This is a genomic window from Nocardioides turkmenicus (assembly GCF_011045035.1).
Lineage (GTDB): Bacteria > Actinomycetota > Actinomycetes > Propionibacteriales > Nocardioidaceae > Nocardioides > Nocardioides turkmenicus.
In genome coordinates this window covers 112534-167233 of the sequence record NZ_JAALAA010000009.1, presented here as the reverse complement: position 1 = coordinate 167233, position 54700 = coordinate 112534, and the positions used below count along the sequence as shown (strand labels likewise).

The following is a 54700-nucleotide window of genomic DNA, read 5'->3' as shown; positions in this document are numbered from 1 at the left end:
TTGCGACTGCCACCGCAGAAGAAGGTCACGGGCACGGTGCGGTCAGCGGCCAGCGCGCGCACCAGGGCGATGTCCCAGATGTGATGCTCGGGCGCACTGTCGTCGACCGGGTCGCCAGTCTCCGGATCACCCCGATAGGCGAGCGTCCGGTCGCCGTGGATCGCCTGGAATCCGCGGCGGATCAGCTCGTCGCAGACAGTCGTCTTCCCCGCGCCTGAGACGCCTTCGATCAGATAGTTCCGCACACCCATGTCTGTGATGGTGCGGCAGCAGACGGTGACGAAGCGAACGGTTATGGGAGACGTCGTCGGCGTGATTTCACCGTGACTACAGAAAAGGAGTCATCGCTCGCGACTACGAAATAGTAGTCAATGGCGATGAATACGATATCGTAGTAGTGGAGGTGGGTTCATGGCGTACTCAGGGAAGGTCACCAGTCCGGAGTCGCTGGGGCGGATCCTGCAGCAGGCGCGGCTGCTCAACGGGTGGAGCCAGCGGGAGCTCGCGGCGAGGATCGGGACGACGCAGCGCTACATCTGGGAGATCGAGGCGGGTAAGCCGTCGATCTTCGTCGAGCGGCTCTTCGCGCTGATGCGGGAGACCGGGACCGAGCTGACCGCGACCGTCAATCCTCGGAACGACGATGAGTGACCTCGTCGTCGAGCTCTACGGTGGTCCGATCGGGCGGCTGGTCGGGTCGAGGGCGACGTACGACTTCGTCGCCTCTGCGGAGGCGGTGGAGACGTACGGTCTGGACAGTACGGTCCTCTCGCTGGCCGTTCCGCTGGCCCCGGTCGCACCACGCGGGCGCAAGCCGCGGAGGCAGAACTTCTTCGCGGAGATGCTCCCCGAAGGACGCATGCTGTCGCGACTCGCGGCGATGGCTGATGTCAGCGAGCGTGATGTGATCGGTCTGCTGCGGGTCTATGGGCGAGACGTCGCCGGGGCGTTGCAGATCTGGGACCCCGATGTCGCAGGCGAGCCGCGGACGCCGAAGCTCGAACAGGTCGGCGAGCAAGATGTGGCGGATCTGCTCGCGGAGGTCGGCTCGTTCCCGCTCGCCAACAAACCGGTCGGCGGCAAGACGTCGCTCGCCGGGGTCCAGGACTCGTCCTGGCACGCAACGACAACGGCTGGCATCGGGCGCTCGACGGATATCCGTCCACCCACATCCTCAAGCCGGTCACCCCGGACTTCCCGTCGATGATCTATGACGAGGAGTACGGCGCCCGGATCGCGCAGGCTCTGGGGCTGACGACGTACGAGACGTTCATCGAGGAGTTCGCCGGGACGCCGGCGCTGGTGATCGAGCGGTACGACCGCGGCCACGAGGTCGACGGCGTCCCGAGTCGAATGCATCAGGAGGACTTCAACCAAGCAATCTGAGGGCCGGGCGTTCCGCCGGGGCAGAGCTGAGCGGAGCCCGCGCAGAGCAGTGACGTCCGGAGTGAGCCTTGTGCGGCTGTGGAAGAGTCGTCCTGTGCGAACTGAATCTTCTCTCGATCTCCCGCTCCTGGGTCTGGCAGCGCTGTTCCTCGGGTCCGGCACCCTGCACCTGGTGAGGCCGCAGGTCTTCGAGGCGATCGTGCCGCCGCAGCTGCCGGAGCCGCGCACGGTGGTCGAGGTCTCGGGGGTCGCGGAGATCGTCTGCGGGCTGGGGTTGCTGCACCCGAGGACACGGCGGCTCGCGGGGCTGGCGAGCGCGGCGCTGCTGGTGGGGGTGTTCCCGGCCAACGTGCAGATGAGCGTCGACGCGGGGAGGCGGGCCAACCGGAAGCGGACCGCCGCGTCGGCCGGATTCTTCGCCGGTACGCTGGCCCGGCTGCCGATGCAGTGGCCGATGATCAAGGTGGCGCTGCGCGCCGGAAAGGGGACCGGCGCATGACGTACGTTCCTTCGGAGTCCCGTTACGACACGATGCAGTACCGGCGGACCGGCCACAGCGGCCTGGACCTGCCGGCGGTCAGCCTCGGGCTGTGGCACAACTTCGGTGACGACCTGGCGTTCGAGCGGCAGCGGGCGATCCTGCGTACGGCCTTCGACGCGGGCATCACCCACTTCGACCTGGCCAACAACTACGGCCCGCCCTACGGCTCGGCGGAGGAGAACTTCGGCCGCCACCTGCGCGGCGACTTCGCCGGGCTGCGCGACGAGCTGGTGATCTCGACCAAGGCCGGCTGGGACATGTGGCCGGGGCCGTACGGGAAGATCGGCGGCTCGCGGAAGTACCTGATCTCCAGCCTCGACCAGTCCCTGAAGCGGATGGGGCTCGACTACGTCGACATCTTCTACCACCACCGCCCCGACCCCAGCACTCCGCTGGAGGAGACGATGGGCGCGCTCGACCAGATCGTGCGTTCCGGGAAGGCCCTCTACGTCGGGCTCAGCTCCTACTCCTCGGCGCTGACCCGTGAGGCGGCGGCGATCCTGCGCGACCTCGGCACCCCGCTGCTCATCCACCAGCCGTCCTACTCCATGCTCAACCGCTGGCTCGAGACCGACGGGCTGCTGGACACGCTCGACGAGGTCGGCGCCGGTGCGATCTCCTTCTCGCCGCTGGCCCAGGGGATGCTGACCAACAAGTACCTCGGTGGCAGCGTCCCCGAGGACTCCCGCGCCGTCAAGGCACGATTCCTGACGCCGGAGGCGCTCACCCCCGAGACGCTCGCCGGCATCGAGTCGCTCAACGCCCTCGCCGCCGACCGTGGCCAGACCCTGGCCCAGATGGCGCTCGCCTGGGCGCTGCGCGACCCGCGGATGACCTCGGTCGTCATCGGTGCCTCGCGCCCCGAGCAGGTGACCGACTGCATCGGCGCGCTCTCCGGTCCCGAGTTCACCACCGAGGAGCTCGCCAGGATCGACGAGTACGCCACGGCCACCGGCATCGACCTGTGGAAGCGCGAGCGGGTCGAGGGCGACTACCGGGAGATCTTCAACTGAGACCTCCGCACGGGTGCGATGACCGCTAGCCTGCGCTCATGCGGGTCGATGAGTATCTGACGTACGACGCCACCGGGCTGGCCGCGCTGGTCGCTGCCAAGGAGGTGACCGCGGCTGAGGTGCTGGCCGCGGCGCGGGAGCGGGCCGAGGCGGTGAACCCGCGGATCAACGCGATCGTCGCCGACATCCCGGAGGCCGACGACCAGGTCGCCGGCGACGGGCCCACCGGCCCGTTCGCCGGGGTGCCGTTCCTGGTCAAGGACCTGGCCCAGGAGTACCAGGGACACCCGACGACCTACGGCTCCCGCTCGCTCGTCGGCGACGTCGCCGAGGAGCACTCCTACTTCACCCGGAGTGCCCTGGACGCCGGCCTGGTGATCTTCGGGAAGACCAACACCCCGGAGTTCGGGTCGAAGGGGATCACCGAGCCGGAGCTGTTCGGGCCCTCGCGCAACCCGTGGAACACCGACCACACGCCCGGCGGCTCCTCGGGCGGGTCCGGTGCCGCGGTGGCTGCCGGGATCGTCCCGGCCGCCGGTGCCAACGACGGCGGTGGCTCGATCCGGATCCCGGCCGCCTGCAACGGCCTGGTCGGGCTGAAGACCACGCGCGGGCTGCTGCCCCTGGGCCCGCAGAGCCTGGACGCCTCCAACGGCTTCGTGGTCCAGGGAGTGGTGACCCGCACCGTACGCGACGCGGCCGGTCTCTACGATGCGCTCGCCGGTGACCGGCCGATGGCGATGATCCACGCGCCGCGCCCCGGCGCGTCGTTCACCGAGGCGATCGCGACCCAGCCCCGACGGCTGCGGATCGGGTTCACCTCGACCTCCTCGATCTCCGATCCCGACCCGGAGGCGATCGCGGCGGTCGAGGACGCCGCCAAGGCTCTCGAAGCGCTCGGTCACCAGGTCGAGGAGGTCGAGGCGCCCTACGACGCCGCCGAGCTCGGGCGCGACTTCCTCACCATCTGGTTCGCCTCGGCCGCCGCCGAGGTCGCCGAGGCCAAGCTCCGCGTCGGTGCCAGGGACGCCGACTTCGAGGCCGACACCCTCGCCGTGGCCGAGCTCGGCCGGGCCGGGGGAGTGGTCGCCGTCGAGCTCGCGCACATCAACCGCCGCAACCATGTCCGCCGCCTGAGCGAGTTCCACGAGACGTACGATCTGCTGCTCACGCCGACGCTGGCGAAGCCGCCGCTGAAGGTCGGGCAGCTGGACACGCCCAAGGCTCTCCAGACCGCGGCGCGGCTGCTGCACAAGGTGCACGGCGGGCGGGTGATGCGGGCGACCGGGATGGTCGACCAGCTGGTCGCCGAGAACCTCGGCTGGGTGCCCTACACCCAGCTCGCCAACCTCACCGGGCGTCCGGCGATCTCGGTGCCGACCTACCGGACCGCGGCCGGGCTGCCGCTGGGGATCCAGCTCTCCGGGCAGCTCGGTGACGACGGGCTGCTGCTGCAGGTCGCCACCCAGCTGGAGGAGTCGAAGCCATGGGCGGAGCACTGGCCGAAGCTCTGACGCGGGCGTCGTGAGACCGGCTCATGAAAGAAAATTTCCTTTCGCCCACGAAGCCGGTCCCGGCGCGGCACTATCGGGGTATGACTCCGTCTCCGGACATGCTCATGACCTCGCGGCGCGCTCTTCTCGGCGGCTCCCTGGGTGGAGTCGCGATGACTCTCCTCGGCGGCGCCGCGGTGGCCTCGACCCCGGAGGACCCGACCAGGGCGTCCCGGACGCTCGCCTCGCTGGCGGGCCGGCCGCCGACGATCACGCCCGACGAGCTCACCTTCACCCCGCGCACCGTCCTGCGTCCGGGCCATGCCCGCCAGGTCGGCCTCGACCCGACGCAGATCGCGACGATCCGCTCCGAGCTGACCCGGTTCCTCGAGCCGACGACGGAGAACCCCGCCCACCCCCTGTACGCGGGGGCCACCGCGATCGCGGTCAAGGACGGCGTCGTCGTGGCCCACGAGAGCGCGGGCAAGGCGGTCCGCTACGGCATGGACGGCACCACCGTCGTCGAGCTCCCGGCCGCCCAGCAGGTCGCGGCGACGACGGAGACGATGTGGGACATCGCCTCGATGTCGAAGCTCTTCACCGCGACCGCGATCCTCCAGCTGATGGAGCAGGGCAGCCTCGACCTCGAGGCCCCGGTGGTCACCTACCTGCCGGAGTTCGCGCCGAACGGCAAGGAAGCGATCCTGGTGCGCCACCTGCTCACCCATGTCTCCGGGCTGCTCGCCGGCCCGTCGCCGTCGCTGTGGGCGGGCTACGACACGTACGAGGAGCGGGTCGCGGCGATCATGAACACCAAGCCGACGCACGCGCCCGAGCAGATCTACCGCTACTCCGACATCAACCTGATCACCCTCGGCCTGCTGATCGAGCGGCTGTCGGGGAAGAAGGTGGACGCCTACGTCCGCGACCACATCACCGAGCCGCTGGGCATGCGGGACACCATGTACAACCCGCCCGCCGACCGCCTCGACCGGGTCGCCGCCACCGAGTACCAGCCGTGGGCCGGCCGGCCGATGATCCGCGGCGAGGTGCACGACGAGAACGCCTGGGCGCTGGGCGGCGTGGCCGGCCACGCGGGAGTCTTCTCGACCGCCGCGGACATGGCGAGGTTCGGCCAGATGTTCCTCAACGGTGGGGTCTACAACGGCACCAGGATCCTGAAGGAGGAGACGGTCAGGCTGAGCCTGCGTGACTACACCGGCAGCCGGTTCACCAGCTCCCGCGGCCTCGGCTGGGAGCTCGCCACGACCTGGTATCACGGCCCGATCTGGTCCCCGGTCTCCTTCGGACACACCGGTTACACCGGCACCAGCATCGTGATGGACCCGATCGGCCACCAGCTCGTCGTGCTCATGACCAACCGCGTCCACCCGAGCCGCGACTGGGGGAGCAACAACCCCTCCCGTCGCGCGGTCTCCGACGCGCTCGGGATGGCGTCGGCGGTCCGGCCGGCGAGGGGGCGGGCGTCGTGGTTCTCGGGTCGGGTCAACTCCAGGAAGGCGACGCTCGACGTGCCGCTCGCGGCCACCGACGGCGCGAAGCTCAGCTTCGACTATCGGTTCGACACCGAGCCACGCTTCGACTTCGGCCGGCTGCAGTACTCCACCGACGGCACCAGCTTCAGCGCGCTGCCCTGGACGCTCGAGGGCGGCGACTGGAGCTGGGAGACCAGCGAGGCGGTCAACGGCTACGGCGGTAGGCGCTGGCTGCGCGGCCGGGCCGACCTCCCGGCGGGCACCGTCGCGGTCAGGTGGACCTACGAGACCGACTCGTCCTCGCAGGGGCGCGGGATCCACGTCGACGGCATCGTGGTCAGCCAGGGGTGGCGTACGTTGTTCGACTCCTCACGGCCCGCCGACGAGGCGCGCATCGTCGCCGACGGCTGGGCTCTCAGCGACAGGTGATGTGTCACCGATAACCTCTGGCGCCATGACGATGCCGCAGCGGCCGAACTCGTTCCTGGTCAACCAGCTTCGCGACGAGGCGGATGCCAAGGCGCTCGCCATGAAGGCGGTCGAGTCGAGCTCGCCGGGCGCGCCGAGGGGGATCCTGGACGCGATCCGCGACCGGCTCACGGACCTCGGGCCCGAGCTGGTCGCCGTCTCCCACGACCTCGCCGAGCACCCCGAGACCGGCTTCGAGGAGCACCGGAGCTCGGCCGGGCTCGCGGAGTTCGTCGAGGCGCACGGCATCGAGGTGGCCCGTGGCGCCTACGGTCTGCCGACGGCGCTCTACGCGTCGGTCGGCGGGACGAAGGAGGGCCCGACGGTCGCGGTGCTCTCCGAGTACGACGCGCTCCCCGGCATCGGCCACGGCTGCGGCCACAACCTGATCGCGACCGTCGGCGTGGGCGCGTTCCTGGCCATCGCGAGCGTGATCGACAAGCTCGGCGGTCGCGTGATCTGGCTCGGCACGCCGGCCGAGGAGGGCGGCGGAGGCAAGGAGCTGATGGCGCAGAAGGGCGCCTTCGACGGCGTCGACGCGGCGATCATGGTCCACCCGTTCACGTATGACAGCTCCGAGCCGGTTTTCCTCGGCCGGAGGCAGCTCAAGGTGACGTACGTCGGGGTGCCGGCGCACGCCTCGATCCAGCCGTTCATGGGGCGCAACGCCCTGGATGCGGCCAACCTGCTCTACACCGGTGTCGCGCTCAACCGACAGCAGATGCCGCCGACCGACCGGGTGCACGCGATCATCACCGAGGGCGGCCTGCGCCCCAACGTGATCCCGGAGCACGCCTCGGTCGAGTTCTACGTACGCTCCGCCTACCCCGAGACGCTCAAGATCCTCTCCCAGCGGCTGGAGGAGATGGCCATGGGAGCGGCGCTGATGACCGGGTGCGGGGTCGAGTTCAGCTGGGACGAGTCGCCGGTCTACCTGCCGATCCGCAACAACTCCGGGCTCGCGCAGGCGTGGAACCGCCGCTACCAGGAGCGCAACCACACCGTCCTCGCGCCCGGCGTCGTCCCGGACCTGCTCGCCGGCTCCACCGACTTCGGCAACGTCTCCTTCCGGGTCCCCGGGCTGCACGCGATGGTCAAGATCGCCGAGCCCGACGTGTCCCTGCACAGCCGCGAGTTCGCCGCTGCCGCGGTCACCCCGTACGCCGACGAGGTGCTCGTCGATGCCGCCTACGGTCTCGCCGGGGTGGCTGCCGACTACCTCTCCGACGCGATCCTGCGCGAGGCGGTCCGCGACGAGTTCGAGGAGGCCGGCGGAGCGGTGGACGCTACCGAATTTTTCGGCTGATTAACGGTTGATGACGATTCGGCGGCGGTAATCCTGTTACCTCTTCACAATCAGAACCCGAAGGGGCATTGTTCCCTTCGTCTAACACTGAGATGGGGAGCCCCGCAATGCCTCGTAACACCCGAAAGCTTCGCCCCGCTGTGGCCGTTGCCGCCGTCGCGCTCGCGGCCGCCGCAGTCGCCACTCCGGTCGCGACCTCTGCCTCGGCGCAGCCCGACAGCGCCAGGAAGCACCTGGTCGACGTCCAGCTGCTCTCGTTCAACGACTTCCACGGCAATCTCGAGGCGCCGTCGGGTTCGAGCGGACGTCTGATCACCGGTCACCACATCGACCCGGCCACCGGCAAGCCGGTCGACGACACCGTCAACGTGGGCGGCGTGGAATACCTCGCCTCTCACCTGGCCGAGGCCCGCAAGGGTCACGACCGTTCCCTGACCGTGGCCGCGGGCGACCTGATCGGTGCCTCGCCGCTGCTCTCGGCCGCGTTCCACGACGAGCCCTCCATCGAGGCGCTCAACAAGCTCGGCCTGGACGTGACCGCGGTCGGCAACCACGAGTTCGACGAGGGCTACAAGGAGCTCCAGCGCATCGACGCCGGCGGCTGCATCGACGACGGCGACGGCAAGGACAACCAGAACTCCTGCGCCGCCCACGAATACCAGGGCGCCGACTTCGACATCCTCGCCTCCAACGTGATCGAGGACGCGAGCGGCAAGACGATCCTGCCGGCGTACTCCATCAAGGAGCTGGACGGCGTCAAGATCGGCTTCATCGGCATGACCCTCGAGGCCACCCCCGACATCGTCACCGCCGAGGGCGTCAAGGGCCTCACCTTCAAGGACGAGGTCGAGACCGCCAACGCGCTCGTGCCCGTCCTGAAGAAGAAGGGCGTCAAGGCGATCGTGACCCTCATCCACGAGGGCGCGAACCTGCCGAAGGAGAAGTGGACCGACCCGGCCACCGGCAAGGTCTACGAGGTCAACGCCAGGTACGACTACACCTGCGAGGGCGGCGGCGAGCTGGTCGCCGGTTCGCCGATCGTGCCGATCGCGCAGAACCTCCACCCCGAGATCGACATGGTGGTCACCGGCCACACCCACAACCCCTACGTCTGCGACGTGCCCGACCCCGACGGCAAGTCCCGTCTGATCACCTCGGCCTCGTCCTTCGGCCGGCTCTACACGGAGACCAACCTGAAGTACGACCTCAAGTCGCGCGACATCGTCCGCTCCTCGGTCAAGGGCTCCAACCTCCTCGTCACCCGGGACATCGCCAAGGCCCCCGAGCAGACCACGCTCATCAACACCTACAAGGAGCTGGTCAAGCCGATCGCCTCCCGGGTGCTCGGCTCGATCACGACCGACGTGAAGCGTGACCAGAGCCCCGCCGGGGAGTCCGCGCTCGGTGACCTGATCGCCGACGCCCAGCTCGCCGACCAGTCGACGGTGGTCGACGGCCAGGTGCCGGTGATCGCGTTCATGAACCCGGGTGGCATCCGGGCCGACCTGACCGCGGCCAACTCGCCCTACGGCGAGGCCGTCGGCGACGTCACCTACGACGAGGCGTTCACCGTCCAGCCGTTCAACAACTACCTGGTCTCGCTGACCATGACCGGCCAGGACATCTATGACCTGCTCACCCAGCAGGTCGCCGGCGCCAACGCCAGCTCCCACAAGATCCTGCAGGTCTCGAAGGGCTTCACCTACCAGATCAGCCCCTCGGGTCCGGTCGACGGCTCCGTCATGCTGAACGGTCAGCCGATCGACAAGGCCGCGTCCTACCGGGTCGTGACCAACAACTTCCTGCAGGGCGGCGGTGACGCCTTCGCGGCCTTCACCAAGGGCACCGACCCCTACTACGGCGGCCTCGACATCGACGCCTTCTCCGCCTACCTGGAGGCCAACTCGCCCTACACGCCGGGTCCGCTCGACCGCATCACCGGCACCCACTGAAAGAGCACTTCTTTCGTACGCAGCGGCCCCCGACCAGCATTGAGCCGGTCGGGGGCCGCTGTCGTGTCCTCAGCCCGCCTGGGACTCGTTGAGAGCGGCGTAGCGGCCGGCCCGGGCGACCAGGTCGTCGTGAGAGCCCTGCTCGACGATGCGGCCGTGCTCCAGCACGACGATCCGGTCGGCCTGCCGGATGGTGGACAGCCGGTGGGCGACGACGAGCGTCGTCCGGCCGCGCATGAGCCGGCCGAGGGCCTCCTTGACCAGGGTCTCCGACTCCGGGTCCAGCGCGCTGGTGGCCTCGTCGAGCAGCAGGATGCGTGGGTTGCGTACGAGCGCCCGGGAGATGGCGATCCGCTGCCGCTGCCCGCCCGACAGCCTGGCCCCGCGCTCGCCGACGACGGTGTCCCAGCCGTCGGGCAGCGCCTCGACGAAGTCGAGCGCGTTGGCGTCGCGCAGAGCGGCGCGGACGACGTCGTCGGGTGCGTCGGGGATCCCGTAGGTGACGTTGTCGCGGATGGTGCCCTCGAAGAGCACCGACTCCTGCGGGACCACCGAGACGTGCCGGCGCACGGTACGCAGGTCGAGCTCCTGGGCGTCGACCCCGTCGATCAGCAGCCGACCGGAGGTCGGCCGGACGAACCCGAGCACCAGGTTGAGCAGCGTCGACTTCCCGGACCCGGAGGAGCCGACGAAGGCCACGGTCTCGCCGGCCGGGATGGTCAGGTTCAGGTCGTGGAGGGCGTCGTCCTCGGCGTCGGGGTAGCGGTGGCGCACGTGGTCGAGGACCAGCTCGCCACGCACGGTGTCCACGCGTCGTCGGCCCTCGTTGTCCTCGAGGTCGGGCTCCTCCAGCACCTCCGCGACCGACCGCACCGACTCCATGCCGCGGGCGGCGACCGGGATGAGCATGAGCACCTGGGTCAGACCCTGGGTGAGCAGCGCGAAGTAGCTCGACAGCAGCACCACCTCGCCGGCGGTGATCGGCAGGAACCCGGTCAGCGAGACGACCGCGGCCAGGGCGAGGCAGGCGATGCCGAGCAGCTGCATCGACACCCAGGAGAGCGAGGCGACCCGGCCGTTGAGCATGTCGAGGTGCAGCCCGGCCCGACGTACGTCATCGGCTCCAGCCGCCAGCTTGGTGACCGCGGTCTGCTCGAGGCCATGGGCGCGGGTGATCGGGATGAGGGTGGCCATCTCGCCGACCCGCGCCGAGAAGCCCTCGACCTCGCGGCGGAAGTGTTCGTTGCGGTCACGGGAACCGCGGGAGGAGGCCCAGCGCATGCCGAGGGCGAGCGGGATCGCCAGCAGGTAGACCGGCAGGAACTCCGGGACCTTGACGGCGGTCATCGCCACCGCGCCGACGAGCACCATCGCCGAGGAGAGCAGGGGATGGGTGACCTGCTGGAGCATCACCTCGATGTTCTCGACGTCGCGCACGACCTTGGACTGCACCACCGACGAGCTCGCTCGCGAGTGGTAGCCGATCGAGAGGCTCTGCAGCCGGGCGGCGAGCGCGTTGCGCAACAGCGCTCCGGTGTCGCGCACGACCGTCATGAACTGGTGGGTGTAGACGAGGTGGTGGGGGAAGTTCTGCAGCAGCAGGAGAGCGCCCAGCGCGAACCAGAGCAGCACGTCGCGCACGCTGCCACCCGTGGCCACGATGTCGATCACGGCAGCAGTGATCACGGGCAGGAACCACAGCGGGATCTCCTTGACCGCGAAGGCCCCGACCGCCAGGGCCATCCGTCCCGGACGCCGGGCGAGGATGCGCAGGATCGAGCGGGCGGGACGGGAGCTGTCGATGCGCACGGCTGCGGAAAGCGCTTTCTCTGACATGGCTCAATGCTAATGGTGGTCAGCGGCCGTCGACAGTCGGTCGACGATGGTGGCCGCGGCTGAGGCCGCCGTGACGATGCGGCTGTCGGGGATCCCGCAGGCGCGAAGGCAGGTCGAGGCGATGGCATCGGCGGTCTCCGCATCGATGGTCACGCCGATGCTGCGAAGCGTGGTGGTGACCTCGACCAGATGGATGAGCATCTCGCCGAGGTGGCGCGGCTCGGCGGTGTGGGTGGCCGCGGGCACCGCGGCCCGCGCGGCGAGCCGTCCGTAGGCGTCGGCGAGCTCTGCGCGGGTGCTCCGGAAGGCATCGAACGCCTCGCTGCTGGTCACGTCGGGATGGGTGGCCAGCAGCCCGATGTTGTCCGGCGCCTCGGCGAGAGTGTGGACGTCGACGAGCGCGAGCGCGTAGAGCGCGGTCTCGGGGCTCTCGGACGGGGCGAGCTGCTCGATCCGCTCGATGCGGTCGACCGTGGGCCGTACGGATCGCTCCAGGAGCTCGGCGAGGATCTCGTCCTTGCCGGTGAAGTGGTAGTAGAGCGAGGCCTGTCGGATCCCGACCTCGTCGGCGATCTCCCGGGTCGAGGTGGCTGCGAAGCCTTGGGTGACGAACAGCTGTGCCGCGGCATGGAGGATCTGCTCCCGCGGCGGGGAGGTGGCATCGGAGGGGATCAGGCGTGGTCGCCCTGGTTGGGTCCGTCGGATGCTCATCGCGGCACTGCCTTCCTGTCGGCGTCGACCCCGAACACATTGGAGCATAATATTTCGATCTTGCCAAGCATGATGAGCATCTGGACGTACGCTATGCCCATCGGGCAGGATGGGTCCCTGACGAGCCCGTTGAAGGAGGATGCGCCGTGCCTCGCCCCGACCGTCGAGCCCGTGAAGCGCTCACCGATGCTCTCCGCGATGCCCGCCGCGCCGCCGGCCTGACCGGGGCCGGACTGGCGGACGCCCTGGGTTCGGGCTGGTCGCAGCCGAAGGTGTCGAAGATCGAGTCGGGTCGACAGGCCGTCTCCGAGGCCGAGGTCCGTGCCTGGGCGGCAGCCGTGGGGGCCGACAAGGAGATGCTGCTCGCGCTGCGGGCCCGTGCCGACCAGGAGCAGGCGGCATTCCGCGACGCCCGTCCGGCCGACGGAGCCGCCGAGCAGCATCAGGAGGCCTACGCCGCTGCAGAGGGTGCCGCGAAGCTCCTGGCCAGTTTCCAGCCCCACAGCGTCCCCGACCTGCTGCAGACCCCCGACTACGCCCGCGCGCTGCTCGCCCTGGCGGGTGCTTCGCGTGATGACGCGGACCAAGCAGAGATCTCCGCGGTCGTCGCCGCGCGGCTGCGGCGCTCGGCGATCCTCTATGAGGAAGGCCGGTCGATCACCCTCCTGGTCGGCGAGGCGGCCCTTCACCACCTGGTGGGTTCGCCCGACATCATGCGCGCTCAGATCGACCACATCGCCCGGCTCGCGACCACGACCCAGGCGACCATCGGGATCGTCCCCTTGGAGAGCTTCCCGGTCCTGGTCCAGCACGGCTGGGACCAGCGCGACCGGATCGTCACCGTCGAGACCAGCGTCGGCGACCTCGAGATCGCCGACCCGGTCGAGGTCGCCCGCTACGAACGCTGGACACAGCTCCTGCTGGAGCATGCGCTGACGGGTGCGGACGCGGCCGAGCGGTGCGCCCGGATCATCAGCGAGCGACGGAGCCCGTCGCGGGACATCCACGAATAGGCCACGGCCGCTGCTCCGGTAGACTCCCGGCGGGCCGTTAGCTCAGTTGGTAGAGCAGTGGACTTTTAATCCATGGGTCGTCGGTTCGAGACCGACACGGCCTACCAGGACAGACCCTCGCCCGGACCTCGGGCGGGGGTCTTCGAATGTCCGGATACCGGTCGCGACGCACCCCGGAGAGCGCCGGTTTCATGGCTCTGTTGCACAACCTTCACCCCTTCGCGCGTAAAACGATCGGCGAAGGGGGGTTCGCACCGGCTCACGAGTTGCTAGTGTCACTCCCGCAACAGGGTGCAAGTTCCAGAAGGTCTGACGCCTGCGGAGTTTGTGATCCAACGGCGTTTCTGCTCTGTGCTCGCCCGGGCCTCGGTTCGGGAACACAGGTCGGAGCGACGTGTCACCCGCCCCTGATGCGGGGCTACCGAACCTGGTGGCCTCTCGCCCCGACTAAGGAGTAACGAGCAGATGGCTCAGGGCACCGTTAAGTGGTTCAACGCCGAGAAGGGTTTCGGCTTCATCGCGCAGGAGGACGGCGGCGACGACGTCTTCGTGCACTACTCGGCGATCCAGACGCAGGGCTACAAGACCCTGGACGAGAACCAGAAGGTCGAGTTCGACGTCACCCAGGGCCCGAAGGGTCCGCAGGCGGAGAACGTTCGTCCTCTCTGATCAGCAAGACGATCTCGGGTTCGGCGTGAGCCGACACTGATCATCTGCAACGAGGCCCCAGCCTGTGGCTGGGGCCTCGTGGTCTGATTGGAGCCCTCTCAGGCTTCTGTGTCACGCTTGATGTGACAACTTTTGGTGGTTCTTGGTGGATCAGCGCGCAGATCCACCAAGACTGGGCGATGATGTGAAGACGAGCTTTTCCAGGTGGCGTGAGGAGGCGGCGAGCGTGGCTGACCAGTTCGATGTGACGTTGGAAGACCCCGAACTGCTCCTCGAGGTCGAGCTCACCACCAACCTCATCGTCGCCGCGAGCGAGTCCGAGGATCACCTCTCCCAGGAGGAGATCGACCGCATCCTGGGGATCATCCCGTAGGTCCTCAGCAGGTCGCGAAGAGCAGCGGCCCGTTCGCCAGGTCGGAGAGCACGGCCGAACCGTCCTTCGGTTTCAGCTGCATGGTGACGACCTCGTCCTCGGCGGCGACCTTCCCGAGCTCGAACCGCTCCTCGAACGTGCCGCCCTGACCCGGTGCCGGCCCGACGGCGAGCTTGGCGCGGGTGTCGGCGTTCGTACGCGCCTGGTCGTCGTCCTCGAACGACATCGCGACCCGTACGTCACCGTTCCGCTCGGCCGCCATCGCGAAGCCCGCGATCGGGTTGATGTCGCCGGCGGCGTCGACGAGCCCGTCCGCCTGGTCCTGATCTGCGGCCGACGCGCCGCCCAGACCGATCTCGGTGCAGGTGAAGTCGCCGTCGTAGACGAACGCCGACAGCGGGTTGTCGAGACGGTCGGCCGCGGCCGTCATCGGCTCGTGCAGGTCACCGTCGCCGAGGCTCTCGACCTGGTCGCTGAGGTAGCGCCGGCCGTCCGAGGCCAGGATGAGGTCGTGCTCGGGCAGGAAGGCGATGTAGGTGACCTGCGGGGTGATCGTGGAGTCGATGCCCGAGTCGGTGAACGTGGAGAACGGGACCAGGGTGCCGTCCCAGACGCCGCCGTCGGCGGGATCGTCCTCCGGAGCGGCGAAACCCATCGAGGTGAGCTGGTCGACCAGATGGTCGGCGTCCATGTCCTCGAGGTGTCCGATCATCAGCGCGCCCTCGGTCGACTGGGTGTAGAGCTCCCAGTCGAGCGTCGCCGGCGACCAGCCGAAGTGCTGCTGCAGCAGGCCCGAGGCGTCGGGAAGCACCGAGGTCGAGGTGAGGTCCTTCGTGTAGGCCTCGTCGATCATCTCGTGGACCTCCGCCGGGGTGGAGTCGGCATCGAGGTCGGCACCCACGCTCTCGCGGATGGCGGCCCAGTCGGTGAACGAGACCCGGGTCGCCTCGGCGGGAGCCAGCCGCAGCGCCTCGTCCAGGTCGCTCCCGCGGGTCGCCCACGCCCGGGCCAGGAAGATGACGAGCGCGACGACGACAACGCCCACCGCGATGGTCAACAGGGGGTGGGCGCGTACGACTCGGGACGAACGACCGGCCCACATCCGGGGCCGGTCGAGAAGCTGGGGGGTGCGGAGCATCCCGACGAACCTTAGACGAACCGCTGGCCCGTACGACATACCCTGTGCCCATGCCCGAGATCCCGGCCGCCGGCGTAGTGGTTTTTCGCGAGCACCATGACCTGCCCGAGGTGGCGTTGGTCCACAGACCCAAGTACGACGACTGGTCCTTCCCCAAGGGGAAGGTCGATCCCGGCGAGCCGGTGCCGGTCGCCGCGATCCGCGAGGTGCGCGAGGAGACCGGCCTGCGGGTCGCCCTCGGTCGCCCGCTCCGGCAGCAGCGCTACCCGGTCGAGGCGGGGCAGAAGGTGGTCCACTACTGGGTGGGCCGCATCGCGTCCGGGGCCGACGACGACGTGGACAGCTACCAGATCAACGACGAGATCGACGACGTCGAGTGGATGTCGGTGGAGAAGGCGCGCGACCGCCTCACCTACCCCCACGACCGGGAGACGTTGCAGCAGGCCGAGGACGTATGCCACCCCACCACGCCCCTCGTGATCCTCCGCCACGCCTCGGCCGTCGGCCGCTCGACCTGGTCCCGGGACGACCGGGAGCGGCCGCTCGACGACACCGGCCGCGCCCAGGCGGTCACGTTGGCCGGTGTGCTGATGGCCTACGACATCCGCCGGGTGATCACCTCGACGAGCGCCCGCTGCACGCAGTCGGTCGCGCCGTACGCCGGGCTCGCCGGCGTCGCGTCTGAGCAGATGAGACTGCTGAGCGAGGAGGGTGCGGACGGAGGTAGCGTGTCGGCCCTGGCTGCGGACCTCCTGCGTGACCTGGCGGTCCCGACGGTGATCTGCACGCACCGACCGGTGCTGCCGTGGGTCTTCGGTGGCTTGGGTGTGCGCGACCCGAAGCTGGAGAAGGGCGAGCTGATGGTGCTGCACGTGCAGGCAGGTGAAGTGCGGGCTGTTGAGGCATTTCAGGTCTAACAGAGGCTTGAGGCCTGCCTGTTCATCTCCTGTGCCCGGAACTGACACTGATTTGCCACCGACTTTGTGTCCCTCGTTAAGCCTGCGTTCACCTTCACCGAGTTTCCCGTCCACCTCCGGTCCCTACCGTCATCGCGACAACTCCGAATCGACTGCATCATCATCAGGAGACTTGCGTGAACACCACCTCGCTGCGCCGGGCACTTGTCCCGGGCATCACCGCTGCAGCCCTTGCTCTCGCGATCAGCGCCTGCGGCGCTGGCAACGAGCCGAAGGGTGACGGCGGCGAAGAAGGCACCCTCTCGGGCACCATCAAGGGTGGCGGCGCTACCTCGCAGGAGAAGGGCCAGGCGGCCTGGGTCGCCGGCATCCAGGACGCGAACCCGGACCTCAGTGTCGTCTACGAGCCGGTCGGTTCCGGCTCCGGCCGTGAGGGCTTCATCTCCGGCGGTTACCTCTTCGCGGGCACCGACTCCGCGCTCAACGACGACGAGGGCGAGCTGACCGGCGCGAAGGAGAAGTGCGGCGGCGACCCGATCCAGGTCCCCGCGTACGTCTCGCCGATCGCTGTCGTCTTCAACGTCGAGGGCGTGGACGAGCTCAACCTCGACGCCAAGACGCTGACCGGCATCTTCTCCGGCAAGATCACCAAGTGGAACGACCCGGCCATCGCTGCGACCAACCCGGACGCCACGCTGCCGGACTCCGCGATCACCCCGGTCCACCGTGCCGACGACTCCGGCACCCAGGAGAACTTCACCGAGTACCTCGCCGCCGCCGGTGGCTGGGCCGAGGAGCCCTCGGGTGAGTGGCCCGCCTCCATCAAGGGCGGCGAGGGCGGCGACGGCACCTCCGGTGTCGTGACCGCCATGCAGGGCTCCGGCTACATCGGCTTCGTCGACGCTTCCGCCGCGGCGGAGAACGACCTCACCACCGCCAAGATCAAGGTCGGCGAGGAGTTCGTCGAGCCGTCCGCCGAGGCGGCCGCGAAGATCCTGGGCGCCTCGAAGCCGGCTGGCCTGAACGACAACGACATGGCCGTGGAGCTGGCTCGCGACACCACCGAGGCCGGCGTCTACCCGGTCGTGCTGGTCTCCTACCTGCTGGCCTGCCCGACCTACGAGAACGCCGAGGACGCGGCCAACGTGAAGGGCTACCTGGAGTACGTCCTCTCCGAGGAGGGCCAGGAGGTCTCCGCCGAGGAGGCCGGCACCGCGCCGCTCGACCGCGAGACCGCCGACAAGGCGCTCGAGCTCGTCGGTGCGATCAAGTAAGTGCCGACCAGTCTGACGTGATCGCCGTTCGGGCGGTGGCTACGGCCGCCGCCCGTACGGCTGTCTTGAGAACCGAAACAAGAAAGTCGAGGAATGCCTTGTGACTGTCGCCGCTGACCCCGGCGCCGACCCTGGCGTTGACCCGAAGTCGGAGCTGTCCGGCCGTGGCTCGGTGGGTGATGTCGTCTTCCGAGGCCTTGCCGTCACCGCCGCGTCGCTGATCCTGGTGGCGCTGGCAGCCGTCTTCATCTTCCTGGGGATCGAGGGCATCCCGGGCTTCAACGTGGATGAGCAGCACTACGCCGGCCAGGGCTCGTTCATGGGCCTGGTGGTGCCGCTGCTGTTCGCCACCATGTACGCGGCCGTCCTGGCCCTGATCATCGCGGTGCCGTTCTCCGTGGCGATCGCCCTGTTCATCAGCCACTACGCGCCGCGTCGGATCGCGGTCCCGGTGGCGTACGTCATCGATCTGCTCGCCGCCGTGCCGTCGGTCGTCTTCGGCCTGTGGGGCGCGGTCGCGCTCGGCCCCTATCTGGTGCCGGCCCACGCCTGGCTCGCGAAGAACCTCGCCTGGCTGCCGTTCTTCGACGGCCAGCCCTCCGGCAACGGCCGTACGCTGTTCACCGCCTCGATCGTGCTGGCCGTGATGATCCTGCCGATCATCACCTCGATCTGCCGCGAGGTCTTCGCGCAGACGCCGCGACTGCACGAGGAGGCGGCGCTGGCGCTCGGCGCCACCCGCTGGGAGATGATCCGCTACGCGGTCTTCCCCTACGCCCGCTCCGGCATGGTCTCCGCGGTCATGCTCGGCCTGGGCCGGGCGCTCGGCGAGACCATGGCGATCGCGATGATCGCCTCGCCGAAGGTCCTCATCTCGCTGTTCATCGTCGGCACCAACAACCCGCAGACCATCGCGGCACACATCGCCCAGGGCTACAAGGAGAGCACGCCCGACCGGCTGTCGGTGCTGATCGCGACCGGCCTCGTGCTGTTCGCCTTCACCTTCCTGGTCAACGCGCTCGCCCGCTGGATCGTCGCCCGAGGGAGGGCCAAGTGAGCAACACCGAGCTCTCGAACGAAGAGACCAAGCTGTCCCACGCCACGCTCCCGCGCGGCGCCCAGTGGCTGGTCGGCATCGCCGCGATCGCTCTCGGCGGCCTGGCGCTGGTGCTCGGCGTGAGCATCGTCGGTGCCGTCGTCATCGGCGTGCTCGCGTTCCTCATCGGCTACCCGGTCTGGGCGCTGCTGGTGGAGAACAAGCGCTCGGCGACCGACAAGCTCGTCACCGGGCTCGTGTGGACGGCCTTCGGGGTCGCGGTCATCCCGCTGATCTGGCTGGTCTACATGGTCTTCGCCCGCGGTGCCGCCACCATCAACCCGGAGTTCCTGACCTACTCGATGCGCTCGGTCACGGGCGACGAGCAGGGCGGTCTCTACCACGCGCTGATGGGCACCCTGATCGTCACCGGCATCGCCGCGCTGATCTCGATCCCGATCGGCATCATGACCGCGATCTACCTGATCGAGTACGGCAAGGGCAACCGCCTCGCCAAGGCGATCACCTTCCTGGTCGACGTCATGACCGGCATCCCGTCGATCGTCGCGGGTCTGTTCGCGTTCGCGCTCTTCACCCTGCTCGTCGGGCCGGGCACGCGCTTCGGCTTCGGCGGCGGTGTCGCGCTCTCGCTGCTGATGATCCCGACCGTCGTCCGCTCGACCGAGGAGATGCTCAAGCTGGTCCCCGACGACCTGCGGGAGGCGGCGTACGCCCTCGGTGTGCCGAAGTGGCGCACCATCACCCGGATGGTGCTCCCGACCGCGATCGGCGGCATCGTCACCGGTGTCGTGCTCGCCATCTCGCGCGTGATCGGCGAGACCGCTCCGCTGCTGGTCGCCTCGGGGTTCAACCCGAACATGAACACCAGCGCATTCGACGACAGCCCGATGATGACCGTGCCGGTCTTCATCTACACCCAGCTGTCCGAGGCCACGCAGAAGGGTGTCGAGTACGCCTGGGGTGGAGCACTGGTGCTCTTCATCCTCGTCATGGTCCTCAACCTCATCGCCCGTATCGTCGGCACGATCTTCGCCCCCAAGACCGGGCGCTAGGAGAAACACATGTCCATTCAAGTCAAGGACGCCAGCATCTTCTACGGCGACTTCAAGGCCGTCGAGGACGTCTCCATGTCCATCAAGCCGAAGTCGGTGACGGCCTTCATCGGCCCGTCCGGCTGCGGCAAGTCGACCTTCCTGCGCACCCTCAACCGGATGCACGAGGTCATCCCCGGCGCGTACGTCGAGGGCAAGATCCAGATCGCCGGCCAGGACATCTACGGTCCGAACGTCGACCCGGTGGCCGTGCGCCGCAAGGTCGGCATGGTGTTCCAGCGGCCCAACCCGTTCCCGACGATGTCGATCTACGACAACGTGCTCGCCGGCAACAAGCTCAACTCCAAGCGGATCAAGAAGCCCGAGGCCGACGCGATCGTGGAGAAGGCGTTGCGCGGCGCGAACCTGTGGAACGAGGTCAAGGACCGTCTCGGCAAGCCCGGCATGGGCCTCTCGGGCGGTCAGCAGCAGCGGCTCTGCATCGCTCGCGCGATCGCGGTCCAGCCCGAGGTGCTGCTCATGGACGAGCCGTGCTCGGCGCTCGACCCGATCTCGACCGCCGCGATCGAGGACCTCATCCACGAGCTGAAGTCCGACTACACGATCGTGATCGTCACCCACAACATGCAGCAGGCCGCCCGTGTCTCCGACGACACCGGCTTCTTCAACCTGAAGGCCGCCGGCCAGCCGGGTCACCTGGTGGAGTTCAACCCCACCAAGCAGATGTTCACCAACCCGGACAACCCGGACACCGAGGCGTACATCTCGGGTCGCTTCGGGTAAACCGGATCACAACGCCGAGTCGGCGCATCCGACCCCTCTCGCTCGCTTCGCTTCGCGAGACACGGGGTCAGATGCGCCGACTCGGCTTGGTTCTACGGGAGCTGGAAGACGAAGTGGCAGAGCAGGTAGGTCAGCGCTGCGACGCCGCCGGCGGCGGGGAAGGTGAAGACCCAGGCCGCGAGGATCGACTTCGCGACACCCCAGCGGACCGCGGAGAACCGCTTGGTCGCGCCGACACCCATGATCGCCGAGGTGATCGTGTGGGTGGTCGAGATCGGAGCCTCCCAGACGTACGCCGTGGTGTAGAGCACCGAGGCGGCGACCGACTCGGCGGCGAAGCCGCGAGACGGGTCCAGGTGGATGATGCGACGGCCGAGGGTGCGCATGATGCGCCAGCCACCGGACATGGTGCCGAGCGAGATCGCCGTGGCGGCCGCGGCGATGACCCAGAACGGGAGACCGTCACCCTCGGAGAGGAAACCGCCGGTGACCAGGGCGAGGAAGATGACGCCCATCGTCTTCTGGGCGTCCTGGAGCCCGTGACCGAGCGCCATGGCGGCCGCCGAGATCGTCTGCGCGATCCGGAAGCCCTTCTGCGCCTTGTGCGGGTTGGCGCGCCGGAAGATCCACATGATCGCGAGCATCACGCCGAAGCCGAGGCCGAAGGCGACGAAGGGGGAGACGAACATCGGGATGACGACCTTCTCCAGCACCGTCCACCAGTTGACGAACGCGCCGGCGGCGATCGCCGAACCGGCCAGGCCGCCGATGAGCGCGTGCGACGAGGAGGAGGGCAGGCCGAAGTACCAGGTGATCATGTTCCAGGCGATGGCGCCGAGCAGGCCGGCCATCACGACGGTCAGACCATGTGCACCCGATGGTGGGGTGATGGTGTCGGAGACGGTGTGGGCGACCTTCTGGCCCAGGAAGGCGCCGACGAAGTTCATCACCGCTGCGAGCAGGAGGGCGATGCGCGGCGTGAGCGCGCGCGTGGACACGGAGGTCGCGATGGCGTTGGCGGCGTCGTGGAAGCCGTTGGTGTAGTCGAAGACCAGGGCGACGACGACCACCGCGATGACAATGGCGAGTTCCATTGAGCAGGCTCAGGATTCCTTGACGGCGATCTGCTCGACGGTGTTCGCGACCTTCTCGAATCCGTCGATCGCGTCCTCGAGGGACTCGACGATGTCCTTCAGCTTGAGGACCTCGAGTGCGTCGTACTCACCGGAGAAGAGCTTGGCGAGGATGCGGCGGTGGTTCTTGTCGCCCTGGTTCTCGAGACGGTTGATCTCGATCCAGTACTCCGAGAGCTCCTTCATCGAGCGCAGGTTGGGCATCGCGGAGGCGGTCAGCTCGGCGCAGCGCTGGAGCACGGTCACCTGGTCGGAGAGCTCCGGCGGCAGGATGTTGACGCCGTAGACGTAGATCTGGTCGACGACCTCGTCCATCGAGTCCATCACGTCGTCGAGACCGGAGCCGAGAGCGTAGATGTCCTCGCGGTCGAACGGCGTGACGAAGGTGGAGTTGACCTTCTTGATCAGCTCGTGGGTGGTCTCGTCGGCGGCATGCTCCGCGTCGCGCATGCGCTGGGCGACGTCCTCACGGTCGGCATTGTCGCTGAGCATCTCGGCGAGCAGCGAGACGCCGCCGACGAGGTGGTTGGCGGACTCGGTGAACAGGTCGTAGAACGACGTGTCGACCGGGCGGATTCGGAAACGCACGGGGGGCTCCTGGCTGGATGAGGCAGACCTGCGGGCTCATGTTAGGCGAGTCCGCTTGACACGACGAAAGCCAGGGGCGTGTTCAGCCCGCCGAGGCGCGCCTGCGCTGACGCTGTCGTGTGATCAACATCGCCTGGAGATGGTCGGGAGCGTGGTTGCGGGTCCACGTCCCGTCGGAACCGAGGATCCAGCAGTCCGTCGACGGTTCGAATGCCAGGTCGAACAGTGCGCCGACCTCGGCCACGAGCTCCGGGGTGGGGAGACGTACGAGGGCCTCGACCCGGCGGTCGAGGTTGCGGTGCATCATGTCGGCCGAGCCGATCCAGGCGCTCGGCTCACCGCCGTTCTCGAACCAGAAGATCCGGGAGTGCTCGAGGAAGCGGCCCAGGATCGAGCGGACCTCGATGTTGTCGCTGAGCCCGGGCACCCCCGGGCGGAGGGCGCAGATGCCGCGGACGAAGATCTGCACCGGTACACCCGCCTGCGAGGCGAGGTAGAGCGCGTCGATGATCGCCTCGTCGACCACGGAGTTGGCCTTGAGCCGGATCCGCGCGGGGTTGCCGGCCAGGTGATGGGCGATCTCGTTGTGGATCTGCTCGATCAGCCCGCTGCGTACGTTGCCGGGCGCGACCAGGAGCTGCCCGTACGTCGCCTCCCGGCTCCAGCCGGAGAGGTTGTTGAACAGGTGGGCGACGTCCTCGCCGATGTCCTCGTTGGTGGTGATCAGTCCCATGTCCTCGTAGATGCGGGAGGTCTTGGGGTTGTAGTTGCCGGTGCCGATGTGGGTGTAGCGGCGGATGGTGCCGTCGGGCTCCTCGCGCACCACCATCGCCAGCTTGCAGTGGGTCTTCAGGCCGACCAGGCCGTAGACGACGTGGCAGCCGGCCTGCTCGAGCTTGCGCGCCCAGCGGATGTTGGCCACCTCGTCGAACCGCGCCTTGATCTCGACCAGCACCAGCACCTGCTTGCCCGCCTCGGCGGCGTCGATCAGGGCGTCGATGATGGGGGAGTCGCCGGAGGTGCGGTAGAGGGTCTGCTTGATCGCCAGCACCCGCGGGTCCGCCGCCGCCTGCTCGATGAAGCGCTGCACGCTGGTCGCGAACGAGTCGTAGGGGTGCTGGAGGAGTACGTCTCCACGCCGCGCCGCCTTGAAGACGTCGACCGGCGCGGCGCTCTCGACCGGCGCCAGGGCCGGGTGGGTCGTCGGCACGAAGGCCGGGTACTTCAGCTGCTCGCGGTCGATGTCGGCGATGCCGTGCAGGCCGCGCAGGTCGAGCGGACCGGGCAGCCGGAAGACCTCCTTGTCGGAGATGCCGAGCTCGGAGACCAGCAGGTCGAGCGTCGAGGCGGTCATCGACTCCTGCACCTCGAGGCGTACGGGAGGGCCGAAGCGCCGCCTGAGCAGCTCCTTCTCCAGCGCGGTGAGAAGGTTCTCGGCGTCGTCCTCCTCGACCTCGAGATCCTCGTTGCGGGTCACCCGGAAGGTGTGCACCTCGATGATCTCCATGCCCGGGAAGAGCTTGTGCAGCCGCTCCCGCATGACCTCCTCGAGGGGCACGAAGCGGTCGTCGCCCAGCGGCACGAAGCGCGTGAAGATCGGCGGCACCTTCACCCGGGCGAAGTGCTTCTTCTTCGTCTTCGGGTCCCGCAGCCGGACGGCGAGGTTGAGCGAGAGGCCGGAGATGTAGGGGAACGGGTGGGCCGGGTCGACCGCCAGCGGGGTGAGCACCGGGTAGACCCGCTCCTTGAACAGCTTCTTGCAGGCCTTGACCTCCTCCGGGGTGAGATCCTCCCAGTGCAGCAGCTGGATGCCCTGGTCCAGCAGCGCCGGCTTGACCTGGTCGCGGAAGACCTGGGCGTGGCGCTCGGAGAGCTCCCGCGTCTTCTTCCAGATCAGCTCCAGGACCTCGCGCGGCATCAGCCCGGACGCCGCTCTGACCGCCACCCCTGCCGCGATCCTTCTCTTGAGCCCGGCGACGCGGACCATGAAGAACTCGTCCAGGTTGGAGGTGAAGATCGCCAGGAAACGTACGCGCTCCAGCAGCGGCAGCGTGTCGTCCTCTGCCAGCTCCAGCACCCGCTCGTTGAACCGCAGCCAGGACAGCTCCCGGTCGAGGAACCGGTCCTCGTACTTCTCGACCTCGGCCAGCGCCTCGTGGTCGGGGATGTATTCGGGCTCGACGTCGAACGGCTGGTCGGGCACCGCGGTCAGGCTCACGGTGTCCTCGGCCGAGCGGGTGGGGGCCTGCGGGTCGAGACTCATGGGGCCAGTGTTACTCATCTGCGTGTCCGGACGGGAGACACGATCCGAAATCTGGCCGCCGACGAGGTCGCCTGGTGAACTACCTGTTACACGATGTCCCGGTAACGGGGTAGTTTTGGCGCATGTCGATTCTTGAGCGTGCGTCGTCCGTGATCGATCCGCTGGTGGCGCCGGTGGTGACCCCGATCAAGGGGCTGGCCTTCGCAGGGGCGTTGAACCTGCCGGCCGCGCTGCAGCGCCGGCTCGTCGGCAAGCCGGTGACGTACGACGGGCAGACGCTCGCGGTCGATACGCAGCTCATGCTCGCGCTGATGAAGGTGTCGGGGGAGCCGGACCCGTCGACGCTCCCTATCCCGAAGGGGCGGGTGGCGCTGCTGCGGCAGTCGCAGCTCGGCGGCGGACGCCAGGAGATCGGGTCGGTCCGTGAGCTCTGGGTCGCCGGGCTGAAGGCGCGGCTCTACGTCCCGGAGGGTGCCTCGGGCAACGCGCCGCTGCTCGTCTTCCTGCACGGCGGCGGCTTCATCTTCGGCGACCTCGACTCCCACGATGCTCCCTGCCGGCTGCTGGCCAGCGAGTCGGGGGTCAAGATCCTCTCGGTCGACTATCGGCTGGCGCCGGAGTCGCCGTTCCCGGCGGCGTACGACGACTCGGTCGCGGCCTTCCGATGGGCGGTCGAGCATGCGGCCGAGCTCGGTGCGGACCCGGCCCGGATCGGGGTCGGCGGCGACTCCGCGGGCGGCAACCTGGCGGCCGGCGTCGCGCTCGCGGTCGGTGAGGCCTGCGCGTTCCAGCTGCTCATCTACCCGGTGACGCAGTCGGAGGCGGCCACTCGCAGCCGTGAGGACCTGAGCGAGGGCTTCTACCTGACCGCCGACTTCATCGCCGCGGCCACCAGCAACTACCTGCCCGAGGGCACCGACCGCCGCGACCCGCGCCACGCCCCGCTGCACGCGGAGATCCCGACGAGCGGGGTCGCCCCGGCGTACGTCGCGACCGCAGGTTTCGACCCGCTGCGCGACGAGGGCGAGGCGTACGCCGCCAAGCTCGAGGAGGCCGGGGTCAAGGTCGCCCACAAGCGCTTCGCCGACCAGATCCACGGGTTCCTGAACGTGGTCGGCGCCGGGCGTACGTCACGCGCTGCCGTGCTCGAGATCGCGCAGGTCCTGCGCGACAACCTCTGACTCAGCCGGCCATGTCAGGCCGCCAGCGGAGAACCTCCCGCTGGAACGCCTCGGGGTCGACCATCGACCTGTCGACCTGGACCGCGCCGGCCTCGTCCGTGTTGAACTCGACGACCCACTCCTCGGCAGCCGGCTCACCCTTGATGGTGATGTCGGTGTGGGTGTCGTAGAGGTCGTAGGTGTGGGTCTGCTCGTTCTTGCGTACGTCGAGCACACCCTCCTCGGTGACCGTGACGGTGCTCTCGGTCATGAGCGAGCCGTCCTCGGGCTTGAAGGTGCGGACGGTGAGCTTCTTGGCGGGGGCCGGCTCGCTCTCGGACTCGGCGGCAGGCGCGTCGTCGGCGGGCTTGGCGGGCTCGGGCACGGAGTCGGCGCCGGGGATCTTGGCGCCGGGGAACTTGCCGGACTCGGCGAGCTTGACCGCAGCCAGCCAGCCGCTCGAGCGCTGGGGGAGCGAGTCGCTCGGGGTGTCGGGCAGATCCGTCGGGTCCGAGAGCGCGTCCTTGGCCGGCGCCGAGCTCTTGGGACCCTGTTTCTTGCCAGCAGGCCGCTCGGGCAGGTTCACAGGCGCGGTCGGGGGACCAGCCGTGGGCGGGGCCGGTGAGGCGACCGGCGCGGGCGCCTCCTGGCTCTCGGCCGGCTTGAGCGGCTCGACCACCAGCGGCTCGGCGGGCGCGTCCGGGATGGGGAGGCTCGCCTCCGGTGGGGTGGGCGTCGCAGCGAGGGTGAGCTCGAGAGCCTGCATCGCACGCTTGTTGGTGCTGCCGCCCTTGACCGCGAGCATGACGGCCTCGCGCAGGTCGGCGAGCTGCTTGGCGAGCTGGGCGCTGCGGCGCTCGGCGATCTGCCGGTCCACGATGGCCTGCTCGACCAGCTGGGTGTTGTGCAGGATCGAGGCCTCCACGGCCTGACGGTCGATCGCCTTCTGGCCGGCGACCTCCTCGGCCTCGGCCCGCAGGCGGACGGCCTCGGCGGCCTGCTCCTGGACCTCGGCGAGACGGTTCATCATCTCCGTCATCCGGCGCTCGGCCTCTTCGCGCTCGCGCGCCTGCGCGGTGATGACCTCGGTCATCGACTCGTGGGCGGTACGCAGCGCGGCCTCCGCCGCGCGACGACCCTCGTTGGCCTCGGTCGCAGCGCGCTCCGCGGCGCGCCGGCCCTCCAGCGCCTGAACGGCGAGGTCGGCGTGCTCGGAGGCGCGCTGGTCGGCCGCGATCCGGGCGAGGTTGGCGGCCTCGGCCGCCTGCTCGGCCTGCGAGGCGAGCTCGGTGAGCTGCCGGTAACGTTCCTCGTTCTCGTTGGCCTCGTGCGCGGCGGCAGCAGCGAACTCGGCGTACTGCTTCGCGCTCTTCTCGGCCTCGAGGCGGGCGTCGTTGGCCGCATCGGCGGCCTTGAAGGCGCGCAGCGCGGCCTCCTCCGCCTCCGTGCGGGCGGCGAGCGCCTCGGCAGCCACGGCGTACTGGTCGGCGGCCGCGGCCTCGGCGGCTGCCCGGGTCATCGCGTGGTCCTCGGCGTTGGCGTCGGCGGCCTTGCGCTCCTCGTAGGCCTCCTTGGCCGCTTCCTCGGCCTTGGCACGCGCGGTCGCCGCCTCCTCGGCGGCGGCGTAGGCGGCCTCTGCCGCCTCCTCGGCGGCCTTGCGAGCCTGCTCGGCCTGCTCGGCCTGGGTCGCCATCGCGACCGCGGACTCCTCGGCCGTGATGCGTGCGGCGGCTGCCTTCTCGGCCTCGGCCGCGCGGTCGTTGGCGGCCTGCTCGGCGGCCTGGCGCGCGGTGAAGGCCGCCAGTGCCTCGTCGGCCCGGCCGGCTGCGGCCGCGTCGGCCTCCTCACGCAACCGTGCGAGCTCCTCGGAGCGGGCGTCGGCCGCGGTGCGAGCGGTGTAGGCGGCCTCGGCGGCGGCCTCGGCCTCGCTGCGTGCCTCGTAGGCCGCACGCGCCTCGTCGGCGGCCTTGCGGGCAGCCTTCTCGGCTGCCGCCAGCGCGTCGCGGAGCTCGTCCATCTCCTCGAGGCGGTCCTCGGCAGCAGCCTCGGCGACGCTGCGGGCGGCGTAGGCGGCCTTGGCCAGCTCGGCGTGCTCGGCGGCCTTCTGGTGGGCCTCGGCGGCGGAGGCGGCCGCGGCGGCGGCCTCCTCGGCCCTGATCCGGGCGGCCTCCTCGGCCTCGGCGCGGGCACGGGTCTGCTCCTCGGCGGCCTGGGACGCCTCCAGGTGGCGGCGCTGGGCCTCCTCCAGCTCCTTGGCCCTCGCGACCGCGGCCTCTTCGGCCTCGGCGCGCTCCTTGGCGCGGGTGTCGGCGAGCTTCTCGGCCTCGACGCGGGCGCGGGCGTACTCTTCCGCGGCCTTCTCGGCGGCCTCGCGGGCCTGGTGGGCGTCGGCGGCCAGCTCGGCGTGGAGCTTGGCGGTCTCGTCGGCCTTCGCGCGGGCGGCGGCGTGCTTGGCAGCGGACTCCTCTGCCACCAGGCGCTCGGCTGCCTGCTCGGCGGCCGCCTGCTCGGCGGAGATGCGAAGCGACTCGGCTGCTGCGGCCGCGCGGGCCAGCTCCGCAGCGCGCGCCGTCAGGTCCTCGTCGTCACCCGGCTGGGCGGCCGAATCCCGGCTCCACCACTTGCCACTGGGGGTCTGCGTGCTCACGAGGGTGAATGCTAACGGCGAAGTAGGCAGCGTGTGGAGTCTCCGAGAGGATTAACAAGCCTGCTACCTGGAACTACATGAATGTAGTTCGAAGGGGTGCCGACGTCAGTAGACGAGCGCCTGCACACCGTCGCGCAGGATCTCCTCGGTGAACACCACCGCGCCCTTGATCGTGATGCCCTTGATCAGGTCGTCCTCGGTCAGGTCGCGCCGCGATGCGCACTGGCTGCACACGGTCACCTCACCGGACTCGATGATCAGCGCGATCAGGTCCTGGAGCGGCGCCGCGTTCTCCAGCGTGAACTCCTCCGCGCGCCCGGGCACCGCGAACCACGTCGCCTCGCCCGTGAGCCACAGCGACACCTTGGCACCGGCGGTCGCGGCCGCCGAGGCGACCGTGAAGGCCTGGTTCGTACGCTCGGGCGCCTCGGCGCCGACGGTCACCTTCACCACGAGTTCTTGCATGCCGAGCACATTAGCGCCTGCGTTTCGGGTCGTAGGCGACGTACGGCCTAAACTCGGCGTGTGGCTTTCGAACTTCCGGAGAACCTTCACCCCGACGCCGGTCCCTGCGCGTGGATGCTCGGCACCTGGCAGGGCAACGGGCACGGTGACTATCCGACGATCGACAAGTTCGAGTTCGGGCAGGAGCTGATCTTCACCCACGACGGCCGCCCGTTCTTCCACTACTTCGCGCGCTCCTGGATCATCGACCCGGAAACGGGCGAGAAGGTGCGCGACGCCGCGCTCGAGACCGGCTTCCTCCGCTTCCGCCCCGAGGGCGAGGTCGAGTGGGTCATGACGCACAGCACCGGCATCGTCGAGGTGTGGTACGGCAAGGCCGAGGGCGGCAAGCTCGACGTCACCACCGACGCGGTCGGACGCACCGAGACCGCCAAGGAATACACCGCCGGCAAGCGGCTCTACGGCAACGTCGAGGGCGACCTGCTCTACGCCTTCGACATGGCGGCGATGGGTCAGGCGCTGCAGCCGCACCTGTGGGCGCGGCTCAAGCGAGTCACCAAGTAGTAGGTGCGATGACCGAGGCCGCTGAGGACTGGCGAGAGGCCCTTCGGGCGAAGGGCTATCGCCTCACGCCCCAGCGCGAGCTGGTCCTCGGTGCCGTCGAGCGGCTGCGCCACGCCACCCCGGAGGAGGTGCTCGCGGTCGTGCGCGAGTCGTCCTCCGCGATCAACCTCTCCACCGTCTATCGCAACCTCGAGGTGCTCGAGGAGCTCGGCCTGGTGCGGCACGCACACTTGGGCGAGCGGGCCTCGACCTACCACTCGGTCTCAGGTCGTCCGCATTTTCATGCGGTGTGCAGGAAGTGTCAGAAGGTCACCAGCGTTGACCCCTCAGTGGCCGACGGAATCTGCGAGCGGCTGCGTGAGGAGTACGCCTTCGAGGTGGATGTCGCTCATCTGACCGTCTTCGGGGCGTGCGTGGAGTGTTCATCCGAGGAGCCATCTTGACCAGTCCGTTGTTGTCCCTGCCCGGTGCGGTTGCTGGTGACGGTGCGGATGCCGCCGTCGCCGCCCACTACGGCTCGTTCAATCTGGAGCAGCGCACGCTGGCCTCCGGTGAGGGCTTCGTGGACCTCTCCCACCGTGACGTGCTGCGGATCGCCGGGCCCGACCGGCTGACCTGGCTCCACTCGCTGACGTCGCAGGCCTTCGAGGGTCTGGCCCCGGGTGCCTGGACCTCCGCCCTGATCCTGTCCCCGCAAGGACATGTCGAGCACTTCTTCTCCGGCGTCGACGACGGGTCCAGTTTTCTGGCGTGGACCGAGCCCGGCGCGGGTGAGGCTCTGGTCGGCTACCTGGAGCGGATGAAGTTCTGGTCCGACGTGACGGTGACGCTCGAGCCGTCGCAGGCCTCCGTCTGGCGTCCCTCCCAGGGCTACTCGTTCGTCCCGCGCGAGTCCTTGGAGACGTACGCCGCTGCCGCGGGCCCCGCCTGCGGGTTCTGGGCCTTCGAGGCTCTCCGGATCGAGCGCGGCGAGCCGCGTTTCGGCGTGGACACCGACGCGCGAACCATCCCCAACGAGGTCGGCTGGGTGCCGGGTGCCGCGGATGTGGTCGGCCCGGAGTACGCCGTCCACCTCGACAAGGGCTGCTACCGCGGCCAGGAGACCGTCGCCCGCGTCCACACGCTGGGCCGTCCGCCGCGTCGCCTCGTCCTGCTCCACCTCGACGGCTCCGAGAACCGGCTGCCGGCCGCAGGGTCGGAGCTGGTCTTCGGCGAGAAGACGGTCGGTTTCCTCGGCTCGTCCGCTCGGCACCACGAGCTCGGCCCGATCGCGTTGGGGCTGGTCAAGCGCAACGTACCGGTGGATGCTCAGCTCGTCGTCGACGGCATGCCGGTCGCGCAGGAGGTCCTCGTCGACCCCGAGATCGGTCTGCACATCCGCCCGCTCCGCTGACCGGCTCCGGGTCGGTCACCCGTCAGGAGCGGCGCGCCGCGACGGCGTCGAGCGCGAGGGTGGCGAGCAGGTCGCCGCGGATGCCGGGGTAGCCGTGGCTGAGGGCGCGCCACTCGGAGGGGACGGCGGAGGCGCCCCAGCGGGCGCCGAGGAGACCGCCGGCGATGGCGGCGACGGTGTCGGTGTCGTTGCCGATCCGGATGGCGGTGTTGAGCGCCTCGACGTAGTGGTCGGGCCCGGTGGCCGGGGTCTGGGCGATGGCTGACCATGCGGCCTGCAGGGCGGTGACGACCCAGCCGTTGGGGTTGAAGGTGCCCGGCGGCTCGGTCTCCGCCTCGTCGAGCTTCTCGGCCCAGAAGGCCGCCTCGGCGGGGGAGAGGAGGGGGAGGCCGGAGCGTGCGTCGAGCTCGCCGTGCATCACCGCGTGCTCGATCCCCAGCGACCACAGCGCGCAGCCGGACTGCGCGTGCTCGTCCCAGTGGGTGAGGGCGCTCACCGCCGCGGCGGCCTCGGCGACGGCCGGGCGGTCGCCCAGATAGGGGAGCGCGACCGGGGCGGTACGCATCAGGGAGCCGTTGCCGCCGGTGTGACCGGTCGTCTCGTGCAGCTTCTCCGAGACCTGCCGCAGGTCGGCAGCGGTCGGCGCGGGGCCGGCCATGTTGAGCACCTGCGCGGTCTGGTTGCCGATGTCCTTCGGATCCGACTCGGCCCACGTCCGGAAGTTGCGGCCGACCGCGGTCAGCCCCTCCTCGGTGCGCAGGTCGAGCCCGCCGGCCGCGGCGTCGAGGATGCACCACGCCATCGTCGTGTCGTCGGTCCACTCTCCGGGCGCGAACGGGCCGAGCCCGCCGCCGAGCATCTGTGCCTTCTCGTCGGCGCCCAGCCGAGGTCGGTCGAACTCGTAGTGAGCCCCGAGCGCGTCCGCGACAGCGGTCCCGACGATGGCCCCGACGGCCCGGTCGTTCTGGGATTGGGTCAGCTCCACGCGCCCGACCCTATCCGCGGGTGTACTGGACGTGGGTGTCCGCCGCGGCCCGGGTGAAACCGAGCCCCTCGTAGAGACGTACGGCCGGGGTGTTGTCGCCCTCGACGTAGAGGTGGATCCGCTCGACACCGGCGGCGGCCAGATGGTCCAGCCCGAGGAGGGTGACCAGCTTGCCGAGGCCACGGCCCTGGGCTGCGGGATCGACGCCGACGACATAGACCTCGCCCTCGGTCTCGCTGTGGCGCTTGGTCCAGTGGAACGCGAGCAGCTTCTCGCCCTCCCACGCCGTGACCAGCCCCGATGCGTCGAACCAGGGCTCCGACATCCGCTCTCGCAGACCGGCCTCGTCGAGCGATCCCTGCTCGGGGTGGTGCGCGAAGGCGGCGGCGTTGACCCGGAGCAGCTCGGCCTCGTCACCGGGCTCGAAGCCGCGCACGACGACCCCTTCCGGGGCCTCGGGTGCAGCCGGCAGGCCGGCGGCGGGGCGCCGCATCACCCACAGCTCACGCGTACGCTCCCACCCCTGCTTCGCGGCCAGGCGCGCGGCGGCCGGGTTGTCCCCGTGGGACCAGGCGGTGGTGCCCGGCTCCAGCGCCGGCGCCCGGAGCAGCAGCTGGCGTCCTAGCCCCACGCCGCGGTGCTGGGTCAGCACCACGATCGACAGCTCGGTGCCGATCAACAGCCCGAAGCCGCGTACGTCACCCCAGATCGTGGCGTCCTCCGGACGGTTACGCAGCGTCAGCAGGGTCGCCTCGTCGAGCGGCGCCACCCCGTCGTACGCCTCGGTCGCCTTCGCGATGTCCAGGACCTGCTCGACGCTGAGTGCCATGGGAGCAGCCTAGGCGTCGGCCCCCAGGCGAGGAGACGGGGCCAGCCGCGCGCCGTCGGCAGCGGCCTCGTTGTTCTTCGCGGGCAGCACGAAGCGGTAGCCGACGTTGCGGACGGTGCCGATGAGGGTCTCGTTCTCGGGGCCGAGCTTGGCGCGGAGGCGACGTACGTGGACGTCGACGGTGCGGGTGCCACCGAAGTAGTCGTAGCCCCACACCTCCTGCAGCAGCTGCTGGCGGGAGAAGACGCGGCCCGGGTGCTGGGCGAGGAACTTCAGGAGCTCGAACTCCTTGAAGGTCAGGTCGAGCGGGCGGCCGCCGATCTTGGCGGTGTAGGTGGCGTCGTCGACGACGACCTCGCCGGAGCGGATGACGTGGGCCTCGGGGTCGGAGGCCTCGCGGGCCGCCGAGTTGCGGCCGATCGCGAGCTTGATCCGGGCCTCGAGCTCGGCCGGACCGCAGGTGTGCAGCACGACGTCGTCCATGCCCCAGTCGTGGGAGACGACCGCGAGGCCACCCTCGGTGGCGATCAGCAGCACCGGGATGTCGGTGCCGGTCGTACGGATCAGACGACACAGGTCGCGGGCCTGGGCGAGGTCCTGCCGACCGTCCACCATCAGCAGGTCGGAGTCGGGAGCCTCGAGAAGCGCGCTACCTTCAGCAGGAAGGATCTTCACCTGGTGGCCGAGGAGCGAGAGCCCGGGAAGGACCTCTGCCGAAGGCTGGAGCGAACTGGTCAACAACAGAAGCGAGCTCATGAGGGGTGCCTCTCGGTCAGAGAAAGAGGAGCACCGAAACGCAACATTGAGCCTCGGTGAGGTGATCGTTGGACCATATTAACGAAACCTCGCGGTGACATAGGAAGGTTGTCCACGAGAAAGTGACGAACGTTATAGAGGTCCGCTACTGGGCCGCAGCCAAGTCGGCAGCCGGCACCGTGTCGGACCGGTTCGAGGTCGACGGTCCGCTGACGCTGGCGGAAGTCGTACGCCGCGCCGCCGCCCTGCACGCCGACACCCGTCTCCCCGAGGTGCTGAAGGTCTGCTCGGTGCTCATCGGCGACCGTCCGGCAGGTACGGGCGACCCCGGTGGGATCGAGGTCCCACCGGGGTCGACGGTTGAGTTCCTCCCGCCGTTCGCGGGGGGCTAGGCCGTGTCTCCCAAAGACACGGCGGCCGCGAGCGGCGTTTCGGGCCGATCTGGCAAGGCGTCCGCCGCGAAGGCATCCTGGGGGCTGTCGAGTGGCGGCAACGCAGCCAGATCGGATGCGAAACGTCGCGTAGCGGGCGTGGATTTGGGAGACACGGACTAGATCGCTGGAGGTTGGGAAGGCCCGCACCCGGCGGCTCACCTGCGTAAGGGCCTGCCGGGGCGGGCAGGTCCTCACTCAGCTTTCGATCGCTGCTGGCTCCGACTTGGGGCTCGTCGCGATCTGGATCTTGCGCGGCTTGGCCTTCTCCGCGACCGGCACGACCAGGCGCAGCACGCCGGCGTCGTACGCCGCCTCGATATGGTCGAGGTCGAGGTTGTCGCCGAGCACGAGCTGACGGCTGAAGGTGCCGCGCATGCGCTCGTTGGCCAGCATCTGCCAGTCGCCGTTCTTGGCGACGCGCTCGGCCTTGACGGTGAGGACGTTGCGCTCGACGTCGAGGTCGATGGTGTCCGGGCTGACGCCGGGAAGATCGAACTCGATGACGAACCGGTCGCCCTCGCGCCAGGCGTCCATCGGCATCACGGCCGGGCGGTTGGTCGTGCCCCCGCCCAAGAGCTGCTGGGTGATGCGGTCGAACTCGCGGAACGGATCGGTGCTTCGGATCAGCATGATTTCCCTCCTCACGGGATCTATATCAGCGGATACACCTTTTATATATGCCAGGGTCTAGGGAATTTCAAGTCCACATGTCAGAATCGATCGTGTGAAGGAGCGAACCAGGGCCGTCTACGCCATCTCGGTGGCCGCCGAGATGGCCGACATGCAGATCCAGAACCTCCGCGTCTACGAGCGCAGGGGTCTGGTCGACCCTGCGCGCACCGCGGGCGGCACCCGGCTCTACTCCATCGCCGACATCGAGCGCCTCATCCGCATCCGTGACCTGCTCGCCGACGGTCTCAACCTCGCCGGCATCGCCCGTGTGCTGTCCCTGGAGGAGGACGTACGCCGCCTGAAAGCTGCCAACGAGAGGCTTCGGCGCGCCTCGGGGGAATGAGCGGGGCGGGTTACCGGTTCAATAGTCATATGAGCACCGGAGCCTGGATCGCCGTCATCGCGATAGCCGTCGCGCTCGCCTTCGGGCTGTTCCGGCTGCTCACCGACGGCCGCTTCCGAGGCACGAAGGAGCTCCACGTGGCCCACGAGGATCACGCACCCGAGCCGCACGCGTGGGATGCGGTCACCGACGCGCTGGGTGAGTCCGAGCTCGGTGCGCGCGCGACGCTCGTGCAGTTCTCCAGCGCCTTCTGCGCGCCCTGCCGCGCGACCCGGAGGATCCTGGGCGAGGTCGCCGAGATCGTCCCGGGCGTCGTCCACCTCGAGATCGACGCTGAGCACCACCTCGACCTGGTCCGCCGCCTCGACATCCTGCGGACTCCCACGACGCTGGTGCTGGACGGCGCCGGCAACGAGGTCGCCCGCGCCTCCGGCGCCCCGCGCAAGGAGCAGGTCCTGAGCGCGATCCCGACCTACGATCTCGAATCCTGACACGCTGGTCCGTATTCCGAGACATTCGTTTCGTGCCTGTCACGCATCACGCTACTGTCATCGCATGTTCTCGACCATGCTGACCAAGCGCCGCGCAGTGGATCACTGCCGCGTTCGCTCGGCGCTGTGTCGTTCCTGCCGCTGATTCCCTGAGATTTGTCGACTCAGTCGACCCCGGGGATCGCTTTCGCCTGTCAGGCTCTTCCTGACGACCTCCCCTCCACTCTCGCAGGAGCACACCTATGTCCGAGACCTCTGGCCAGACGGCGACGCAGACCGGAATCGACCCGCGTGGCCCGCAGTTCGCTGCGGCGCTGACCGTTGTCGTCCTCATCCTGGCTCTGCTGCTTCCGCAGCCATGGGCTCTCGTGGTGACGGTCATCCAGACCGTGCTCTTCGCGATCGGGGCTGGTCTCGGCGTTCAGCGGACCCCTCACGCCTGGCTCTTCAAGAAGTTCGTACGTCCCCGCCTAGGTGCGCCGGACGAGCTCGAGGACCCGGCACCGCCCCGATTCGCCCAGGGGGTCGGCCTCGCCTTCCTCGTGGTCGCGCTCGTGGGCTACCTCGTCGGCGCCACCCTCGTGGCGCAGATCGCCCTCGGCCTCGCGCTCGTCGCGGCCGTGCTCAATGCCGTCTTCCGGTTCTGCCTCGGCTGCGAGATCTACCTGCTGATCAGGCGTTTCGCCTAGTCCCCTGAACGCAAGAAACACAACGAAAGGTACCTAGATGACCCGCGAGAACTCCCTCGTCTCCGCCCAGTGGGTGGAGGAGCACCTCGATGACCCGAAGGTGGTGCTGATCGAGGTCGACGAAGACACCACCGCCTACGACAAGGGCCACATCAAGGGTGCCATCAAGCTCGACTGGACCACCGACCTGCAGGACCAGGTCCGTCGCGACTTCGTCAACAAGGACCAGTTCTCCGCTCTGCTCTCCGAGCGCGGCGTCGCCAACGACGACACCGTGGTGCTCTACGGCGGCAACAACAACTGGTTCGCCGCGTACGCCTTCTGGTACTTCAAGCTCTACGGCCACCAGGACGTCAAGCTGCTCGACGGCGGTCGCAAGAAGTGGGAGCTCGACTCCCGCGAGCTGACCGACGAGGCCGTCACCCGCGAGGCGACCACCTACACCGCGCAGGAGCAGGACCACTCGATCCGCGCCTTCCGCGACGAGGTCGTCGAGGCCATCGGCACCCAGAACCTCGTCGACGTGCGTTCGCCCGACGAGTTCGCCGGCCGCCTCCTCGCCCCGGCCCACCTCCCGCAGGAGCAGGCCCAGCGTGCCGGCCACATCCCGACCGCGGCCAACGTCCCGTGGTCCAAGGCGGCCAACGACGACGGCACCTTCCGCTCCGACGAGGAGCTCAAGGAGATCTACACCGAGGCCGGCGTCGACTGGAGCAAGGACACCATCGCCTACTGCCGCATCGGCGAGCGCTCCTCGCACACCTGGTTCGTGCTCAAGGAGCTCCTCGGCCAGGAGAACGTGAAGAACTACGACGGCTCGTGGACCGAGTACGGGTCGCTCGTCGGCGTCCCGGTCGTCACCGGCGACGAGCCCGGGGAGGCCTGAGCATGTGCGGAGCAACTGAGGGTGGGCTCTCGCTCGCCGGCGTCGACGTCGCCAAGGAAGCAGTCATCCAGGGTCAGGTGACCCGTGACGGCGAGCCGGTCCACGGCGCGTACGTCCGGCTGCTCGACCGCACCGGCGAGTTCACCGCCGAGGTGCCCACCTCGGCCACCGGCCACTTCCGGTTCTTCGCCGGCGACGGCGAGTGGACCCTGCGTACGCTCGCGCCGAAGGCGGAGCCGGTGGACAAGAAGGTCCACGCCGCGGTCGGCAACGTCGCCGAGGTGACGATCCCGATCGGCTGAGGCTGACGATCCCTGACGTGGGAGCCCCGGTGTCACTGGCTGACACCGGGGCTCCCGCGTCGTTTTGCCGTTCTGTGGTGGAGATATTGCGGTGAATCGCTTGAATGGCGCTAGATTGTTCGGGTGACTGGACTGCTTGTGACCGTGGCGCCGACCGGGGCGGAGACCGCGAAGGAAGACTGCCCGCAGCTGCCGACGACGCTGGAGGAGCTCGTCGCGACGGCCGTCGAGTGTGAGGAGGCCGGAGCGCGGATGATCCACGTCCACATCCGCGACGACGACCACGCACCGACGCTCGACCTCGGCAGGCTCACCGAGACGGTCGACGCGCTCCACGAGAAGACCGAGCTGATCGTGCAGCTCTCCACCGGCGGCTCGGTGCATGACCCTCTCGACAAGCGGCTGAAGGTGCTCGACGCCGGCCCGGACTCGTGCTCGCTGACCATGGGCACCACCAACTTCGGTGACGACGTCTTCTCCAACCCGTGGCCGTTCATCACCGAGCTCTACCAGCTCACCCAGGAGCGCGGCGTGGTGCCGGAGTTCGAGCTCTTCGACCTCGGGCACGTCGCCGCGCTGCAGCGGCTGCTGGGGAAGTACGGGCTGCCGGCCGGCGGCAAGGTCCACGTCGACTTCGTCATGGGAGTCCCCGGCGGCATGCCCGGCACCTCCGCGGCCCTGGTCGCGGCTGTCGCCGCCCTGCCGGCAGAGGTGACCTCGTGGTCGGCGACCGGCATCGGCCGCTCGACCCTCCCGGTCATGCTCACCTCGCTCGCCATGGGCGGGCACCTGCGGGTCGGGATGGAGGACGTCCTCACCCTCGCCAAGGGCGTCCCGGTCGACGCCAACCGCCAGCTCGTCGAGCGCGCCGTCCAGGCCGCCGCGGTCGCCCAGCGCGAGCCGATGAGCACCGACGAGGCCTGGGCCCTCCTCGGCCTCTCGCGCTAACCATCCCGCCGAGTCGGCGCGTCTGTCTCGTTTCGGACAGCCGAGTCGGCGCATCTGTCCCGGTCTCGCTGGGACATTTGCGCCGACTCGACGGGCATTTGCGGGACATCTGCGCCGACTCGGCGGGGATCTTGGTCAGTTCAGGCCGACTCGGCGGTGAGGTAGCGGGTGATCGTCGGGGCGACCCACTCCACGATCTCCTCGGCGTCCATCTCGACGATGGGCGGGAGGTGGAGTACGTAGCGGCCCAGTGCGATGCCGAGGAGCTGGGTGGCCGCGAGGGCTGCCCGGCGTCCGGCTTGGGCGGGGTCGGGGCACAGCGGAGCGATGGCTGCGGCGACCTGGGTGGCGAAGATGCTCCGCATCTGCTCTGCCGCCTGGGGGTCGGAGGCGGCCCGGCGGAGGAGGGCCATCAGCGTGCCCTCGGAGTCCCAGGTGCGTACGAAGTGGGCGGCCATCACGCGGCCCGCCTCGCCCGCCGCGACCGCGGTGAGGTCCGGCAGTGCCAGGTCGATCGACGCCGCGGCGGTGAAGAGCTCCTCCTTGCTGCCGAAGTAGCGCATCACCATCGAGGGGTCGATCTGCGCCTCTGAGGCGATCGCACGGATGGTGGTGCGGTCGTATCCCTGACGCGCGAAGTGCTCGCGCGCGACGGCGAGGATGCGCTCGCGGGTCTCGGCTCCGGATCGGCGGGTCTCGGTCATGCCAACGATTGTAGGCCAACATCTGTTGACGTCAATCCCGAAGCAGCGCTACCTTGGTCAACACCGGTTGGCCAACAAACGTTGACCAACAACCCACGACCCAAGGAGAGCATCATGTCCACCATCACCACTGATGTCCTCGTCGCCGGCGCCGGCCCCACCGGGCTCGCCGTCGCGGCCACGCTGGCTGCGGCAGGCGTCGACGTCACCGTCATCGACAACCAGGCCTCCGGCGACAACACCTCGCGCGCCGCCGTCGTCCACGCCCGCACCCTGGAGGTCCTGGCCGACCTGGGCGTCTCCGAGCGCCTGGTCGCGGAGGGCATCGAGGCGCCGCGCTTCACCATCCGCGACCGCGACAAGGTCCTGGTGCCGATCCGCTTCGACGGCCTGCCCACCGATTACCCCTACGCGCTGATGGTCTCCCAGGCGGTCACCGAGCGCGTTCTCCTCGAGCGCCTGACCGAGCTCGGCGGCCACGTACGCCGGCCGCTCACCCTCGTCGACCTCGTCCAGGACGGCACCGGCGTCACCGCCACCACCGAGGACGGCACCGAGATCCGCGCCCGCTACCTCGTCGGCGCCGACGGGATGCACTCCACCGTGCGCGACAGGGCCGGAATCGGCTTCCCGGGAGGCAAGTACGCCGAGTCGTTCAGCCTCGCCGACGTACGCATCGAGGGCGACCTCCCGCACGACGAGGTCATCCTCTACTTCTCGCCCGAGGGCACCCTGGTCTCCGCGCCGCTGCCCGACGGCTCGTTCCGGTTCGTGGCCCCGGTCCCCGAGGCTCCCGAGGAGCCCGACGTCGCCTACGTCCAGGGGCTCCTCGACCGGCGTGGCAGCCTCAAGAGCCCCGTCAGGGTCACCGAGGTCGTGTGGGGCTCGCGCTTCCGGGTCCACCACCGGGTCGCCGTCGCCTACCGCGCTGGCCGAGTGCTGATCGCGGGCGACGCCGCCCACGTGCACAGCCCGGCCGGCGGCCAGGGCATGAACACCGGTCTCCAGGACGCGGTCGTGCTCGCCGACGCGCTCGTCGCCACGATCACCGGCGGCGACGAGGCCACGCTCGACGACTACGCCTCCCGCCGCCGCCCGGTCGCCCAGGAGGTCATCGAGCTCTCCGACCGCCTGACCCGGTTCGGCATCGCGCACGGGGTCCGGCGCAGCGTACGCAACCTGGTGCTGTCCACGCTCGCGCGGCTCCCGCGCTTCCGCACGATGCTCGCCTGGCGCCTGTCCGGGCTGGTCTACCGCGACCGCTGAGCGTGGGGCTCAGGCGAGGTCGAGATAGCCCGCCGAGCGCAGGCCGGCGATGACGTCCTCGAGCGCCTCGTCGATCGAGCGGCCGGTGGTGTCGACACGTACGTCGGCGTCGGCCGGCTCCTCGTAAGGAGAAGAGATCCCGGTGAACTCCGGGATCTCGCCGCGTCGGGCCTTGGCGTAGAGGCCCTTGCGGTCGCGCCGCTCGCACTCCTCCAGCGGCGTGGCCACGTGCACCAGGAAGAAGGCGCCACCGGCGTCGGCGACGAAGCCGCGTACGTCCTGGCGGGTCGAGTCGAAGGGCGCGATGGGGGAGCAGACGGCGAGCCCGCCGTGACGGGAGATCTCGGCGGCCACCCACCCGATCCGGCGGATGTTGGTCTCCCGGTCCTCCTTGGAGAAGGTCAGCCCGGCCGAGAGGTTGCGGCGCACGACGTCGCCGTCGAGGGAGGTGACCGTGCGGACGCCCTGCTCGAGGATCCGGTCCATCAGGGCGCGGGCGAGGGTGGACTTGCCGGAGCCGGACAGACCGGTGAAGAAGATGACCAGGCCCTGGTCCTCGGGGGCGGGCTGGTCGGCGTCGATGATCGCCGCGATGGCGTCGGGGTAGTCGTCCGACGAAGCGGATGTCAGCGCATGAACCGGATCCCCGCCCGCGTACGCCTCCACGACCGCCACCCCGAGCGCATGGTCGGCCTCCGGGTCGTCGTGGGCGGCCAGCGGCACGGCCACGACGGCAGCGTCGGGCAGGGAATCCGCAGCCAGCAACGAGGCGCGCAGCAGCGCGACGGGGGAGAGTGCCGGGGTGCCGTGCCCGACCAGAGCGAGCAGCAGCACCGGCCCGAGCTCCGCGATCTCGGCGATCTCGGCGGTGGTGAGCGCGTCGGTGACCGGGACCACCGTCCGCCCGGCGTACGTCTTCCGGGTCTGCTCCGGGGTGAGGTAGAGCCGTCGGAAGGGCCCGTAGGCGGGGGAGGAGAGGCCGGTGACCTCGCCGGCGGGCCAGGTGACGCGTGCCAGGGGGAGACCCTCGGGGTCGACGATCTCCACCGAGCCGTCCTCGGCCGCGGCCGACGCGACCGACGACGGAAGATCGAGGGTCAGCGGAGAGCCCGGGGCGTTCAGCGGGCCCGGGAGGACGCCGGAGACGATCAGCTCGATGTCGTCGAGCTCGCGCGGGGACGGGGAGAACTGCGGCACTGGCACGGGGCAACCTTATGGGGCTCACCACGAGTCGGCGCGTTCGCACCTTGCTTTCTCGCTTCGCTCGAAAGACGGCGATGCAAACGCGCCGACTCGTGTCTCGCTGAACGCTCGCTAGTCGTTGATCATGCCCGCGCCGACGGTGACGCCGGTCGCCTCGTCGATGAGGATGAAGGAGCCGGTGGTGCGGTTCTTCGAGTAGGGGTCGCACAGCAGCGGCTTGGTGGTGCGCAGCTGGACGCGGCCGATCTCGTTGAGGCCGAGCTCCTTGGTCTCCAGGTCGCGGTGGAGCGAGTTGACGTCGAGGCGGTACTGGATGTCCTTGACCAGCGCCCGCGCCGAGTTGGAGGTGTGCTTGATGGCCAGCTTCTGCCGCGGACGCAGCGGAGCGGTGGTCATCCAGCAGATCATCGCGTCGATGTCCTGGCTCGGCTCGGGGGCGTTCTTGACCCGCGAGATCATGTCGCCGCGGCTCACGTCGACGTCGTCCTCGAGACGGACCGTCACCGACATCGGCGGGAAGGCCTCGGGGATCTCCTTGTCGAAGAGGTCGATCCCGGCGATCTTCGACGTCATGCCGGACGGAAGCACCATGACCTCGTCGCCCGGCTTGAGCACGCCACCGGCGACCTGACCCGCGTAGCCGCGGTAGTCGTGGTGGTCGTCGGACTTCGGCCGGATGACGTACTGCACCGGGAGTCGCACGTCGACCAGGTCGCGGTCGGAGGCGACGTGGACGTGCTCCAGGTGGTGGATCAGGGTCGGGCCGGAGTACCACGTCATGTTCTCCGAGCGCTGCACCACGTTGTCGCCCTGGAGCGCCGAGATCGGGATGACCTCGAGGTCCGGGATGTTGAGCTTGGTCGCGAACGCGGTGAACTCGGCGGAGATCTTCTTGTAGACCTCCTCGGAGTAGTCGACGAGGTCCATCTTGTTGATGCACAGCACCAGGTGGGGCACGCGCAGCAGGGACAGGAGCACCGCGTGGCGACGCGACTGCTCGGTCAGCCCGTGACGGGCGTCGACCAGCACCAGGCCCAGGTCGGCGGTGGAGGCACCGGTGACCATGTTGCGCGTGTACTGCACGTGGCCGGGGGTGTCGGCGATGATGAACTTGCGGTTGGGCGTCGCGAAGTAGCGGTAGGCCACGTCGATGGTGATGCCCTGCTCGCGCTCGGAGCGAAGCCCGTCGGTCAGCAGCGAGAGGTCCACGTAGCCGTGGCCCTTGTCCTGCGAGGTCTTCTCGACCGACTCGAGCTGGTCGGTGAAGATCGACTTCGAGTCGAACAGCAGCCGCCCGATGAGGGTGGACTTGCCGTCGTCGACCGAGCCGGCGGTGGCGAACCGCAGAAGGTCCATGGCCATCAGAAGTAACCTTCCTTCTTGCGGTCCTCCATGGCGGCCTCGGAGAACCGGTCGTCACCGCGGGTCGCGCCACGCTCGGTGACCCGGGCGGCGGCGACCTCCTCGATGATCTCGGGGATGGTGGAGGCGGTCGACTCGACGCAGCCGGTCAGAGTCATGTCGCCGCAGGTGCGGTAGCGGACGGTGCGCTCGGTGACGACCTCGCCCTCGCGCAGCGGGTTGAGCGGCGTCTCGGTCAGCAGCATGCCGTCGCGCTCGAAGACCCGGCGCTTGTGGGCGAAGTAGACCGACGGGATCTCGATGCCCTCGCGGCCGATGTAGTCCCAGATGTCCAGCTCGGTCCAGTTGGAGATCGGGAAGACCCGCATGTGCTCGCCCTCGTGGAGGCGGCCGTTGTAGAGCGACCAGAGCTCGGGGCGCTGGTTCTTCGGGTCCCACTGGCCGAACTCGTCGCGGTGGGAGTAGACGCGCTCCTTGGCGCGGGCCTTCTCCTCGTCACGGCGACCGCCACCGAAGGCGGCGGTGAAGCCGTTCTCCTCGATCGCGTTCAGCAGGGTCGGCGTCTGCAGCCGGTTGCGCGAGGTCTTGCCGTCGTCGACGACGATGCCGCGCTCGATGGCGTCATCGATGCTCGCGATCACCAGGCGCACACCGAGCCGCTGCACCCAGCGGTCACGGGTCTCGGCGACCTCGGGGAAGTCGAGGCCGTTGTCGATCTGGAGGACCGGGAAGGGGATCTTGGCCGGGAAGAATGCCTTCTCCGCAAGTCGCAGCATCACGATGCTGTCCTTGCCGCCCGAGAACATCAGAACAGGCTTCTCGAACTCTGCCGCGGCCTCGCGGAAGATGTGGATCGACTCGGCTTCCAGCTGGTCGAGCTGGCTGAGCCGGTAGTCGGCGTGTGTTGCAGTCATTACGGAACCAGAGGACCTCTCCGTCAGGTTGAGGCGCCCATGCTAGTGGCGGCTTCCACGGCACGGCGAAATGTCCCATCCCCGCCTGGGCTGGACTCCGAGTGTACGCAGGAGCGGCCGGCCCCTCGGTAGCCCCACCCGCACGGTGAGATGTCGCCGGTGAGATCCGTCAGCGCCGCGGCGCCACCACGACCCGCTCGCCGGCCAGCAGGAAGGCGATCCGGTCGAGGTCGGCCGGCGGTCGGCCCAGCCCGAGGCGCAGGAACAGATCGCATACGTCCCCGGGCTCGACGGCCTCGTCCGGCCGCAGACCCAGCGCCTGCCGGATCGTCTCGGCGTGGATACGCCGGCCGCCGACCCGGTCCCAGCGCTCCGCGACGAGCGCGGGCTGCGCGCCGAAGCCGACCAGCTCGGTGCGCGTGGCGGGGATCCCGTCGGCGCGTGCCCGGTCCAGGTCGGCGATCAGCGCGGCGGCCTCCTCGGACGTCGTCGGTCGCAGGATGTGCGTCGACGGATGCTCGTACGTCGGCCAGAGCCACTTCCCCGAAGCCCGCCGCAGCGCGAACTTGCCACGGTGACCGCCGAGGGAGAACCGCGGCCGGGCCCGCTGGTCGAGCCATGAGGTGGGCTGGTTGCGCAGCGCGGCGAGCCGGGTCGCGATCTCGGACAGCGGCGCCTCGACGGGGTGCGGCGCGCGGCGCCAGGGCAGGTCGGGGTCGGTCGAGAGCGAGATCGCTCCGGCGAGATCGTCGCCGTAGGAGGCGAGCAGCGTCATCGGCTCGGTGTCCGGGAGTCCTCGCTCGCGCGCCCATCGGCGGCGTACGTCGTCGCGGGTGGGGAGCAGGTTCTCGAGCCAGGCGCGCGCGGCCCCCGTGGAGAGGGCCGGGCCGGTGCGGGGGAGGGAGAGCGAGATGGGCGTGGGGCCGGCGGTCTCGGCGTAGACGAAGTCGATCCGGTCGCCGGCCTGGCGGAAGGTGCCGATCCGGCGACGGCCGGCGAAGGCGTACAGCTCTCGCATCAGGGGTTCACGAGGCAGTGCGCGAGGACGGCGTCGAGGTCGACGTCCTCCAACGGCGGGGCGATCGGGGAGAGCTGCGTGGGGGCGAGGTAGACGTCGAGGACCTCCAGCAGCGCGAGGGCCTTGCCGAGCTCGGCCCGCGGGTGGCCGGACTCGACGTCGACCACGAACCGCCTGCCCACCCCGGCGCGATGTGCCAGCTCGCCCTGGGTGAGCCCGGCCCGTCGGCGAGCCGAGCGCACGGCCACTCCGAAGGCGGCCGGTGAGGTCAGGTACGGCGACGGCACGGTGAACACTCTACGTGATGTTCCCGTACGGGAACTTCGAATGCGGAAGTCGCTGTGACCTCGCTCGAACCGCTGCTTACAGTCCGACCATGAAGATCACCGTTGTCGGCGTGGGCTACGTCGGGATGTCCCTCGCCGTCCTGCTCGCGCAGAAGCACGAGGTCGTCGTCCTGGACATCTCCCAGGAGCGGGTCGACCTGGTCAACGCGGCCAAGACGCCGATCGAGGACGCCGAGATCACCAGCTTCCTGGCCACCAAGGAGCTCGATCTGCGCGCGACCCTCGACAAGGAGGACGCCTACGCGGGTGCCGCCTACGTCATCGTGGCCACCCCGACCAACTACGACGAGGCCACCAACTACTTCGACACCTCCACCGTCGACGGCGTGATCGCCGACGCGGTCAGCTACGCGCCCGACGCCGCGATCGTGGTGAAGTCGACCATCCCGGTCGGCTACATCGCGGCCAAGCGCGAGCAGCACCCCGACGCGACGCTCTTCTTCAGTCCCGAGTTCCTCCGCGAGGGGAAGGCGCTCCACGACAACCTGCACCCCTCCCGCATCGTCGTCGGCGACGACTCCGCGGCCGCGAAGGGCTTCGCCGAGCTGCTCCTCGAGGGCTCTCTCGAGCCCGACGTACCGGTGCTGATGACCGGCGCCACCGAGGCCGAGGCGATCAAGCTCTTCGCCAACACCTACCTGGCGCTGCGGGTCGCCTACTTCAACGAGCTCGACACGTACGCCGCCACCCACGGCCTCAACACGACCCAGATCATCGAGGGCGTCGGCCTCGACCCGCGGATCGGCTCGCACTACAACAACCCGAGCTTCGGCTACGGCGGCTACTGCCTGCCCAAGGACACCAAGCAGCTGCAGGCCAACTACCAGGACGTCCCGCAGAACCTCATCTCGGCGATCGTCGAGGCCAACACCACCCGCAAGGACTTCGTCGCCACCGACATCCTGCGTCGCGAGCCGAAGGTGGTCGGCGTCTACCGGCTGATCATGAAGTCGGGCTCGGACAACTTCCGGGAGTCCTCGATCCAGGGCGTGATGAAGCGGATCAAGGCCAAGGGCGTCGAGGTGGTCATCTACGAGCCCGAGCTCGACGAAGCCGAGTTCTTCCACTCCGAGATCATCAAGGACCTCGACGAGTTCAAGAGGCGGGCCGACGTGATCATCGCCAACCGGCGTACCGACGTGCTCGCCGACGTCGCCGACAAGGTCTACACGCGCGACATCTACGGGCGCGACTGAGTCGGTCCGGCGGGGAGATCTGCTCCCGCTGGCGACCTGCGGGTAACGGACCGGTGAACATCGGTTCGCAATGAACCGTGCGCGGATGCGTACAGTTATTGTCGCGTCTTCTGTGTTCAGTTCTAGGAATGAGGCAACATCATGGCTGGTGACTCCGAGACCCGCCCCTGGGGTTCGTGGCACGTCATCGACATCGGTCCGGGATACAAGGTGAAGCGGATCGAGGTGCTGCCCCACAGCCGCCTCTCCTACCAGACCCACACCCACCGCTCCGAGCACTGGGTGGTCATCTACGGCAAGGCGACCTGCATCATCGACGGCGTGACCACCGTCGCCGGTCCGGGTGAGTCCGTCGACGTCGGCGTCGGTCAGGCCCACCGCATCTGCAACGAGACCGACGAGCCGCTCTCGATCATCGAGGTCCAGCGCGGTGGCTACACCGGCGAGGACGACATCGTCCGGCTCGAGGACGACTTCGGCCGGGCCGAGGCGGAGAAGACCGCGTCGGCCTGAGACCACACAAGACGTACGCGGCGGGGCACTGCCCCGCCACGTACGTCTTTTTCGTCTGTGATCAGGCCAGCAGGCCGAGCAGGTACTTCCCGTAGCCGCTCTTCAGCAGCGGCTGGGCGAGCTCCCGGAGCTCGTCGTCGGAGAGCCAGCCCTGGCGCCAGGCGACCTCCTCGGGGGCACCGATCTTGGTGCCCTGGCGGTGCTCGATGGCGCGGATGAAGTTGGCGGCCTCGTTGAGGTCCTCGAGGGTGCCGGTGTCGAGCCAGGCGGTGCCGCGGGGGAGCACCTCGACCGAGAGGGTGCCGGCCTCGAGGTAGATCCGGTTGAGGTCGGTGATCTCGAGCTCGCCGCGAGCGGAGGGCCGCAGGTTGCGGGCGTGCTCGATGACCGAGCTGTCGTAGAAGTAGAGGCCGGGGACGGCGTACGGGCTCTTCGGCTTCTCCGGCTTCTCCTCGAGCGAGATGGCCTTGAAGGACTCGTCGAACTCGACCACGCCGTAGGCCCGCGGGTCGGCGACGCGGTAGCCGAAGACGGCGCCGCCGTGGATGGTCTTGAAGCGGGCGAGCTGGGTGCCGAGGCCGGGACCGTAGAAGATGTTGTCGCCGAGCACGAGGCCGACGCCGTCCTCGGACTCGTCGAGGAAGCCGACGTCGGCACCGATCGTGAACGCCTGGGCGAGACCGTCGGGGGACGGCTGCTCGGCGTAGCTGATGTTGACGCCGAGGTGGCTGCCGTCGCCGAGGAGGCGGTGGAAGCCGGAGGCCTCGTGGGGCGTGGTGATGACCAGGATGTCCCGGATGCCGGCCAGCATCAGCGTGGTCAGCGGGTAGTAGATCATCGGTTTGTCGTAGATCGGCATCAGCTGCTTGCTGATCGCGAGAGTGATCGGGTGCAGACGTGAGCCGGTGCCTCCGGCGAGGATGATGCCCTTCATGGTCAGTTGATCCTACGGATGTTCACCCCACGTTCTAGGGAACCCACCGGGGCGAGGCGACCACTGCGTGGTTAATTCTGCCTACGATGAACCGGTGAGACGGATTCTTGTGACTGGCGGGGCCGGGTTCATCGGCTCCAACTTCGTGCACCACCTCGTGGCCAACACCGACGCGTACGTGACGGTGCTCGACAAGCTGACCTATGCCTCCTCGGAGGCGTCGCTGGCCGGGCTCCCGGACGACCGGGTGAAGCTGGTGGTCGGCGACATCGCCGACGCCGCGGTCGTCGAGCCGCTGGTCGCGGAGTCGGACGCGGTGGTGCACTACGCGGCCGAGTCCCACAACGACAACTCGCTCTCCGACCCGGCGCCGTTCGTCCAGACCAACATCGTCGGCACCTTCGTGCTGCTCGAGGCGGTCCGCAAGCACGACGTACGTTTCCACCATGTCTCCACCGACGAGGTCTACGGCGACCTCCCTCTGCTCGACGAGGTGGGCTCCGACCCCAAGCGATTCACCGAAGATACCCCCTACCAGCCCTCCTCGCCCTACTCGGCCTCCAAGGCCGGCTCCGACCACCTCGTCCGCGCCTGGGTGCGCTCGTTCGGCGTGCGCGCGACGATCTCCAACTGCTCCAACAACTACGGCCCCTGGCAGCACGTCGAGAAGTTCATCCCGCGCCAGATCACCGAGGTGATCGAGGGCCGCCGGCCGCGCGTCTACGGCGACGGGCTCAACGTCCGCGACTGGATCCACACCGACGACCACTCCTCGGCGGTCTGGACGATCCTGGAGAAGGGCCGGATCGGGCAGACCTACCTGATCGGCGCCGACGGTGAGAAGTCCAACGTCGAGGTCGTCCGTGCGATCCTGCGCCACTTCGGCAGGCCCGAGGACGACATCGAGTGGGTCACCGACCGCGCCGGCCACGACCGCCGCTACGCCATCGAGTCCGGCAAGCTGCGCAACGAGCTCGGCTGGGAGCCGAAATACCAGGACTTCGACAAGGGCCTGGCCGCGACGATCGCCTGGTACCAGGAGAACGAGGCCTGGTGGTCGCCGCTCAAGCACGAGACCGAAGCCAAGTACGCCGCGAAGGGGCAGTGAATGTCCGACCTCTCCGTCGAGCAGACACCGATCCCCGGTCTGCTGGTCGTCCACCTGCCCGTGCACGGTGACGCCCGTGGCTGGTTCAAGGAGAACTGGCAGCGCGAGAAGATGATCGCGCTCGGGCTCCCCGACTTCGGGCCGGTGCAGAACAACACGTCCTTCAACGCCTCCCGCGGTGCGACCCGAGGCATCCACACCGAGCCGTGGGACAAGTTCGTGTCGGTGGCGTGCGGCCGGGTCTTCGCGGCCTGGGTCGACATGCGCGAAGGTGACTCGTTCGGGACGACGTTCTCGGTCGAGATCGGCCCGGAGACCGCGGTCTTCGTGCCGCGTGGGGTCGGCAACTCCTACCAGGCGCTGGAGGACCTCACGGTCTACTCCTACCTGGTCAACGACCACTGGCGTCCCGGGTTCGCCTACCCGGCGCTCAACCTGGCCGACGAGACGGCTGCGATCCCGTGGCCGATCCCGCTGGAGTCCGCCGAGATCTCCGAGAAGGACAAGGCCAACCCCCGGCTGGCCGAGGTCACCCCGATGAAGCCGAAGAAGACGCTGATCATCGGCTCCAACGGCCAGCTCGGACGGGCTCTCGTGTCGGTCTTCCCGGAGGCGGACGCGGTCGATCTCGACGAGCTGGACATCTCCGACGAGAAGGCGGTCGCGGCCTGGCCGTGGGCCGACTATCAGCTCATCCTCAACGCCGCGGCCTACACCGCCGTCGACGCCGCCGAGACTCCCGACGGCCGACGCACCGCCTGGGCCGCCAACGCGACGGCCCCGGCGCTGCTCGCCCGGGTCGCGTCCGAGCACCGGCTGACCCTGGTGCACTACTCGACCGAGTACGTCTTCGACGGCACCGCCACGGAGCACACCGAGGACGAGCCGGTCTCGCCGCTCGGCGTCTACGCCCAGTCCAAGGCCGCCGGCGACATCGCCGTCGCGGGCACGCCCCGCCACTACATCCTGCGCACCTCGTGGGTCGTGGGTGAGGGCAAGAACTTCGTACGCACCATGGCGGCTCTCGCCGAGAAGGGCGTCTCACCCACCGTGGTCGACGACCAGATCGGCCGGCTCACCTTCACCGACACGCTCGCGGCGGCCACCGCTCATCTGCTGCGGTCCGGGGCTGCGTACGGGGTCTACAACTGCACCAACGCCGGCGAGCCGTGCTCGTGGCGCGACATCGCCGCCGAGGTGTTCTCGCTGTCCGGGCGTGACGGGGCCGACGTGGGCGCCACCTCGACCGAGGCCTACTTCGCCGGCAAGGAGGGCGTCGCCCCGCGGCCGCTCAACTCGGTGATGTCCCTCGAGAAGCTCACCGCCACCGGCTTCGAGCCCGAGGACCACCTCGACGCGCTGCGCCGCTACCTCAAAGCCTGACCCCCTGCCGAGTCGGCCCGTCAAGACGGGCCGACTCGGCGGTCGGCTACTTCTGAGAGCGCTCTGGCAGCCGCCAGGCGGCGGCGTTGTTGTCGAAGGGCTCCAGGCCGCGCGACTGCCGGATGAAGCCCCACAGCAGCGGGCCCAGGAGCAGCATCGCGCCGCCGAGGAGCAGCAGGAAGGTGGCGTCGGCGCCGAGCATCTTGGCGCCCGAGAGCGTCAGCATGATGACGATGCCGCGCCGGATGACCGACTGGGAGACCCAGCGCGCCATCCGGGAGCCGAGGAAGGTGCCGGGGGTGCCGCCGAGGATGAGCGGGATCAGCACCGCCCAGTCGACACCGTGGTTGATCACCTGGCCGATGGCGGCGGCGAGCACGAGCGGCACCGCCTGGAGCAGGTCGGTGCCGACGAGCTTGACCGCCGAGAGCGTCGGGTAGACCAGCAGCAGCGCGATCATGATGACCGATCCGGAGCCGACCGAGGTGATGCCGACCAGGAGGCCACCGAGCGCGCCGATGACGATGGTGAGCAGCGGCTTCAGGTCGGGATCGTCCTGGGGAGCCTCGTTGCCGCCGGTGACCAGGCGAAGCTGGAGATACATCCGGAACATGTAGGACGCCGCCGCGAACAGCAGCGCACCGCCGAGGATCATCTTCAGGAAGTGGTCGGTGTCGCCCGGCGCCAGCTTGTGCACGAACGTGCCCAGGAACGCGAACGGCACCGAGCCGATGATCAGGTAGGTCGCCAGCCGGATGTTGGGCGAGCCGTGGCGCCAGTGCACCGCGGCCCCGACCGACTTGTTGACCGAGGCGGCGACGAGGTCGTTGGCGACCGCGGTCGTCGGCGGCACCCCGAGGAAGATCAGCGCCGGCGTCATCAGGGCGCCACCGCCCATGCCGGTCAGCCCGACGACGATGCCGATGCCGAAGCTGACCACGAGCACGCTGAGCGCGTCTTGGGTGAGGAGGTCGGCGAACACGGGGCAACTCTCACATAGTCTCGCCCCCATGCCAGCACCCGTGCCGTTCGCCGAGATCGTCCGCTCCGACTTCGTCGAGGGACACCACTACGGATCAGCCCTCTGCCTGGAGGCCGACGGCACCGTGGGGTGGTCGCTCGGCGACGTTGACTCGCCGATCCTCCCGCGTTCCTCGAACAAGCCGGTTCAGGCGCTCGCCATGGTGCTCCTCGGCCTCGACCTGCCGCCCGACCTGCTCGCCCTCGCCTGCGCCTCCCACTCGGGCGAGGAGTTCCACCAGGAAGGCGTACGCCGCATCCTCGCCACCGTCGGCCTGGACGAGTCCGCGCTCGGCAACATCGAGGACTACCCGCTCGGCGTGGAGGCGCGCGAGGAGGCGCTCCGCCGCGGGGAGGCGAAGAGCCGGCTGGCGATGAACTGCTCCGGCAAGCACGCCGCGATGCTCGCCACCTGCGTCGCCGCCGGCTGGCCGCTGGAGGGCTATCTGGACCCCAAGCACCCGCTCCAGGAGGGGATACAGGAGGTGTTCGAGGCGTGCACCGGCGAGGCTGCGTACGTCACGGTCGACGGTTGCGGCGCACCGGCGCTGTCGACCTCGCTGACCGGGCTCGCCCGGGCCTTCTCGACGATCGCCTCGGCGGTCGACGGGCCGGGGGCCCGGGTCGCCGAGGCGATGCGCCTCCACCCCGAGTACGTCTCGGGCACGACGCGCGACGAGGTCGCACTGCACCGCGCCGTACCCGGCCTGATCGGCAAGCTGGGTGCGGAGGCCGTCTATGCGGTGGCTCTGCCCGACGGCCGCGCGTGGGCGCTGAAGGCCGACGACGGCGGCGACCGGGCGCGTGCGGTCGTGATGGCCGCCGCGCTGCTGCGCGACGGGGTCGGTGACCTGGACGGGGTCGACGCCGATGCGGTGCGGGCGACGGGGGAGGCGCCGATCCTCGGGGGCGGCGTCCGGGTCGGGGAGATCCGTGCTCTGCTCTGATCTGCTAGCGGTCTGTTAGCGACGTCGTGACGTCGTGTTAACCCATGTTTCCGCCGGTTGACCAAGCAACTAGTGGGTGATGTGTGTCACTTCGGTTGCCGAGGACTTGTGATTGCTAGCAATTGTTAGCACACTGGAGTCATGGTCAAGAGCAAGGTCACGAGTGCGGTTGGCTCGCTCGGCGAGTATCTGAAGGAGCAGAGGATCTCGGCCGAGATGTCTCTGCGCCAGCTCGCCGACCAAGCAGGTGTGTCCAACCCCTACCTCAGCCAGATCGAGCGTGGTCTGCGCAAGCCATCGGCTGAGGTCCTCCAGCAGATCGCCAAGGCGCTGCGCATCTCGGCGGAGCAGGTCTACGTCCGTGCCGGGATCCTCAGCCCTGACTCCAACGTCGGAGGGTCTGTGGAGCTAGCGGTGCTCGCCGATCCCAACCTGACCGAGCGGCAGAAGCACTCGCTGCTCGACGTCTACCACTCGTTCCTTGCTCTCAACAGTCGTGTCACCGACGATGCGCCGGCCGCCGATGAAACCGACGAAGAACCCCATCACGAGGAGAACCCAGATGCCCACGCTGCCCAAGATTGAGACCACCAAGCCCCTCAACGCCGTCGCCGGCGTCGCTGACCTCGCCTACGAGACCGTCAAGGACCTCGCCACCGACCTGCAGAAGCGGGTCGACGGCTACCGCTCCGAGGCGACCACCAAGCTGACCTCCTACCGCACCCAGGCGACCGAGAAGGCCACCGCCGCCAAGGCGACCGTGACCGGCTTCGACCCGAAGACCCTCCCGGCGCTCGCCAAGGAGCAGTACACCGTCCTGCCCGAGAAGCTGAAGACCACCGTCAAGGCCAAGCTCGACGAGACCACCGGCTCCGCCACCGGCACCTACGACAAGCTCGCCACCCGTGGTGAGACCTTCGTCGCGAAGTTCAAGAAGTCCGAGACCGCCGAGACCCCCGCCGAGGCTCCCAAGGCTGAGGCCCCTAAGGCCGAGGCTCCGAAGGCCGAGGCCGCTCCGGCCGAGAAGCCGGCTCCCGCCAAGAAGGCTCCGGCCAAGAAGACGGCTGCCAAGAAGGCCTGATCCTGGCCCTTCATGCCCGACGGCTCACCGAGGTAACTCGGTGAGCCGTCGCTGATTTCGTGGAGTTCCACGAGGGGAGTGTGCGCTGACCGAGTTGCCTCGGTGAGCATCCCGCCCGAAGTCAGCTCGGGTAGTCCGCCCCCGCAGCCTGACGAGCCTCCCAGGCGGTGGCGACCATGGAGCGCAGGTCGTGGCGCATCTCCCACTCGAGGTCGCGCCGGGCGAGCTCGCCGGTGGCGACGATGCGGGCGGGGTCGCCGGGGCGCCGCGGCTTGATGACCGGCTCGAAGTCGATGCCGGTCACCTCGCGGATGGCGTCCATGATCTGCCGCACCGAGGAGCCGTCGCCGGAGCCGAGGTTGTAGACCGGCTCGAGGTCCTTGCCCTCGGCGAGCCGCTTGGCGGCGACGACGTGGGAGTGGGCGAGGTCGGCAACGTGCACGTAGTCGCGTACGCAGGTGCCGTCGGGGGTCGGGTAGTCGTCGCCGTTGATCTGCGGCGTCTTGCCCTTGGCCAGCGCGTCGAAGACGAGCGGGAACAGGTTGTGGGGGCTGGTGTCGTAGAGGTCCTTGCTGCCGGAGCCGACGACGTTGAAGTAGCGCAGCGATGTGTGCGCGAGGCCCTCGGCACGCGCCACGTCGGCGATCAGCCACTCGCCGATCAGCTTCGACTCGCCGTAGGGGCTCTCCGGGTTGGTCGGCGTGGTCTCGGTGACCAGGTCGACGTCGGGGGTGCCGAAGGTCGCCGCGGAGGAGGAGAAGACCAGCTTGTCGACACCGGTGGCCACCATCGCCTCGAGAAGGTTGGCGGTGCCGGTGACGTTCTGCGCGTACGTGTGCAGTGGCCGCTGCACCGACACACCGGCGTACTTGAAGCCGGCGAGGTGGATGACTCCCTCGACGCCGTTGTCGGTGATCGCCTGCTCGATCGCCGCCTTGTCCAGCAGCGTCGCCTCGACGAACGTGACGTTGTCGGGCACGAACTTCGCGAACCCGGACGAGAGGTCGTCGATGACGACCGGCTCGAGGCCTGCGTCGAGCAGCGCCTGCACGACGTGCGATCCGATGTAGCCCGCGCCTCCGGTAACCAACCAACTCATGCGAAGAAGATAGCGGCAGGCGCCAGCGCCTAACGTTGGCAGGGTGATCCTCATGCACGGTGACGGTGACCCGACGACTCGCGAAGGCCTGCGCGCCATCTACACACCTCCCCGGCTGCCCTGGCTGCGCGCCAACATGGTCAGCTCTCTGGACGGTGCGGCGACCGGCTCGGACGGCCTCTCCGGCACGGTCAACAACGCGGTCGACGTCGACGTCTTCCACATTCTGCGCGACCTCGCCGACGTGGTGCTGGTCGGTGCCGGGACCGCCGTCGCCGAGACGTACTCGGCCAAGGGCACGCCGATCGTCATCGTCTCCCGTCGCGGCCGGGTCCCCGACGACCTGCGGGGCTGCGAGCCTGGCGCGGTCCGGCTCGCCACCGTGGCGGAGGCTCCCGGCCTGGCCGCCGCGCGCGACGAGATCGGCGAGCAGAACGTCTACGTCGTCGGCGACTCCGAGGTCGATCTGCCCGCGTTGATGAAGGAGCTGCACGACGAGGGCATGCGCCACGTTCTCTGCGAGGGCGGGCCGAGCCTCCTCGGGTCGCTGCTCGAGGCCGGCGTCGTCGACGAGCTCTG

59 protein-coding genes and 1 tRNA gene (2 of these 60 running past the window's edge) are annotated in these 54700 nt (G+C 69.1%); 38 read left to right on the top strand and 22 right to left on the bottom strand.

Going from position 1 to position 54700, the window contains the following annotated elements:
• Positions 1 to 251: the 5' portion of an AAA family ATPase gene (locus G5C66_RS12705; protein ID WP_165111328.1), read on the bottom strand. Its footprint begins 259 nt before the window's first position; only the first 251 of its 510 coding nucleotides appear in the window; its start codon is at positions 249 to 251; the stop codon falls past the left edge of the window.
• 160 nt (positions 252 to 411) lie between these two features.
• On the opposite strand from G5C66_RS12705, the gene G5C66_RS12700 reads away from it, so the two are divergent.
• The 9 genes from G5C66_RS12700 (at position 412) to G5C66_RS12660 (ending at position 9655) form a co-directional block, all read left to right on the top strand.
• Positions 412 to 651 (top strand): helix-turn-helix domain-containing protein, encoded by a 240-nt coding sequence (locus G5C66_RS12700; RefSeq protein WP_165111327.1) that lies wholly within the window; start codon positions 412 to 414, stop codon positions 649 to 651.
• The gene (locus tag G5C66_RS12695; protein ID WP_165111326.1) at positions 644 to 1207 is read left to right on the top strand and encodes a HipA N-terminal domain-containing protein; all 564 of its coding nucleotides are present in this window, start codon (positions 644 to 646) and stop codon (positions 1205 to 1207) included. Before G5C66_RS12700 ends, G5C66_RS12695 begins: the two co-directional genes overlap by 8 nt.
• On the top strand, positions 1204 to 1386 hold the full coding sequence (locus G5C66_RS12690) for a HipA domain-containing protein (protein WP_206444019.1): 183 nt from the start codon (positions 1204 to 1206) through the stop codon (positions 1384 to 1386). The genes G5C66_RS12695 and G5C66_RS12690 overlap by 4 nt, the downstream gene beginning before the upstream one ends.
• A gap of 94 nt (positions 1387 to 1480) precedes the next feature.
• Positions 1481 to 1885, top strand: a complete 405-nt coding sequence (locus tag G5C66_RS12685) for a DoxX family protein (protein ID WP_165111325.1) — start codon at positions 1481 to 1483, stop codon at positions 1883 to 1885.
• A complete protein-coding gene (gene mgrA, locus G5C66_RS12680) occupies positions 1882 to 2940 on the top strand; it encodes an L-glyceraldehyde 3-phosphate reductase (protein ID WP_165111324.1) in 1059 nt (352 codons plus the stop codon). The genes G5C66_RS12685 and mgrA overlap by 4 nt, the downstream gene beginning before the upstream one ends.
• A gap of 38 nt (positions 2941 to 2978) precedes the next feature.
• The gene (locus G5C66_RS12675; protein ID WP_165111323.1) at positions 2979 to 4454 is read left to right on the top strand and encodes an amidase; all 1476 of its coding nucleotides are present in this window, start codon (positions 2979 to 2981) and stop codon (positions 4452 to 4454) included.
• Between the two features lie 80 nt (positions 4455 to 4534).
• Complete coding sequence (locus G5C66_RS12670) at positions 4535 to 6358, top strand: serine hydrolase domain-containing protein (RefSeq protein ID WP_165111322.1); 1824 nt, start codon at positions 4535 to 4537, stop codon at positions 6356 to 6358.
• Between the two features lie 25 nt (positions 6359 to 6383).
• On the top strand, positions 6384 to 7703 hold the full coding sequence (locus G5C66_RS12665; RefSeq protein ID WP_165111321.1) for a M20 family metallopeptidase: 1320 nt from the start codon (positions 6384 to 6386) through the stop codon (positions 7701 to 7703).
• A 107-nt stretch (positions 7704 to 7810) separates the two neighbouring features.
• Positions 7811 to 9655, top strand: a complete 1845-nt coding sequence (locus G5C66_RS12660) for a bifunctional metallophosphatase/5'-nucleotidase (protein WP_206444018.1) — start codon at positions 7811 to 7813, stop codon at positions 9653 to 9655.
• Between the two features lie 69 nt (positions 9656 to 9724).
• Here the strand turns inward: G5C66_RS12660 and G5C66_RS12655 are convergent, their stop codons facing one another.
• On the bottom strand, positions 9725 to 11491 hold the full coding sequence (locus G5C66_RS12655) for an ABC transporter ATP-binding protein (protein WP_165111320.1): 1767 nt from the start codon (positions 11489 to 11491) through the stop codon (positions 9725 to 9727).
• Between the two features lie 9 nt (positions 11492 to 11500).
• On the bottom strand, positions 11501 to 12202 hold the full coding sequence (locus G5C66_RS12650; protein WP_165111319.1) for a TetR/AcrR family transcriptional regulator: 702 nt from the start codon (positions 12200 to 12202) through the stop codon (positions 11501 to 11503).
• 146 nt (positions 12203 to 12348) lie between these two features.
• Between G5C66_RS12650 and G5C66_RS12645 the strand changes: the two genes are divergently transcribed.
• From G5C66_RS12645 to G5C66_RS12630, 4 genes are all read left to right on the top strand, one after another.
• Positions 12349 to 13215: a Scr1 family TA system antitoxin-like transcriptional regulator gene (locus tag G5C66_RS12645; protein ID WP_165111318.1), complete on the top strand. Its 867-nt coding sequence runs from the start codon at positions 12349 to 12351 to the stop codon at positions 13213 to 13215.
• A 31-nt stretch (positions 13216 to 13246) separates the two neighbouring features.
• A tRNA-Lys gene (locus tag G5C66_RS12640) sits at positions 13247 to 13322 on the top strand.
• Between the two features lie 358 nt (positions 13323 to 13680).
• Entirely contained in the window at positions 13681 to 13884 is a 204-nt protein-coding gene (locus tag G5C66_RS12635) for a cold-shock protein (protein ID WP_008360626.1), read from the top strand.
• A 226-nt stretch (positions 13885 to 14110) separates the two neighbouring features.
• Positions 14111 to 14257, top strand: coding sequence for a hypothetical protein (locus G5C66_RS12630; RefSeq protein WP_165111317.1), 147 nt, complete (start codon positions 14111 to 14113; stop codon positions 14255 to 14257).
• 4 nt (positions 14258 to 14261) lie between these two features.
• On the opposite strand, the gene G5C66_RS12625 is transcribed toward G5C66_RS12630, so the two are convergent.
• On the bottom strand, positions 14262 to 15395 hold the full coding sequence (locus tag G5C66_RS12625) for a hypothetical protein (RefSeq protein WP_165111316.1): 1134 nt from the start codon (positions 15393 to 15395) through the stop codon (positions 14262 to 14264).
• A gap of 50 nt (positions 15396 to 15445) precedes the next feature.
• Between G5C66_RS12625 and G5C66_RS12620 the strand changes: the two genes are divergently transcribed.
• The 5 genes from G5C66_RS12620 to pstB all read left to right on the top strand — a co-directional run bounded on the left by G5C66_RS12620 (position 15446) and on the right by pstB (position 20478).
• Positions 15446 to 16312 carry an NUDIX hydrolase gene (locus G5C66_RS12620; RefSeq protein WP_165111315.1) on the top strand — a complete coding sequence of 289 codons (867 nt, stop codon included), beginning with the start codon at positions 15446 to 15448 and terminating at the stop codon, positions 16310 to 16312.
• Positions 16313 to 16488: 176 nt separating this feature from the next.
• Positions 16489 to 17586: a phosphate ABC transporter substrate-binding protein PstS gene (locus G5C66_RS12615; protein WP_338144157.1), complete on the top strand. Its 1098-nt coding sequence runs from the start codon at positions 16489 to 16491 to the stop codon at positions 17584 to 17586.
• 100 nt (positions 17587 to 17686) lie between these two features.
• Complete coding sequence (gene pstC, locus G5C66_RS12610; protein ID WP_338144156.1) at positions 17687 to 18643, top strand: phosphate ABC transporter permease subunit PstC; 957 nt, start codon at positions 17687 to 17689, stop codon at positions 18641 to 18643.
• A complete protein-coding gene (gene pstA / locus G5C66_RS12605) occupies positions 18640 to 19695 on the top strand; it encodes a phosphate ABC transporter permease PstA (protein ID WP_165111314.1) in 1056 nt (351 codons plus the stop codon). The genes pstC and pstA overlap by 4 nt, the downstream gene beginning before the upstream one ends.
• 9 nt (positions 19696 to 19704) lie before the next feature.
• Positions 19705 to 20478: a phosphate ABC transporter ATP-binding protein PstB gene (gene pstB, locus G5C66_RS12600; protein WP_165111313.1), complete on the top strand. Its 774-nt coding sequence runs from the start codon at positions 19705 to 19707 to the stop codon at positions 20476 to 20478.
• Positions 20479 to 20570: 92 nt separating this feature from the next.
• Here the strand turns inward: pstB and G5C66_RS12595 are convergent, their stop codons facing one another.
• The 3 genes from G5C66_RS12595 to G5C66_RS12585 all read right to left on the bottom strand — a co-directional run bounded on the left by G5C66_RS12595 (position 20571) and on the right by G5C66_RS12585 (position 24462).
• Positions 20571 to 21572: an inorganic phosphate transporter gene (locus G5C66_RS12595; RefSeq protein ID WP_165111312.1), complete on the bottom strand. Its 1002-nt coding sequence runs from the start codon at positions 21570 to 21572 to the stop codon at positions 20571 to 20573.
• A gap of 9 nt (positions 21573 to 21581) precedes the next feature.
• On the bottom strand, positions 21582 to 22199 hold the full coding sequence (locus G5C66_RS12590; protein WP_165111311.1) for a DUF47 family protein: 618 nt from the start codon (positions 22197 to 22199) through the stop codon (positions 21582 to 21584).
• Positions 22200 to 22281: 82 nt separating this feature from the next.
• Positions 22282 to 24462 carry an RNA degradosome polyphosphate kinase gene (locus G5C66_RS12585; RefSeq protein WP_165111310.1) on the bottom strand — a complete coding sequence of 727 codons (2181 nt, stop codon included), beginning with the start codon at positions 24460 to 24462 and terminating at the stop codon, positions 22282 to 22284.
• A 122-nt stretch (positions 24463 to 24584) separates the two neighbouring features.
• Between G5C66_RS12585 and G5C66_RS12580 the strand changes: the two genes are divergently transcribed.
• Entirely contained in the window at positions 24585 to 25643 is a 1059-nt protein-coding gene (locus tag G5C66_RS12580) for an alpha/beta hydrolase (RefSeq protein ID WP_206444017.1), read from the top strand.
• A gap of 1 nt (position 25644) precedes the next feature.
• Here G5C66_RS12580 and G5C66_RS12575 read toward each other — a convergent pair whose 3' ends face one another.
• Together G5C66_RS12575 and G5C66_RS12570 are read right to left on the bottom strand one after the other, a co-directional pair.
• Positions 25645 to 28269, bottom strand: coding sequence for a coiled-coil domain-containing protein (locus G5C66_RS12575; RefSeq protein WP_165111309.1), 2625 nt, complete (start codon positions 28267 to 28269; stop codon positions 25645 to 25647).
• A gap of 105 nt (positions 28270 to 28374) precedes the next feature.
• Complete coding sequence (locus tag G5C66_RS12570; protein WP_165111308.1) at positions 28375 to 28734, bottom strand: DsrE family protein; 360 nt, start codon at positions 28732 to 28734, stop codon at positions 28375 to 28377.
• A gap of 60 nt (positions 28735 to 28794) precedes the next feature.
• On the opposite strand from G5C66_RS12570, the gene G5C66_RS12565 reads away from it, so the two are divergent.
• From G5C66_RS12565 to ygfZ, 3 genes are read left to right on the top strand one after another with little or no spacing between them, the layout of a single operon-like run.
• Positions 28795 to 29298, top strand: a complete 504-nt coding sequence (locus G5C66_RS12565) for a heme-binding beta-barrel domain-containing protein (protein ID WP_165111307.1) — start codon at positions 28795 to 28797, stop codon at positions 29296 to 29298.
• Positions 29299 to 29306: 8 nt separating this feature from the next.
• Positions 29307 to 29741 (top strand): Fur family transcriptional regulator, encoded by a 435-nt coding sequence (locus tag G5C66_RS12560; protein ID WP_165111306.1) that lies wholly within the window; start codon positions 29307 to 29309, stop codon positions 29739 to 29741.
• Entirely contained in the window at positions 29738 to 30691 is a 954-nt protein-coding gene (ygfZ, locus tag G5C66_RS12555) for a CAF17-like 4Fe-4S cluster assembly/insertion protein YgfZ (RefSeq protein WP_165111305.1), read from the top strand. Before G5C66_RS12560 ends, ygfZ begins: the two co-directional genes overlap by 4 nt.
• A gap of 22 nt (positions 30692 to 30713) precedes the next feature.
• Here ygfZ and G5C66_RS12550 read toward each other — a convergent pair whose 3' ends face one another.
• Genes G5C66_RS12550 through G5C66_RS12540 form a run of 3 tightly spaced genes read right to left on the bottom strand, consistent with a single transcriptional unit; the run spans position 30714 to position 33261 of the window.
• The gene (locus G5C66_RS12550) at positions 30714 to 31676 is read right to left on the bottom strand and encodes an ADP-ribosylglycohydrolase family protein (protein WP_165111304.1); all 963 of its coding nucleotides are present in this window, start codon (positions 31674 to 31676) and stop codon (positions 30714 to 30716) included.
• 10 nt (positions 31677 to 31686) lie between these two features.
• Positions 31687 to 32505, bottom strand: a complete 819-nt coding sequence (gene mshD / locus G5C66_RS12545) for a mycothiol synthase (RefSeq protein WP_165111303.1) — start codon at positions 32503 to 32505, stop codon at positions 31687 to 31689.
• Positions 32506 to 32514: 9 nt separating this feature from the next.
• A complete protein-coding gene (locus G5C66_RS12540) occupies positions 32515 to 33261 on the bottom strand; it encodes a response regulator transcription factor (protein ID WP_165111302.1) in 747 nt (248 codons plus the stop codon).
• 122 nt (positions 33262 to 33383) lie between these two features.
• On the opposite strand from G5C66_RS12540, the gene G5C66_RS12535 reads away from it, so the two are divergent.
• A complete protein-coding gene (locus tag G5C66_RS12535) occupies positions 33384 to 33653 on the top strand; it encodes a MoaD/ThiS family protein (protein ID WP_165111301.1) in 270 nt (89 codons plus the stop codon).
• A gap of 237 nt (positions 33654 to 33890) precedes the next feature.
• Here the strand turns inward: G5C66_RS12535 and G5C66_RS12530 are convergent, their stop codons facing one another.
• The gene (locus tag G5C66_RS12530) at positions 33891 to 34325 is read right to left on the bottom strand and encodes an Hsp20/alpha crystallin family protein (RefSeq protein ID WP_165111300.1); all 435 of its coding nucleotides are present in this window, start codon (positions 34323 to 34325) and stop codon (positions 33891 to 33893) included.
• Positions 34326 to 34419: 94 nt separating this feature from the next.
• Here G5C66_RS12530 and G5C66_RS12525 point away from each other — a divergent pair, with 94 nt between their 5' ends.
• From G5C66_RS12525 to G5C66_RS12500, 6 genes are all read left to right on the top strand, one after another.
• Positions 34420 to 34710 (top strand): MerR family transcriptional regulator, encoded by a 291-nt coding sequence (locus G5C66_RS12525; protein WP_165111299.1) that lies wholly within the window; start codon positions 34420 to 34422, stop codon positions 34708 to 34710.
• Between the two features lie 29 nt (positions 34711 to 34739).
• Positions 34740 to 35201, top strand: coding sequence for a thioredoxin family protein (locus G5C66_RS12520; RefSeq protein WP_206444016.1), 462 nt, complete (start codon positions 34740 to 34742; stop codon positions 35199 to 35201).
• 242 nt (positions 35202 to 35443) lie between these two features.
• Positions 35444 to 35890 (top strand): DUF4395 domain-containing protein, encoded by a 447-nt coding sequence (locus tag G5C66_RS12515; protein ID WP_165111297.1) that lies wholly within the window; start codon positions 35444 to 35446, stop codon positions 35888 to 35890.
• A 37-nt stretch (positions 35891 to 35927) separates the two neighbouring features.
• Positions 35928 to 36776: a sulfurtransferase gene (locus tag G5C66_RS12510; protein ID WP_045549622.1), complete on the top strand. Its 849-nt coding sequence runs from the start codon at positions 35928 to 35930 to the stop codon at positions 36774 to 36776.
• Positions 36777 to 36778: 2 nt separating this feature from the next.
• Complete coding sequence (locus tag G5C66_RS12505; protein WP_008360673.1) at positions 36779 to 37078, top strand: DUF1416 domain-containing protein; 300 nt, start codon at positions 36779 to 36781, stop codon at positions 37076 to 37078.
• 123 nt (positions 37079 to 37201) lie between these two features.
• Entirely contained in the window at positions 37202 to 38026 is an 825-nt protein-coding gene (locus G5C66_RS12500) for a 3-keto-5-aminohexanoate cleavage protein (protein ID WP_165111296.1), read from the top strand.
• A gap of 140 nt (positions 38027 to 38166) precedes the next feature.
• Here the strand turns inward: G5C66_RS12500 and G5C66_RS12495 are convergent, their stop codons facing one another.
• A complete protein-coding gene (locus G5C66_RS12495) occupies positions 38167 to 38730 on the bottom strand; it encodes a TetR/AcrR family transcriptional regulator (protein ID WP_165111295.1) in 564 nt (187 codons plus the stop codon).
• Between the two features lie 114 nt (positions 38731 to 38844).
• Between G5C66_RS12495 and G5C66_RS12490 the strand changes: the two genes are divergently transcribed.
• The gene (locus tag G5C66_RS12490) at positions 38845 to 39996 is read left to right on the top strand and encodes an FAD-dependent monooxygenase (RefSeq protein ID WP_165111294.1); all 1152 of its coding nucleotides are present in this window, start codon (positions 38845 to 38847) and stop codon (positions 39994 to 39996) included.
• A gap of 9 nt (positions 39997 to 40005) precedes the next feature.
• Here G5C66_RS12490 and cysC read toward each other — a convergent pair whose 3' ends face one another.
• The 5 genes from cysC to G5C66_RS12465 form a co-directional block, all read right to left on the bottom strand.
• Positions 40006 to 41199, bottom strand: coding sequence for an adenylyl-sulfate kinase (gene cysC, locus G5C66_RS26825; RefSeq protein ID WP_165111293.1), 1194 nt, complete (start codon positions 41197 to 41199; stop codon positions 40006 to 40008).
• Between the two features lie 111 nt (positions 41200 to 41310).
• Positions 41311 to 42561: a sulfate adenylyltransferase subunit 1 gene (locus G5C66_RS12480; protein ID WP_206444015.1), complete on the bottom strand. Its 1251-nt coding sequence runs from the start codon at positions 42559 to 42561 to the stop codon at positions 41311 to 41313.
• Positions 42561 to 43475: a sulfate adenylyltransferase subunit CysD gene (gene cysD / locus G5C66_RS12475; protein ID WP_165111292.1), complete on the bottom strand. Its 915-nt coding sequence runs from the start codon at positions 43473 to 43475 to the stop codon at positions 42561 to 42563. The genes G5C66_RS12480 and cysD overlap by 1 nt, the downstream gene beginning before the upstream one ends.
• 169 nt (positions 43476 to 43644) lie before the next feature.
• A complete protein-coding gene (locus G5C66_RS12470) occupies positions 43645 to 44493 on the bottom strand; it encodes a HipA N-terminal domain-containing protein (RefSeq protein WP_165111291.1) in 849 nt (282 codons plus the stop codon).
• On the bottom strand, positions 44493 to 44780 hold the full coding sequence (locus G5C66_RS12465; protein ID WP_165111290.1) for a helix-turn-helix domain-containing protein: 288 nt from the start codon (positions 44778 to 44780) through the stop codon (positions 44493 to 44495). The genes G5C66_RS12470 and G5C66_RS12465 overlap by 1 nt, the downstream gene beginning before the upstream one ends.
• 89 nt (positions 44781 to 44869) lie before the next feature.
• Here G5C66_RS12465 and G5C66_RS12460 point away from each other — a divergent pair, with 89 nt between their 5' ends.
• Both G5C66_RS12460 and G5C66_RS12455 read left to right on the top strand, forming a co-directional pair.
• A complete protein-coding gene (locus tag G5C66_RS12460) occupies positions 44870 to 46036 on the top strand; it encodes a nucleotide sugar dehydrogenase (RefSeq protein WP_165111289.1) in 1167 nt (388 codons plus the stop codon).
• A gap of 141 nt (positions 46037 to 46177) precedes the next feature.
• Positions 46178 to 46549 carry a phosphomannose isomerase type II C-terminal cupin domain gene (locus G5C66_RS12455; RefSeq protein WP_165111288.1) on the top strand — a complete coding sequence of 124 codons (372 nt, stop codon included), beginning with the start codon at positions 46178 to 46180 and terminating at the stop codon, positions 46547 to 46549.
• A gap of 61 nt (positions 46550 to 46610) precedes the next feature.
• Here the strand turns inward: G5C66_RS12455 and rfbA are convergent, their stop codons facing one another.
• Positions 46611 to 47483 carry a glucose-1-phosphate thymidylyltransferase RfbA gene (gene rfbA, locus G5C66_RS12450; protein ID WP_165111287.1) on the bottom strand — a complete coding sequence of 291 codons (873 nt, stop codon included), beginning with the start codon at positions 47481 to 47483 and terminating at the stop codon, positions 46611 to 46613.
• Positions 47484 to 47577: 94 nt separating this feature from the next.
• Between rfbA and rfbB the strand changes: the two genes are divergently transcribed.
• Together rfbB and G5C66_RS12440 are read left to right on the top strand one after the other, a co-directional pair.
• On the top strand, positions 47578 to 48591 hold the full coding sequence (rfbB, locus tag G5C66_RS12445) for a dTDP-glucose 4,6-dehydratase (RefSeq protein ID WP_165111286.1): 1014 nt from the start codon (positions 47578 to 47580) through the stop codon (positions 48589 to 48591).
• Complete coding sequence (locus tag G5C66_RS12440) at positions 48592 to 49974, top strand: sugar nucleotide-binding protein (RefSeq protein WP_165111285.1); 1383 nt, start codon at positions 48592 to 48594, stop codon at positions 49972 to 49974.
• Between the two features lie 46 nt (positions 49975 to 50020).
• Here the strand turns inward: G5C66_RS12440 and G5C66_RS12435 are convergent, their stop codons facing one another.
• Complete coding sequence (locus G5C66_RS12435) at positions 50021 to 50956, bottom strand: TSUP family transporter (RefSeq protein ID WP_165111284.1); 936 nt, start codon at positions 50954 to 50956, stop codon at positions 50021 to 50023.
• Positions 50957 to 50984: 28 nt separating this feature from the next.
• Here G5C66_RS12435 and G5C66_RS12430 point away from each other — a divergent pair, with 28 nt between their 5' ends.
• The 3 genes from G5C66_RS12430 to G5C66_RS12420 all read left to right on the top strand — a co-directional run bounded on the left by G5C66_RS12430 (position 50985) and on the right by G5C66_RS12420 (position 53022).
• Positions 50985 to 51941 (top strand): asparaginase, encoded by a 957-nt coding sequence (locus G5C66_RS12430; RefSeq protein WP_165111283.1) that lies wholly within the window; start codon positions 50985 to 50987, stop codon positions 51939 to 51941.
• Positions 51942 to 52082: 141 nt separating this feature from the next.
• Positions 52083 to 52526, top strand: a complete 444-nt coding sequence (locus tag G5C66_RS12425; protein ID WP_165111282.1) for a helix-turn-helix domain-containing protein — start codon at positions 52083 to 52085, stop codon at positions 52524 to 52526.
• Positions 52504 to 53022 (top strand): hypothetical protein, encoded by a 519-nt coding sequence (locus G5C66_RS12420; protein WP_165111281.1) that lies wholly within the window; start codon positions 52504 to 52506, stop codon positions 53020 to 53022. The genes G5C66_RS12425 and G5C66_RS12420 overlap by 23 nt, the downstream gene beginning before the upstream one ends.
• Before the next feature lie 121 nt (positions 53023 to 53143).
• Here the strand turns inward: G5C66_RS12420 and galE are convergent, their stop codons facing one another.
• Positions 53144 to 54121 (bottom strand): UDP-glucose 4-epimerase GalE, encoded by a 978-nt coding sequence (gene galE / locus G5C66_RS12415; RefSeq protein WP_165111280.1) that lies wholly within the window; start codon positions 54119 to 54121, stop codon positions 53144 to 53146.
• Between the two features lie 52 nt (positions 54122 to 54173).
• Here galE and G5C66_RS12410 point away from each other — a divergent pair, with 52 nt between their 5' ends.
• Positions 54174 to 54700, top strand: the 5' portion of a protein-coding gene (locus tag G5C66_RS12410) for a dihydrofolate reductase family protein (RefSeq protein ID WP_206444049.1). 139 nt of this gene lie beyond the right edge of the window; only the first 527 of its 666 coding nucleotides appear in the window; the start codon lies at positions 54174 to 54176; its stop codon lies beyond the right edge, outside the window.

Bases quoted from the DNA above. Each gene is read 5' to 3' on its own strand.
- G5C66_RS12700 (WP_165111327.1), top strand. From the start codon at position 412: ATGGCGTACTCAGGGAAGGTCACCAGTCCGGAGTCGCTGGGGCGGATC.
- G5C66_RS12695 (WP_165111326.1), top strand. From the start codon at position 644: ATGAGTGACCTCGTCGTCGAGCTCTACGGTGGTCCGATCGGGCGGCTG.
- G5C66_RS12690 (WP_206444019.1), top strand. From the start codon at position 1,204: ATGATCTATGACGAGGAGTACGGCGCCCGGATCGCGCAGGCTCTGGGG.
- mgrA (WP_165111324.1), top strand. From the start codon at position 1,882: ATGACGTACGTTCCTTCGGAGTCCCGTTACGACACGATGCAGTACCGG.
- G5C66_RS12675 (WP_165111323.1), top strand. From the start codon at position 2,979: ATGCGGGTCGATGAGTATCTGACGTACGACGCCACCGGGCTGGCCGCG.
- G5C66_RS12670 (WP_165111322.1), top strand. From the start codon at position 4,535: ATGACTCCGTCTCCGGACATGCTCATGACCTCGCGGCGCGCTCTTCTC.
- G5C66_RS12665 (WP_165111321.1), top strand. From the start codon at position 6,384: ATGACGATGCCGCAGCGGCCGAACTCGTTCCTGGTCAACCAGCTTCGC.
- G5C66_RS12660 (WP_206444018.1), top strand. From the start codon at position 7,811: ATGCCTCGTAACACCCGAAAGCTTCGCCCCGCTGTGGCCGTTGCCGCC.
- G5C66_RS12655 (WP_165111320.1), bottom strand. From the start codon at position 11,491: ATGTCAGAGAAAGCGCTTTCCGCAGCCGTGCGCATCGACAGCTCCCGT.
- G5C66_RS12650 (WP_165111319.1), bottom strand. From the start codon at position 12,202: ATGAGCATCCGACGGACCCAACCAGGGCGACCACGCCTGATCCCCTCC.
- G5C66_RS12635 (WP_008360626.1), top strand. From the start codon at position 13,681: ATGGCTCAGGGCACCGTTAAGTGGTTCAACGCCGAGAAGGGTTTCGGC.
- G5C66_RS12625 (WP_165111316.1), bottom strand. From the start codon at position 15,395: ATGCTCCGCACCCCCCAGCTTCTCGACCGGCCCCGGATGTGGGCCGGT.
- G5C66_RS12620 (WP_165111315.1), top strand. From the start codon at position 15,446: ATGCCCGAGATCCCGGCCGCCGGCGTAGTGGTTTTTCGCGAGCACCAT.
- pstB (WP_165111313.1), top strand. From the start codon at position 19,705: ATGTCCATTCAAGTCAAGGACGCCAGCATCTTCTACGGCGACTTCAAG.
- G5C66_RS12595 (WP_165111312.1), bottom strand. From the start codon at position 21,572: ATGGAACTCGCCATTGTCATCGCGGTGGTCGTCGTCGCCCTGGTCTTC.
- G5C66_RS12585 (WP_165111310.1), bottom strand. From the start codon at position 24,462: ATGAGTCTCGACCCGCAGGCCCCCACCCGCTCGGCCGAGGACACCGTG.
- G5C66_RS12580 (WP_206444017.1), top strand. From the start codon at position 24,585: ATGTCGATTCTTGAGCGTGCGTCGTCCGTGATCGATCCGCTGGTGGCG.
- G5C66_RS12570 (WP_165111308.1), bottom strand. From the start codon at position 28,734: ATGCAAGAACTCGTGGTGAAGGTGACCGTCGGCGCCGAGGCGCCCGAG.
- G5C66_RS12560 (WP_165111306.1), top strand. From the start codon at position 29,307: ATGACCGAGGCCGCTGAGGACTGGCGAGAGGCCCTTCGGGCGAAGGGC.
- mshD (WP_165111303.1), bottom strand. From the start codon at position 32,505: ATGGCACTCAGCGTCGAGCAGGTCCTGGACATCGCGAAGGCGACCGAG.
- G5C66_RS12540 (WP_165111302.1), bottom strand. From the start codon at position 33,261: ATGAGCTCGCTTCTGTTGTTGACCAGTTCGCTCCAGCCTTCGGCAGAG.
- G5C66_RS12530 (WP_165111300.1), bottom strand. From the start codon at position 34,325: ATGCTGATCCGAAGCACCGATCCGTTCCGCGAGTTCGACCGCATCACC.
- G5C66_RS12520 (WP_206444016.1), top strand. From the start codon at position 34,740: ATGAGCACCGGAGCCTGGATCGCCGTCATCGCGATAGCCGTCGCGCTC.
- G5C66_RS12515 (WP_165111297.1), top strand. From the start codon at position 35,444: ATGTCCGAGACCTCTGGCCAGACGGCGACGCAGACCGGAATCGACCCG.
- G5C66_RS12510 (WP_045549622.1), top strand. From the start codon at position 35,928: ATGACCCGCGAGAACTCCCTCGTCTCCGCCCAGTGGGTGGAGGAGCAC.
- G5C66_RS12505 (WP_008360673.1), top strand. From the start codon at position 36,779: ATGTGCGGAGCAACTGAGGGTGGGCTCTCGCTCGCCGGCGTCGACGTC.
- G5C66_RS12495 (WP_165111295.1), bottom strand. From the start codon at position 38,730: ATGACCGAGACCCGCCGATCCGGAGCCGAGACCCGCGAGCGCATCCTC.
- G5C66_RS12490 (WP_165111294.1), top strand. From the start codon at position 38,845: ATGTCCACCATCACCACTGATGTCCTCGTCGCCGGCGCCGGCCCCACC.
- G5C66_RS12480 (WP_206444015.1), bottom strand. From the start codon at position 42,561: ATGGCCATGGACCTTCTGCGGTTCGCCACCGCCGGCTCGGTCGACGAC.
- cysD (WP_165111292.1), bottom strand. From the start codon at position 43,475: ATGACTGCAACACACGCCGACTACCGGCTCAGCCAGCTCGACCAGCTG.
- G5C66_RS12470 (WP_165111291.1), bottom strand. From the start codon at position 44,493: ATGCGAGAGCTGTACGCCTTCGCCGGCCGTCGCCGGATCGGCACCTTC.
- G5C66_RS12460 (WP_165111289.1), top strand. From the start codon at position 44,870: ATGAAGATCACCGTTGTCGGCGTGGGCTACGTCGGGATGTCCCTCGCC.
- G5C66_RS12455 (WP_165111288.1), top strand. From the start codon at position 46,178: ATGGCTGGTGACTCCGAGACCCGCCCCTGGGGTTCGTGGCACGTCATC.
- rfbA (WP_165111287.1), bottom strand. From the start codon at position 47,483: ATGAAGGGCATCATCCTCGCCGGAGGCACCGGCTCACGTCTGCACCCG.
- G5C66_RS12440 (WP_165111285.1), top strand. From the start codon at position 48,592: ATGTCCGACCTCTCCGTCGAGCAGACACCGATCCCCGGTCTGCTGGTC.
- G5C66_RS12430 (WP_165111283.1), top strand. From the start codon at position 50,985: ATGCCAGCACCCGTGCCGTTCGCCGAGATCGTCCGCTCCGACTTCGTC.
- G5C66_RS12425 (WP_165111282.1), top strand. From the start codon at position 52,083: ATGGTCAAGAGCAAGGTCACGAGTGCGGTTGGCTCGCTCGGCGAGTAT.
- G5C66_RS12420 (WP_165111281.1), top strand. From the start codon at position 52,504: ATGCCCACGCTGCCCAAGATTGAGACCACCAAGCCCCTCAACGCCGTC.
- galE (WP_165111280.1), bottom strand. From the start codon at position 54,121: ATGAGTTGGTTGGTTACCGGAGGCGCGGGCTACATCGGATCGCACGTC.